Raw genomic sequence first — 57392 nt, forward strand, 5'->3', positions numbered from 1 at the left:
CTGGTACTCCGGTGCCGCTGTCTCTGTATGACACCGCAGATAGGGTGGTAAAGCCCGTTAACACAGCTGCCCATCACTCGGGGAAGGTGGGGATGTACGTCTGCGGCATCACCCCATACGACTCCACTCACCTTGGACACGCAGCTACGTACCTCTCCTTTGATCTCGTCTATCGTCAGCTCCTTGCTAACGGCCACGACGTTCATTACGTGCAGAACATCACCGATGTCGACGATCCATTGTTCGAGCGCGCGGAGCGAGACGGCGTCGATTGGCGCGAGCTGGGAACGGAACAGATCAACCTTTTCCGCAGCGACATGGAAGTGCTCTCCGTCATCCCGCCTCAGGACTATGTTGGCGCGATGGAGACTGTCGATGAGGTCATTGAGATGGTGCAGCGCTTGCTCGACGTCGGCGCAGCGTACCGCCTAGACCACGGTGATATTTACGCTGATATCACCGCAACCAAACAGTTTGGATACGAGTCAAACATGACGCGCGAGCAGATGGAGCATTTCTTTGCCGAGCGCGGGGGAGACCCTGACCGTGAGGGGAAACGAGACTCACTCGATGCGCTGGTGTGGCGTGGACACAGGGAAGGGGAGCCCGCGTGGGATTCTCCCTTCGGCCCCGGCCGCCCAGGTTGGCACGTCGAGTGCTCTGCCATCGCTGCGAACCGTCTCGGCGTACCGTTTGCAATCCAAGGCGGAGGCTCGGACCTAGCGTTTCCACATCACGAGTTTTCTGCCGCGCATGCTGAGGCTGCGACTGGAGAACAACGGATGGCACACCACTACGTGCACGCGGGAATGATCGCGCTTGAGGGAGTGAAGATGTCGAAATCTCTCGGCAATCTCGTCTTTGTGCACAAGCTAACAGAAGAGGGACACTCAGCGTCTGCGATTCGCCTTGCCGTCTTCTCCGGCCACTATCGCCAAGACCGTGATTTTTCCTACGAGGCACTCGATCAAGCAGAGCATCGACTCAAGTCGTGGCACACAATTCTTTCTCAGACAGATGAGCAGTCTCGCGTGGAGCAGACAATTCAAGATTTGCGCCAGGCCCTTGCTGACGACCTCGACACACCAACTGCGATTCAAATTATCGACGCCGCCAAAGGCGATTACAACGGGTTACTTCGACAAGCTATCGAGGGCTTACTCGGTGTAAAGGTAGGCAGCAACGATGAGTAGTCTCCGATCCACATTCCAATCCGATGTCGACGAGTTCATCGAGGATTTGAGGGTGTTTGCATCCGGTGAATATTTGCAAGAGCAGGACCTCGAACTCTGGGAAGCCCCATTTGACCCTGCCGTACTACCTGAGCTCCGTGAAATCCTCGAGATTTTCCTCGACACTGCGTCGCTCGTCGCACAGCCGGTTGACGACGCCACCATCAGAGACCTCTACACGGGCCTCATTGCCAATCTTGAAGAGTTCAACGCTAAGCATCAATATGCCGTGCTCGAGCCAGAGGAGATGTCGGACATCGAGGGAATTTTCGCGAAGGTTTCGGCACAGATTGGCGCGGATCCATCCGTTGTCCAGGAGCTGTTCAATCGTGAGTAGGGTTCGCGCTCCCCAAGCTGTGCTGTGGGATATGGATGGGACGCTCATCAATACCGAGCCACTTTGGGCGCAAGCAACCTTTGAGCTGTCTGAGCTTTTGGGCAAGAGGCTTTCTGCGGAGGAGCGTCGAAAAGCGGAGGGCGTCAGTTTCCCCACAGCGTTGAGCATCATCACTACTTGGACCGGGTATTCCTTGCAGCCCGGAGATACAGAGCGGCTGAAGCGGTGGATGCAAGAACGGATGCAGCAACTCCTAGGGCAAGGTATTGAGCTGAACCCGGGAATACGCCACGTCCTTGACATGTTGCGGGACCATGGAATTCCGATGGCCATTGCGACGAACACAGAACGCGCGCTCGCTCAAACCTGCATTGATTTCATCGGCAACGATTACTTTCAAGCAACCGTGACTGGAGATGAGGTATCCAACCCAAAACCAGCTCCGGATATGTATCTGAAAGCAGCGCAATTGGTTGGTGCTGAGCCGTCGCACTGTATCGCAGTTGAAGACTCTCAGGCGGGAATGCAAGCAGCGATTAGGGCAGGTGCACGGGTGCTCGGCTTGGCCGACTATGTCCCGAAGCCGGCCACAAGAATCACCTTCAGCGATTTACAGTCTGCGACACTTCATGATGTTGCAAGGTGGTATTCCGCGCCATAAACCGCGCTCAAAGCTCTTCTGTTTCCGCTAAGGTGTTGTGCGTGAAGGACTTCGATCAACTTTTTGCTCAGCTCACTGAAACTGCCGACTCCAAGCGCCCAGACTCAAGCACGGTGCAAGCGCTAGAGAAGGGCGCCCATTTCATCGGCAAGAAAATCATCGAAGAAGCTGGTGAAGTGTGGATCGCTGCCGAGTATCAGTCTGACGAGGAGCTGGCGGAAGAGATGAGCCAGCTGATGTACTGGACCCAGGTAATGATGCTGCAACGCGGTCTTACCCCTGATGACATCTATAAATACCTCTAAGGATTTCGCCTGATGATTAAGTTTGCGGTTCCAAATAAAGGCTCTTTGTCAGAGAAGGCTCTCCAGATCCTCAAAGAAGCCGGCTACAAGGGGAGGGGCACATCAAAGGCCCTGAATATCTGGGATGAAGAAAACGGCATTGAGTTCTTCTTCCTGCGTCCAAACGACATCGCTATCTACGTTGCTCAAGGCCACCTTGACCTGGGTATCACTGGGCGAGATTTGGCACTCAATTCCCATGCCGAAGTAGAAGAAGTACTTCCGTTGAGCTTTGGTGCATCGACATTCCGGTTTGCTGCCCCGCAGTCTGAAACATGGGCGGTGCCTGATTTGGAGGGTAAGCGGATAGCGACTTCATACCCGCACCTCGTGATTGACTATCTTGACGGGCTTGGCATCACTCCGAAGGAAGTCATTGAGCTTGACGGCGCTGTTGAGATTTCGATCAAGTTGGGCGTCGCGGACGTTATTGCTGACGTCGTATCCACTGGTACGACGCTAAGACAACATGGGCTGGCACCATTTGGGGAGCCCATTCTTGCCAGCGAAGCCGTCGTCATCAAGCGTAAGGGCGTAACGCTAGCAAACGAACATGAGGTAGTGCTTCAGCGTATCCGCGGCATCTTGAACGCGGAGAACTTCCTGATGCTCGATTACAACATTTGCAGAGATGACCTCGACAAAGCCAGCCAACTTACACCAGGCATGACGGGGCCGACTGTCTCGCCGCTGTCGCGCGACAACTGGGTCGCGGTGCGCGCTATGGTTCCGCGAACCCAAGCGAATGCGGTTATGGACGCTCTCTCTGAAATTGGCGCGGAAGCCATTTTGGCCACTCAGCTGCGTATTGCACGCCTATAGGATTTTCAATTAATAACCGATAAGTCACCCCTATCCCTAATATTGGGGTGACTAGGTGGTTCAAAAGTTGTATAGCGTCGAATTTGCGTACAATCAGTGGCATGAGTAATCGCATTGAAGAAGATCTGCTTGGCACACTCGAAGTGCCCTCCGACGTCTACTACGGCATCCACACCCTGCGTGCCGTTCACAACTTCCCGATCTCCGGCCAGACCATCAATGACCTGCCAGAGTTCATTCGTGGCATGGTGGAAGTAAAGAAAGCCACCGCACTGGCCAACAACCGCCTCCACGTTCTGCCAAAGAAGAAGGCGGACGCCATCGTCAAGGCCTGCGACGAGATCCTCGACAACGGTCGCTGCATGGACCAGTTCCCAATCGACCAGTTCCAAGGTGGCGCTGGCACGTCCCTGAACATGAACACCAACGAGGTTGTCGCAAACCTCGCTCTTGAGATCCTCGGTGAAGAAAAGGGTAGCTACGACATCATCAACCCGAATGATGACGTCAACATGTCCCAGTCCACCAACGACGCATACCCGACCGGCCTTCGCCTCGGTGTGTACTACGCCGTCCAGGGCCTGCTGACCGAGCTTGAGGAGCTCACCAAGGCGCTCAACGCTAAGGGTGAAGAGTTCGACGACATCATCAAGATGGGGCGCACCCAGCTCCAGGACGCAGTCCCGATGACGCTCGGCCAGGAATTCACTGGCTTCGGCGCACTGCTTGAGGAGGAACTGGACGTCATCAAGTCCGCAGCACAAGCACTGCTGACCGTCAACCTCGGTGCAACCGCAATTGGTACCGAGCTCAACACTCCAGACGGCTACCGTCAGAAGATCGTTGAGGCTCTCGCGGAAGTCACCAAGCTGGATATCAAGGGCGCACCGAACCTGATTGAGGCAACGTCCGATACCGGCGACTACGTATGGATGCACTCCGCACTGAAGCGCGCCGCGATGAAGATCTCTAAGGTATGTAACGACCTGCGCCTGCTGTCCTCCGGCCCACGTGCTGGCCTGAACGAGATCAACCTGCCGGAAATGCAGGCTGGCTCTTCGATCATGCCTGCGAAGGTGAACCCTGTCATCCCTGAGGTTGTAAACCAGGTGTGCTTCAAGGTCTTCGGCAACGACGTTGCCGTCCTGACCGCATCTGAGGCTGGCCAGCTCCAGCTCAATGTCATGGAGCCGGTAGTTGCCGAGGCCCTGTTCAATTCTATCCGTCTCCTCACCAACGCCGTCCGTACGCTACGTGAGAAGTGCATCGTTGGCATCACCGCTAACAAGGATGTGTGTGAGGCCTTTGTGAACAACTCCATCGGCATCATCACATACCTGAACCCAGTGATCGGCCACCACAATGGTGACGTCATCGGTAAGGAAGCTGCTGCTACGGGTAAGAGCGTTCGTGATCTTGTTCTCGAGCGTGGCCTGCTCACGGAGGAGGAGCTGAAGGTTGTGCTGGGCAAGGACAACTTGATGCACCCAGAGTACCGCGGCGAATTTTTCGACGAGGACTAATCAACCAAAAGTAGTAAATCTCACACTCCCCTGATTCGGTAGTTATCGCCTCTTAGTGCGATAATGGAAGCGAATACTAATTCGACCGAATCAGGGGAGTTCCTGTGTTACTTGTGGTACAACTCATCATCCTGTTCGGCGCCATTGTGCTCGGCGCCCGGATGGGTTCCATTGCTATCGGTTTTGCCGGTGGCCTTGGCGTTTTGCTTCTCGGACTCACTGGCATGTCCGTAACTGCCGATGACATCCCCTTTGATGTCATCGGCATCATCATGTGTGTGATCGCTGCTATTTCTGCAATGCAGCTGGCGGGGGGCATGGACTACCTCGTTTACCTCGCTGAGAAGTTCCTACGCCGCAATCCAAAGCGCGTCACAGTGTACGCGCCAATCGTTACTTGGTTGATGACCGTGCTGGCAGGCACTGGCCACACCGCTTTTTCCACTCTTCCAGTTATCGTTGAGGTTGCTAAGGAGGGCGAAGTTCGCCCGTCCCGCCCGCTTTCGGTCGCAGTCATCGCATCACAGATGGCAATTGTTGCCTCGCCGATTTCTGCTGCAGTCGTCTTTATGGCCTCCGTACTTGAGCCACTGGGCGTCGGATACCTGCAGTTGCTCGGCGTCATGATTCCTGCGACCTTCCTCGCGATCTTCCCAACCGCTTGGGTTTCAAACAAGCTTGGTAAAGACCTTGTTGACGACGAGGTGTACCAGCGTCGCCTCGCAGACGGATTGGTTGCAAAGTCCACGACTACTTCGAGCAGCTACCAGCCGAAGGACGGCGCGAAGGCATCCGTGTGGATCTTCCTTGTCGCAATTGTCATCGTTATGTTCTACGCGACGATCATCTCCGATCAGATCGGTCTCATCGAGAACCCAACCGTCCCTCGTAACGAGGCAATCATGGCGATCATGCTTTCGGCTGCCGCTGCGATCCTGCTGATTACGAAGTCCCGCGCAGCTGAGGTCTTGAACACCCAGGTGTTCCGCTCCGGTATGTCCGCGTCAGTTTGTGTGCTCGGTGTTGCTTGGCTGGGTACCACCTTCATCAACCATTACATTGAGGACATTCAGAACATCGCTGGCGACGTCTTGACGGCACAGCCGTGGCTGCTTGCTGTCGTCCTGTTCTTCGCAGCGTCGCTGCTGTACTCGCAGGCCGCAACCGCGAAGGCACTTATCCCAGCTGCTCTCGCTATTGGCGTCAGCCCGCTCACCGCTGTTGCAGCATTCCCAGCAGTGTCCGCACTGTTCGTGCTGCCGACGTACCCAACCCTGCTTGCAGCAGTGGAGATGGACGACACGGGCTCGACCCGAATCGGCAAATACGTCTTCGACCACCCATTCATTCTGCCGGGTATCGTCTGCATCGCAGTCTCGGTAATTCTCGGCTACCTCATTGGGGCGGTGCTGATTTAAAGCTAAACTAGGGGCATGTCTACACAACATCACGACAGCCCCAAGTCCGAAGTTCTAACTGATGTGGAGATCGCTCAAGCGAATACGCTTGAACCGATCTCCACTATTGCGTTCAAGGCCGGTATTTCCGAAGATGCGCTGATTCCATATGGCAAGTACATGGCCAAGGTCGACCCCTCGCTTGTCAAGGACGATAAGCAAGGCAAGATCATTCTTGTCACAGGTGTTTCCCCAACCCCAGCGGGGGAGGGGAAGTCGACCACCCTGATTGGCCTTACCGATGCGTTCACGAATCTTGGCAAAGACGCCATCGTTGCACTCCGTGAGCCGTCGCTCGGCCCTGTGATGGGTTTGAAGGGCGGCGCGGCAGGTGGTGGCTACTCGCAGGTGGTTCCGATGGAGAACATTAACCTCCACTTCACTGGGGACTTCCACGCGATTACCAGTGCGAACAATACGTTGGCTGCGATGATCGACAACCACATTCACCAGGGCAACGAGTTGAATATCGACCCGCGGCGTATTACGTGGCAGCGGTGCTTGGACGTCAACGATCGTTCCCTGCGAAACGTAGTAACTGGTCTGGGGGGACCAGCCCACGGAGTACCGACGGAGACTGGATTTACGATTACTGCGGCTTCGGAAATTATGGCAATCCTCGGTCTTGCGAACGACCTTGACGACCTCCACGAACGCCTGGCACAAATCACTGTCGGTTTTACCTACGATCGCAAGCCGGTGACTGCGGGTGAGCTTAATGCAGCCGGGGCTATGACAGCGCTGCTAAAAGACGCATTGAAGCCGAACCTTGTGCAGACCATGGGTGGCACTCCTGCATTTATCCATGGCGGTCCGTTTGCAAACATTGCCCATGGTTGCAACACCTTGATTGCCACGAAGACAGCACAGAAGTGTGCTGACTACGTCTTTACGGAAGCGGGATTCGGGGCTGATCTCGGCGCGGAAAAGTTCTTCGATATCAAGTCACATTACGGTGACCTCGACGTGGCTGGCGCGGTAGTGGTCGCCACTATCCGTTCTATCAAGTACAACGGTGGTGTTGACCGCTCCGATCTCAAGGCTGAAAATATTGATGCGCTGGCGAAGGGCATTGTGAACCTTGAGCGGCACGTCGAAAACCTTCGTAAATTTGGTGTCCGCCCTGTCGTGGCGCTCAACCTGTTCACTTCTGACACGGATCGTGAGCGCGCTTGGATGGCAAAGTGGGCAAAGGATTTCGGTGTTGCACTGGAAGAGGCCGAGGTATGGGCGCATGGCGGTAAAGGCGCCGAGAAGCTGGCAAAGACGGTCCTTGACAACCTGGTCGAAGGTGCTTCGTCGTCGCTGTACAACCCGGAGGAAGGTGTCGAGCAGTCAATCGAGACGATTGCCCGCGAGGTATACCGCGCGGCAGACGTTCAGTACTCGGATGCGGCGCGGAAAGACCTCGAGAACTTGCGTGCGAGTGGTGCAGATGCCCTACCGGTATGTATCTCAAAAACGCAGTACTCGTTTAGCGACGACCCCTCTCGCCTCGGAGCGCCTGAGGGGCACACACTGCATGTGCGTCAGCTCATTCCGCGTACGGGTGCCGGATTCGTACTAGCACTCACTGGTGCTGTGATGACAATGCCTGGCCTGCCGAAAAAACCAGCAGCCAACAACATTGATGTCGATTCGAGTGGCAACATCAAGGGGCTATTCTAGTTTTAGCCTGCAGTGGTCCGTCGCGGTGTTTACTCCACATCCGCCGCGGACCCCGGCCACCCAGGGTACTGCGGTGGCGTCCCGCCGAACTCCGGGCAGTACGCCTGAAACGCACACCAATCACAGAGCCTGGAACGTTTTGGTCGGAACTGTCCGGTTTCACCGTCACGGGTAATTTTGGCCCAAAGTTCACCGAGGTCGCGCTCGAAGTACTCGAGTTCTTCACTTGAAGGGGTAAGGAAGAGCGAGTCTGCCACCTTGAGATACATGAGCCGCAGTTGATCAGGTATTTCGTTGAAAAGCCGCCAGTACACCAGTGCGTAGAAGCGCATCTGGAACTTCGCGTCGTGTGAGAACCTTGGCTGTGGTTTCTTGCCGGTCTTGTAGTCAACGACCCTGATTTCACCAGTTGGCGCGACGTCAACGCGGTCGATGAAGCCTCGCACGGGCACACCGTTAGGCAGCACAGTATTGACGTACATTTCTTGCTTGTGTGAGTCAAAGCCAAGTGGGTTTTCCATCTGGAAATATCCGCGTAGGAGCGTGCGGGCGTCGATAAAAAGCAGTTGTTCGTCCTCGATGGGGTCTGCAACGCTGGGGTCCTGTTCGCACATCTTCTGCCATGCGGGAACGATGAGTTTGACCGCCGCAGGGTAGGTGCGTTGTTCGCGTTCCATCCCAAACAGTTCCTCGAGGACGGCATGCACGAGGGTGCCTTTGACCTGGGGCTCAGTTTTGGGTTCTTCGATTTTGTCGATCGCTCGCAGCCTGTAGAGCAGTGGGCACTGCTGGTAGTCGGACGCGCGCGAGGGGGACAGGGCTAACGGTTTCGCTTTCATATTCGTCCTATCCTAGTGGTTTCTCTCGAGCTAGACTCGCACGTATGACTACATCGATTGATTCGTTTCTTCGATTTCTTAGTGCGAGCCCGAGCGCGTTCCACGCAGCTAACCAAGTTCGCTCGTTGCTCGTAGGCAAAGGATTTCTTGACGACGCCAGCTCCACTGCATCTCCCACAACTCCGGGTGGCCATGTGGCCGTCGAAGGAGGGGCAGTCGTAGCGTGGTGGATACCCGAAGAGTTTGACTCCGAGACCAGCCGATTTCGGGTTGTTGGGTCACATACGGATTCCCCGGGGCTTATGGTGAAGCCGAGGCCTGACGTTGAGGGAGAGGGGGTACATCAGGTAGCGGTTGAGGTCTACGGCGGGCCGATTTTGCAGAGTTGGTTCGACCGTGACCTTGCCTTTGCGGGGCGTGTGGTTGACTCGAGTGGGAAGACCCATTTAGTAAATACTGGTCCGATTGCTCGGGTCCCGAACCTCGCAATTCACTTGTACCGAGCGGATACGCCTCCGGTTGAGCGCCAACAACACACGCAGCCGGTGCTCGGCGTGGATCGTCCGCTCTTGGAAGTCATCGGTGAGCAAATTGGGTTGGGTGGCGAGTCAATTGCTGCGCACGAGCTGATTACGGTAGATACGCAGCCTGGTGCAGTGATTGGTAACATGCTGATGGCTGGTCGGCTTGACAACCTTACCAGTGTGTGGGCGAGCCTAGAAGCGCTGATTGAAGCCCAACGTGAGGCAACACATTCCGATGTATTGGTTCTCGTCGCGTTCAACCACGAAGAGGTCGGTTCAAACTCACCGACGGGCGCAGCAGGCCCACTACTCGAGCGATTCCTACGACGAATCGCGTCCGGGCTGGGGGTCAATGACTTCCTGAGCCTCTGCGCTAGGTCTTCGATGATCTCAGCCGACGCTGCTCACGCGGTGCACCCGAACTATGCAACAAAGCACGATCCTTCGCATCGCCCTTTGCTGAACGCCGGGCCTGTCCTGAAGGTGAACGCAAATCAGCGCTACGCCTCCGACGCGGAAACTGAGGCAACGTGGCTTCGCGCTTGCGAGGCGGCGTGTGTGCCGAACCAGGTGTTCGTCGGAAACAACGACGTCCCTTGCGGTTCGACGATCGGACCAATCGCCGCGACGCGCCTTGGCATCCCTACCGTGGATGTTGGTGTTCCGTTGCTCTCGATGCACTCCGCCCGTGAAATGTGTGGGGTAGAGGATATGAAGTGGTTTGTACAGGCGCTCCACGCCTTTTACACGGATGCGCGAGTGTAAGGCATACTGAACAACATGTATTCAGGTCCATTTCGCGTTGGCGATAAAGTCCAACTCACGGACGCAAAGCGTCGCCACTTCACCATCCAACTCGTTGAAGGAGGGCAGTTTCACTCACATAAGGGGATTGTCAGCCACGACGACATCATCGGCGCGCACGAAGGCTCGGTGGTGAAGTCCACCTTGGGTGCGGACTATCTCTGTTTCAGGCACCTGCTTGTTGATCACGTGTTATCCATGCCACGTGGCGCCGCGGTCATTTATCCAAAGGATGCCGCTCAGATTCTTGTCGAGGGCGACATTTTTATGGGTGCGCGCGTGTTGGAGGCCGGCGCAGGTTCCGGTGCTCTCACGATGTCGCTCTTGCGTGCTGTCGGTCCCGATGGTCATGTGTTTTCCTACGAGATCCGCGATGATCATCTGAAGTTCGCGAAAGACAACGTAGAGGACTACTTCAACGGTCGCCCTGATTGGTGGACACCACGTCTGGGAGATTTCGGTGAGGTCACTCAAGAGGACCTTGGTGGACCAGTTGACCGCGTGATCTTGGACATGGTTGAGCCGTGGCACTTCATCGACACCGTCAAGAATGTGTTGATCCCCGGTGGCGTTTTCATGACCTACGTGGCGACCGTCCCGCAGCTGATGAACATTATGGAGGGCATCCGCGAGGCAAAGTGCTTTACGGAACCTCGCGCATGGGAAACCCTGCTGCGTGAATGGAAGGTCGAAGGTCTGGCAACTCGGCCAGAACACCGCATGAACGCGCACACTGCATTTCTCGTGTGGACGCGCCGACTCGCAGACGGAGTGACACCACCTCGTCCGCAACGGCGCGCGCGTCGCTAAGATTCCTTGTATGACTGAACGCTTGCCCGAAGTCCAGGTACTCACACGCGACAACCAGCAGCTCCGCGCGCGCAATGCACAGCTTGCGGACATGCTCAAAACCAGTCGGGACAAGCTACAAGAGCTCTACGAACAGGTCGAGTCCCTTGGCGACCCAGCTTCGACGTACGGTCTGTTCCTTGCGTCCACTGGCAATGGGACAGACGCTGAAGTCTTTACAAGCGGTCGGCATATGCGTGTCAAGGTCGCGCCAACGATCGCGATTGACCGTGTGAAGCCGGGGTCGCTGGTTAGGCTTGGCGATGGCAGCGTGGTACTCGAGGTCTGCCAATATCCTGCTGTGGGCCAGCTAGCTACGCTCGTTGAAAAGCTGGACGCCGGTCGCGCTATTGTGCAAGACATCCAGGGAACGGAGCACGTCGTACGGCTTACAGACGAGCTACAGCGTGAAAGCCGTGCCGGTGACACGTTGCTTACTGATGTGCGCGCACAGTTCGCGTTTGAGCGCATTGCAAAGACCGAGGTGAACCAGCTTTCACTCGAAGAAGTACCCGATGTGACGTATGAGGACATCGGCGGGCTCCAAGAACAGATTGAGCTCATCCACGATGCGGTTGAGCTGCCGTTCGCGCACCCTCACCTTTACCAGCAGTATGACTTGAAGCCCCCGAAGGGCCTGCTACTGTACGGCCCGCCCGGGTGCGGTAAGACGCTGATTGCGAAAGCGGTCGCGAATTCGCTGGCGCACCGGCTTGGTCATGGTGCGTCGGCGCACTTCATCAACGTGAAGGGCCCCGAGCTGCTGAATAAGTTCGTGGGAGAGACCGAGCGTAGAATCCGGCTGATTTTCGAGCGTGCAAGGGAGCTCGCCTCGGAAGGTCGCCCCGTGATCATTTTCTTCGATGAGATGGAGTCGATTTTCCGTACCCGCGGTTCGGGGGTGTCCTCCGATATGGAAACGACAGTTGTGCCGCAGCTGCTCACAGAGATTGACGGCGTAGAAGATATTTCGAACGTCATCGTCATCGGCGCGACGAATAGGGAAGAGCTCATTGACCCTGCGATTCTCCGACCTGGACGCCTCGATATCAAGGTGCGGATTTCACGCCCGACTAGAGCTGAGGCCCTCGATATCTTCGGCCGGTACTTACGCCCTGAAGTCCCTCACGCAGCTCCTATCGAGGAGCTTGCACAGATCGCCGTCGAGGAGTTGTTCGCGCCGCGGCCTTTCGTCCGTCTCCGGTTGATTGATGGCTCTGAGGAGACGTTGCACTACTCTGACTTTGTCTCTGGTGCGATGATCGCGAACATTGTCAGCCGCGCCAAAAAGCTTGCTATCAAGGACGCTATTTCCGGCGAGTCAGATACCGGCGTTACTGCGGAGCACCTGCGTGCGGCGGTTCGCGCGGAGCAGCAGGAAAATGAGGACCTGCCAAATACTGCCGACCCAGATACTTGGTCGCGCCTAGCCGGTCGACATGGCAAGCAGGTGGTCGCTGTGGAGGTCGTCGCTAGGTCAGCATCCTAGAAACTCAGCGAGGGAGCGCGTTGCGGCATCAAAGTCTTGGTCGCTCAGCGTTGAGAAACTGAGCAGTGCAAAACAGTCTTCGCCAGCGCCAGTTGAATCACCGGTCGCGCAAACGCAGCCGACGCGTTTCAGCTGCTCCCTGAAGCGCTGCAGATCGCGTTGATGAGAAAACTCAACGATAATGTCAGCGCTACTCGTGTTGCTCATGGTGGCGTTGCTCGCACCACTGGCTTCGGCAATACGCTCGAGGAGTGGGGTTACCTGTCGACGCCGCTTCGCAAGCCGAGTGTGAAACGCCTTGGTGCTTTTCCGGACGGTGCCATCAGTCAGTAGGTGCGCGATCGCGTGTTGGGTAACTGTCGATACCGGCATTCCTAGCACTTCCCGGGTCTCTTGCACCGAGGAAAACGTATCCGGTGTGGTGACGATGTAGCCGGCGGAAAGCTGCTTGTGCAGCAGCGTTGTGAAAGTACCGAGCGTGAGCACGCTGCCTGAGTTCGGTAGAGCGCTCAGTGTCGGTTGGGGAGCGGTTCGGTAGCGCAGTTCTGTGTTGAAGTCATCCTCGATGAGCAACGTACCCGTTGCCGATGCCCATTCGAGTAACTCAACGCGTCGGCGTACTGTCATGACACCGCCAAACGGCGGCACGTGGGCTGGCGTGATGAGCAGTGCGTCGATGTCGCACGGAAGCTGCGAGACTAAGACGCCTTCGTCGTCACATTGGCAGGGCACCGTCGCATGGCCTGCGAGAGCGATCACGGAACGAAGCCCGCTAGACTCCGAAGTTTCAACACCAACTCGGACGCTGTTGCCAATAGACATCAGCGTGAGCAGTAGTCCTTCGCGGGTCCCACCGGTGACGATGACCTCCTCCGGAGCAACGTGAAGCCCACGAGCTACTCGCAGGTGCTCGGCGATTGCAGTCCGTAGTTTCGGCTCGCCTTGTGGGTCGGCCTGTTTCGGCACGCAATATGAGGCTTCGCGCCATGCACGGTGCCAGGCTGCCGGACGGATCATGCCGTCGATACCTGATGTTGGGACCAGCGAAAGTACTGCAGGTGTTGACGCCTCGTTGGATGCTCTTTGCCTCTGTTGTATCGACTGCTTCGGTACTCGGAGCTCAGGATGAATCCTTGTTGGTGCTCCCTGCGTGGTATCCAGATAGCCTTCGCTGATGAGCTGATCGAACGCGCTGACCACGGTCCCACGCGATACGCCGAGTTGGGTAGCAAGCTCGCGGGTAGATGCGATGGTGTCTCCGGGGCGCAGTGTGCCTTCGGCAACCGCGGTTCGGATTTGCGCTGCGATTTGGGCAGGAAGTGAAAGTGATGCGTTACGCGAGACTGGAAAGAACATACTCACCAACTGGTACAAAATATTGCTGTAAAACTGGACCTCGTAATCGTCCAGATCGTACCGCATGATGGAACCCATGACTGATTTTTCGAAACATGCAGAGTTGACCAACAGCTTGCGCGGCGGCGTCATTATGGACGTCGTGACCGCAGAGCAGGCGAAGATTGCGGAGAATGCCGGCGCCGTTGCCGTCATGGCACTTGAGCGAGTCCCGGCAGACATCCGTGCCCAGGGAGGGGTGGCGCGTATGTCCGACCCCGACCTCATCGAAGAGATCCTCGACGCGGTGGAAATCCCAGTCATGGCAAAGGCCCGCATCGGACACACGGTCGAGGCCGCGATCTTGGAGCATCTCAAAATCGATTACATCGATGAGTCCGAGGTGCTCAGCCCAGCTGACTATGTCAACCACATCGATAAGAACGCGTTCAACACCCCCTTCGTGTGCGGTGCGACAAACTTGGGTGAAGCACTTCGCCGCATCAATGAAGGCGCGTCCATGATTCGTTCCAAAGGCGAGGCTGGTACTGGTGATGTCTCCGAGGCCACGAAACATATCCGCACTATCAAAGCCCAAATCGCACAGCTGCAGGCTACGGTAGCGTCTAACCCAGATGAGCTCTACGTCGCGGCGAAAGAGCTGCAAGCCCCATATGATCTGGTGAAGTACGTTGCTGAACACGGCGAGCTTCCCGTTGCCCTGTTCACCGCTGGTGGCGTTGCAACACCGGCTGACGCAGCTCTGATGATGCAGCTTGGCGCTGACGGCGTCTTCGTCGGCTCGGGCATCTTTAAGTCCGAGCATCCAGAGAAGCGCGCGGAAGCTGTCGTTCGTGCAACCCGCAACTGGCAAGACATCGCCGAAGTCACAGCAGCTTCACGCGGCCTTGGCGAGGCAATGGTTGGCATTAACGTAAGCGATCTGCCTGCGCCGCATCGCTTGGCTGAGCGCGGCTGGTAAATGCCAGCACGGGAGGTAGCGTCGCGGTACAGTCGTGAGCCATGGGACGTTTCATGGGAACAGAAACTGAGTATGGCATCACGACTCCGAGCGACCCGACGCTCAGCCCGCTCATAACCTCGACGCATGCCGTCGTGGCATACGCTGCGATGCATACGAGTGCTCGAAGCCGATGGGACTACGCGGAGGAACACCCGCTGAAGGATGCTCGCGGATACGACCTCCAACGCTATCGGACGGTTCCTGTTGTCGACCCAAACGCGATTGGCGTGGCGAATGTGGTGACTACTAACGGTGCTCGGTACTACGTCGACCACGGCCATCCTGAATACTCCTCCCCGGAAGTTGATAACGCCTGGGACGCCATGCTGTACGACGCCGCTGGTGATCTCTATTTGCGGCAGTCCATGGACGACATCCGTGGCCTCTGGGACGAAGGCATTTCGGTGCTTGACGGCACTGCACCATGCCCGCCCATTAAGTTCTACAAGAACAACGTCGATGGCAAGGGCCAGTCGTACGGCAGTCACGAAAACTACCAGTACTCACGCCACACTGACTTCGCAGCGGTGGTAGAGGGGCTCATTCCGTTCTTCGTCACTCGGCAGGTCATCATTGGCGCCGGTCGAGTCGGCATCGGGCGCGAAAGTGAACATGCCGGTTTCCAGATTTCACAGCGCGCAGACTACTTCGAGCAGGAAATCTCACTCGAAACGACACTGAACCGAGGCATCATCAACACGCGCGACGAACCACACGCTGACGCTACACAGTTTCGACGCCTCCACGTCATCATCGGTGACGCCAACATGAGCCAGTACTCCAACTTCTTGAAGATGGGCATGACCAAACTCGTGCTCGACGCAATCGAAGCTGGAGTGGACTTCTCGGACCTCACCATCCAGGACCCGGTTGCTGAGCTGCAACGCATCTCCCACGACCCAACGTGCACACACAAACTACTTCGTGCCAACGGTAGGCGCTGCACAGCAATCGAGGTGCTTCGGGAAATCCGAGACCGGGTGCAGGGGCTGCCAAACGAAGGGGACGTCGATAAGCGAGTGCTCGCCCTTTGGGCTGAAGTGCTCGATGATCTCGCAGTCGACCCACTACGCACCGCGGATCGCCTTGATTGGACGGCCAAGTGGGCGCTTGTGCGCTCGTTCATGGACCGAGGAGTAGCCGCGGACGACCCAAAGTTGAAAATGATCGACATCCAGTACGCTGACATAGATCCTGCGAAGTCGCTGTATCACGCACTCGTCCGAAAAGGATCGATACGGACACTGGCAAGCGATGAGGAGATTGCTCTCGCAGCAAAGAACCCGCCGATAAACTCCCGCGCGTACTTCCGTGGCAAGGTAACCGAAAAGTTTGGGGAAGAGATCGCGGCATCGAGTTGGCAGTCCATCGTTTTCAGGATTGAGGATCGAATGGTCCGCGTGCCGCTCGACGATGTCAATGGCTGGACGTATGAGCAAACTGCCCAAATCATCAACCGCGCTACAACGGCATCGGAGCTGCTAAACGCGCTAGGGTATAAGCATGTCTAAGCAGCAACAAATGTTCGGTGGAGGAGACACCCCGGAACCGCAGAATGAAGAAGGCAACAGCGCCCAAGCCCAGGTCGAGGTGACAGGCACTGACGATTTACTCGATGAGATTGATGCCTTGCTTGACACGAACGCTGAGGAGTTTGTGCGTTCATTCGTTCAAAAAGGTGGCCAATGAGTTCCGAACACCCTGCGTTGTATGCGCGCCGAATCATGGGGGTGGAGACGGAGTTTGGGCTCGCCGCCTACGCACATGGGCAATCCATCCTTGGTCCGGAAGAGCTTTCGCGCTACCTGTTCCGGCCGGTAGTTTCGCGCTATCGGTCGTCGAATATCTTCACCCAGAATGGCTCTCGGCTCTACCTCGACGTAGGTGCGCACCCTGAAATCGCGACGCCAGAATGCGACTCGCTGATGCAGCTCTTGCAGTACGACAAGGCTGGCGAGATGCTCTACCACCAGCTTGCGCTGCATGCAGAGGAAGCCCTTGCGCAGGAGGGGACTCCGGCCCAGGTGTACCTGTTTAAGAACAACGTCGACTCACAGGGCAACTCTTACGGTGCACACGAGAATTATCTGGTGAGTCGCGAAATCGTCCTGAAGTCATTTAGCAAGCAGCTCCTGCCTTTTTTGATTACGAGACAGCTAATATGTGGCGCAGGAATGATCAATAAGGGCAAGTTTGTGCTGTCCCAGCGCGCCGACCAGGTGTGGGAAGGGGTTTCATCTGCCACCACGCGCACGCGTCCCATTATTAACACTCGAGATGAGCCACACGGAGATTCTCATCGATTCCGCCGAATGCACGTCATCGTCGGTGACTCCAACATGTCGGAAACTACGTTCGCGCTCAAGGTAGGCGCGACGCAGCTGGTCATTGAGATGCTTGAGGCTGGCTTCCCGATGCCGAACGTGGAGCTCGAAGATCCGATCAAGCATATTCGAGCGATTGCGCTCGACCCGACTGGCCAAACGCTCCTTACTTGTAAAGACGGCTCAATTGTTACAGCACTCGCGGTGCAGCAACAGATTCTTGACGCCGCCACAAATTGGCTGACACAACGGCCAGACGAGGGAACCTCAAACGAGGAACTCAGTCGGGTAGTGGAGCTATGGCAAAGAGTGCTGACTGCAATCGAGACGCAGGATTTCTCTGCGGTTGACACAGAGATCGACTGGGTGATCAAACACAAGCTCTTAGAGCAAGTTCGTGAAAAACTAGACACGGACTGGTCACATCCGAAATTGGCACAGATTGATTTGACCTATCACGACATCAACCCGGAGCGTGGTCTGTTCTACCTGCTGCAACGCAAAGGCCTCGCGGCGCGTTGGACTACCGACGCGGACATTCGAATGGCTGCTGAGCAGCCTCCTGCCACGACTCGCGCCGCGCTGCGGGGCAGGTTCCTCTCAGCTGCTCGGGACTACAACGCGGAGCACAACGTCGACTGGGTGCACCTGAAAGTAAACCGTCCAGAGCCTCGAACGCTCAAGCTTCTCGATCCCTTCGAAACCGAGAACGCTGACGTCGACGCTTTGATCCAATACATCGTGGACAACCACCAACAGGAGCATCATGACGCGTAGTGATGTAATGACTTCCCGGCAGCTGAACTTGGCGTTCGCGTTACTGGGGTCACCGCGTCCGAGGACACAGCAGTGGATTGCCAAGCACGTCGACGGATACGCTGATCGAACTCCAGAAGCCCTGGAGAAACTGATTAAGCGCGACGTCGACGACCTTCGCCGTGTTGGCGTGCCCGCAGAAACTCGAGCAGGCGAGGCATGGATCGAACACGATAAGTACGAACTCGAGCCGCTCAACCTCACTGTTGAGGAGGCAACGGCGCTCGGCCTAGTAGTTGATCTCAGCCAGGCGGGACGCCTAGGCGCGTTTGCGCGATCCGGTTGGACAAAGATCGCGGCATCTGGTGTGACCAGGATGTTTGATAGCCCAACCATTGCGTTCGTCGACAACGACATCATCAACCTCGACCCGGATGTGCTCAAGGCGGCCTTGGCTTGCGCACGCACCAAGACCCGCATGACGTTCGATTTTCAGCCAGCTCCAGGTGCGTCGATCCAGCGCCGAACGTTCGACCCTTGGAGCGTCGTACCTCTCAATAACAAGACTTACCTTGTTGGTTGGGACTGCGATCGCGGCCAAGAGCGCGTCTTCAGACTGATGAAGGTGAGCAACATCAGGAAGTCGAAGAATCAGACATCGTTTCACGACGCCACCAAGGACCCGCGTGACGTACTTCAGAACGTACTGCGTGGCCCGCTCGTCGATGCCGTGGTGGAAATTTCAGCTGGTGTAGGCGAGGAGCTATCGCTGCAAGGGGAGCGCTCAGAGGGCGCTGCAGCGGGTCTGGACCGGATAGCTGTCAGTGGGGTCGAACGCGACTGGCTCGTGCGCACTCTCGCGAGCCTTGCTCCGCATGTGCACTCAATTACGCCGCCCGATATCCACGAAGAGGTATCTGCACTCTTGCGCAAACAGCTTCGAGGACAGGAACGAGTTGAAGCATGAAACAAGACACTGCTGTCGAACGCCAAGTGCGTCTGGCACGGCTTTTAAACCTGTTGTCATATCTGTCGCAGCACCCGGACCGTTCACCAATGGAAATAGCGCGGGACATCGGAACTGACGCGGAACAGGTGAAAAGCGACTTGGCGATGCTCCATTTGTCGGGAGTTGGCAATGGCCCCGGGGAGATGATTGATCTCGAACATTCGTGGACCGAGGTGACCGTCATTGACGACCAAGGTTTGAGTCGGCCCTTGCGTCTCACACCAACCGAGGCAAACACATTGTTACTGCTGCTCGACTCATTCGAGACCATGCCAGGCCTGCTCGACCAAGCGGCGCTGAGTTCTGCAGCAGAGAAGTTGCGAGCTGTAGTTGGCAGTACCTCCGTGCTTGACGCGGATGAGGAGCAAAGCGATCAAGAATCCATCCTGGGGATACTTCAAAGTGGTTTGCAGCAAGGCGTTCAAGTGCAGGTGACATACTTTTCGCCTTCCTCCGATACGCTTCGTGAGCGCCAGTTGACCGGTATTCGGTTCTTTCACCAAGGTGGTCACACCTATTTCACGGCGCTGGATAGAGGAGAGGAGAAGAGCTTCCGAACTGACCGAATTCGTGAAGCTCGGTTGACCGAAGTTCCAGCCGACCGTTCTGCGGTGGGCAAGACGTTTGACGGCTCCGACCCATTTGGCTTTGACTCCGAAAACATCGCTAACCTACTCGTATCTTCCGATGCGACATGGCTTGCGGACTACTGGGAAATCGAAATCGGTGATGCCTATGATGACGGACGGATTGAGGCAACCATGGTCTACGGGTCCGCGGACTGGCTTATCCGTTTCTGCCTTAGCCAAGGAGACCGCATCGAACTCGTCGGTCCGCCAGAGCTGGCTGCTGAGGCACGCCGTCGTGCGTTTTCCGGCTTAGAGGCATTAGAATAGCGGAGGACTCTACCCAAGCAGTGTGAAAGGAATCCAATGCCGAATTTAGGTTGGATGGAAATCCTGATTATTTTGGCCATCGTGCTGTTATTGTTCGGGGCAAACAAGCTTCCCGACTTGGCACGTTCGATGGGTCGCTCCGCCCGTATCTTCAAGTCTGAAGTCAAGGAGCTGCGCAACGACGACGAGGCGCAAGCTACTCCGCAGCAGCCTGCGCAGAGCCAGGAACCTAAAGAAATCGCTCCTCCATCGAATCCGCAGCAGCAAACAAGCACTAACGCTCAGCAAAGTTTTTGGGACGCGCCTGAGAACCAGCACCGCCAGTAGCGTTTGTTGTTAAGGAATTCTTGGAGGTCGTAGTTCAGTGGGGCAACAGCAAGTTCCGCCTGCACAAAAGGCAGGTCGTCGATTTCGTCGGAAGCCAAAGAATGCTACCGGCGAGATGACGCTCGTTGAACACCTGAAAGAGCTACGACGCCGCGTCATCGTCTCGCTCGTCGCAGTGTGCGTCGGCACCGTTGTGGGATTCATTTGGTATCAGTCTGCGCCTTTTCACTGGTACCCACTCGGCGAAATCATTCGAGGCCCGTACTGCAACCTCCCGACTGAGCTTCGAGCAGACTTCACAGGTGATGGCAATTGTCGTCTCTTAGCGACGGGCCCCTTCGAAATGTTCATGCTGCGGCTGAAGGTAGGCGCGCTCGCTGGGCTCGTCATGGCATCACCAGTGTGGCTGACCCAAATTTGGCGATTCATCACGCCGGGGCTCCACAAGAATGAAAAACAGTACACATTCACGTTTGTGACGCTTGCGGTACTGCTCTTCGTGGCCGGGGCGATGCTTGCGTACTTTGTTTTGGACAAAGGACTGTACTTCCTGATGACGATGGGCAGCGAGGTGCAGATTGGCGCACTGTCTGGTGGAAGCTACTATAACTTTTTGCTCGGGCTCATCGTCGTCTTTGGTGTGAGCTTCGAAGTCCCCCTCATCATCGTGATGCTCAACGTCGCGGGCATCATTCGTTATGAACAGGTAAAGGATAAGCGCCGGATCATCATCGTTGGGATCTTTATCTTTGCGGCGTTTATGACACCCGGCCAGGACCCGTTCTCGATGGTCGCGCTGGCGCTCTCCATCACACTCCTCGTCGAGTGCGCATTCCAGTTCTGCAGGATCAATGACAAGCGCCACGCCAGGAACAGACCGGACTGGCTCGACCTCGACGACGACGAGTCCTCAGGACCTATCGACGCAGCTTCGCCCATCGAAAAGGCAGCACCGATTGGTAACGTAGCGGCCGTAGAGAAGCCAAAGCCCGTGCACACGTTTACCGAGGATCCCTTCAACGACGTACTGTAGGGGCATGTCCGCTTCCTCTGACTCGTTTCTCGCACAGTTTCAAGCCTCGAAGGATTTTCCGCTCGACCCATTCCAAATTGAAGCTTGCCAGGCACTCGAAGACGATCGGGGCGTGCTCGTCTGCGCCCCAACGGGATCCGGGAAAACCGTAGTCGGTGAGTTCGCCGTTGCGCTGGCGCTCTCGCGAGGCACAAAGTGCTTTTACACCACACCAATTAAGGCGCTGAGCAATCAGAAGTACCACGACTTCGTCGCGGCATACGGCGAAGAATCCGTTGGACTGCTGACAGGCGACGTGAGCATCAACGGTTCGGCGGACATCGTCGTGATGACGACAGAGGTGCTCCGAAACATGGTGTACGCGGAAGCACCTCGCCTGGACCGACTAACCCACGTGGTAATGGATGAAATCCACTTCCTCGCAGATCCGGAACGTGGACCTGTTTGGGAGGAGATCATTCTCAACTTGGACGACTCCGTCCAGATCGTTGGGCTTTCGGCGACTGTGTCGAACTCGGAAGAGTTCGGTGAATGGCTCAACACTGTTCGTGGCGATACGACCGTGATTGTTTCCGAAGACCGTCCGGTTCCGTTGAGTCAGTACATGATGGTTGGCAAGAAGGTCCTTCCATTGTTCGAACCTGCCAACCCATCCTCCGAGCCCGAACTTAACAGGGCTTTGGCGCATCAGATCGCCCGTATCGAGTCTCGAACGACGGAAGAAGGCGCGGACGACTTTCATGAAGGTCGCGGGTTCCGTGCCCGCTCGAGTGGACGTCGCCATGGGAGGACGCGCCAACAAGACCGCTACCGTCCGGTTGGGCGGCCGGAAGTTGTCGAGGTGCTCGATGGGCTAGAGATGCTTCCGGCAATTGTGTTCATCTTCTCTCGAGCGGGATGCGATGGCGCTCTCTACCAATGCCTCCGTTCGCGGAAGGAACTCACGACAGAAGAGGAACGTGCACGTGCCGCCGAGATCATCAACGCGGGTGTTGAAGGCATCCCGGAAGAGGATCTCAAAGTACTGAACTACCGACAGCTTCGCAGCGCGTGGCTGAGGGGGTTCGCATCGCACCACGCAGGGCTATTACCCGCGTTCAAGCACATCGTCGAGCAGTTATTTGTGGAAGGGCTCGTCCGGGTGGTCTTTGCGACCGAAACGCTGGCCCTGGGCATCAACATGCCGGCCCGAACCGTCGTGCTGGAGAAGTTAGTCAAGTTCAACGGCGAGGGCCACGTAGACCTCACGCCAGGGCAGTACACCCAGCTCACGGGGCGCGCCGGTCGGCGAGGGATCGATGTGCTCGGCAACGCTGTTGTGCAGTGGGCGCCAGCGATGGACCCGCAGTATGTAGCTGGATTGGCGTCGACAAGAACGTATCCACTCATTTCACCATTTGCTCCCGGCTACAACATGGCTATCAACATGCTTGCCATGAATGGTTTCGACGACTCCATTCGACTTATCGAGCAGTCATTTGCTCAGTTCCAAACCGACCGATCCGTGGTTGGCGAGGTGAGGGACCTAGAGCGGCTGGAAGGCAAAGTTGCTCGACTTCGCGCCCAATTATCCCGCGATATCTCTTCGTACGCGCCACCATCAGACCACGCGATTGAGGACCTGTTGGAGTACTTGGACATCCGACATGCTCTCAGCGTGGAGGAGAAGAAAGCACGGAGAGACGCGCTCGACAACCGGCACACCGAGGTCGCCCGCGTGCTGGCCCGACTGGAAGTCGGCGAGATCATCGCGCTTCCTGGTAAACGTCAACCGGAGCTCGCGGTCGTGGTTCAGCCCGCCGGCAGACACGACGATCCGCGCCCCTGGGTCACCACCGAGCGCGGCTGGTCGAGCCGCATCAACGCTGATTTTTTCAAGAACACTCCGCTCGTCGTAGGACGAATGAAAGTTCCGCGGCATACGCGGGACCAACCACGCAAATTTGCGAAAAAGATCGCAAGCCAGCTTCGCCACGCCCCGGTGCATGCACCAAAGCGACTGCGTGAGAAAGCCCGGTATCGCGCTCCAAAATCCGTCACCAAACTTCGCGAGCAACTTCATGCGCACCCCGTCCACTCATGGCCGGCCACGGACCGCGAAATGCTGGCCCGAGTAGGCGAGAAGCTTGCCCGGGAGCAGCGCGCACTTGACCGGATGAGCAGACAAGTAGACAACGCCACCGACACACTTGGCAGAACATTCGAGCGCTTGATCGGGCTCCTGCAAGAACTCGACTACGTGGAGCTCGTGGAAGGCGAATTCCAAGTCACTGATGAGGGCGAGCGTTTAGCAAAGCTGCACAATGTTTCGGACCTCCTCGTTGCGCAGTGCCTAAAACGCGGGATCTGGGACGAGTTGGACCCCGCCGAGCTCGCCGGTGTCGCCTCGATGGTCGTGTTTGAGAACCGCCGTACCACGGGAGGCTCCCCGGAGGCCGCTACAGAGCCAATGGCCCACGCAATGAATGAAACGATGCGTGTGTACGGCGAACTCGTTTCCGATGAACAGCGCCACAATCTTCCACTCACCAGAATGCCAGACCCACATTTCTCACTCGCGTTGCACCAATGGACCGCCGGCGCACCGCTTGGGTACGCGCTTGCAGCCGCGGCAGAATCTGGCGCGGAACTGACCGCGGGCGACTTTGTCCGATGGTGCCGGCAGGTGATCGACCTGCTAGAACAGGTGAAGAAGGTCGGCTACAGCGATGAGATTCGCAACAATGCGAACCGCGCGATAGAAGCTATTCGACGCGGTGTAGTAGCAATCGGGAACTAGTGCGAGTACTAGTGCGCCTACGATGGGCGTATGACTTTCTTCGGAAGCGATACATTTGAACGTCGACGCGCAGCAGCCTGCAAATTTCTTGCGGCAAATCACCTGCGCGCCGTGATCATCGGCCCTGGCCCGGAATTTGAATACCTGACCGGTACACAAATCGATACGCACGAGAGGCTCTCCGCTATCGTGCTCACCGATGAAGGAAACGCTACCGTTGTCCTCCCCAGCACCGACGCTGGCTCCTTCCCCTCAGACGACCCGGCGCTCATCCCCATTGGGTGGCGCGATGGCGAAGACCCCTATGAAATTGTTTATAAACTCATCGCATCGCCTGCCGACAGCGCAACGCCTCCGATCATTGGCCTGGGCAGCACGCTCACCGCGGATCACGTGCTGGCTTTGCAGCGATACCCATTCAAGACCTGTCTTGCGCAGGACGCATTGTCTAGTCTGTTTATGGTCAAGGATGATGACGAGATTGCGCAATTGGCTCAGGCCGCCGAAGCAATCGACCGCGTTCATGCCCTCGTTCCCTCGCTACTTACCCCAGGTATTACCGAGCGCGCTGTGGCCGACGCACTGCACACGGCGATCCTGGAGGAGCACACCGCAGTAGACTTCATCATCGTCGGTTCTGGCCCCAACGGCGCAAACCCTCATCACGACTTCTCCGATCGAATCATTGAAGCAGGGGACATCGTCGTCGTCGATATCGGAGGGACGATCGCGAGCGGCTACCACTCCGACTGCACGCGAACGTATCTTGTCGAAGGAGCACCGGGTAGCCAAGAGCAGCTCGATGCCTACAAAGTGCTTTTGCAAGCGCAACAGGCAGCTTGCGACGCCGCTCGGCCTGGAATGCGAGCAGAAGAGCTCGACGCGGTTGCGAGGAACATTATCTCCGAGCACGGGTACGGCGAGTGGTTTACGCACCGAATCGGGCACGGCATTGGGTTGGCTGGCCACGAACCGCCGTTCCTGGTCACCGGCAATGATCTCGTCCTAGATGAAGGAATGGTCTTTTCCATCGAACCAGGAATTTACAAACCAGGCAGCTGGGGAATGCGTATCGAGGACATAGTGCATCTTCAGGCAGACGGTGCACACGCGCTGAACACCAGGCCAAAGACTTTGCAGCCCCACCCGCGAGACACTCCGAAGATCTAGGAAAGCACATACATGGAGTTCGGCTTAACTCTTCGCACACTGCTGCCGCTTAGCGTTGACCTCACGCATTCACATCCGATCACGGATGCGGAGTATGGCAAAGCAACCTGGGCAGTCGGCGCTCCTCCTGGCACATTGTTGCAAGCAACGCCGATTCGTCCTATAGGGCTGCAGTACAGGCTCAATCGTGCCAACGCATTCAGAATTGAATACACCACGACCGACGAGCGGGAACGCGTGATGTCTGCTACCGGCGCGGTGTTCCTCAGCAAGCGTCCCTGGCATGGCAATGGACAGCGTCCAACCGTCGCGTTCGCCCCCTCCACCCAAGGCGTTGCCCCGGCATGTGACCCTTCTTACTCCTGCACAGTGGGACTTCGACTTCGACGCAAACCACTGGACCTTATCGCTGCCTACGAGCAGCCTGCGATCAACATGTTGCTCGCCGCGGGAGCGAATGTCGTGTTGACGGACTATCCACGAGATCCCGAAGACAATGTGCAGCTCTATTGCTTCCACCGCGCAGCAGCCCACGCACTCGCCGATGCAGTTCGCGCCAGCGTAGGCCTAGGCTGCAGCGTCGAAAAGCTTGGTCTCTGGGGTTTTTCTCAGGGCGGGGGCGCCGCAGCTTCATGGTTAGAGCAACCCGAGTACGCGCCGGAACTACATCTGCGTGCCGCAGTCGTCGGAGCACCACCTGCAGATCTGCTTGCGATGCTCGACCGCATCGATGGGACGCTTCCGTCCATCATGATTCTTTACGCAGTCGCCGCCCTTCTAGCATCCGACCCAGAGATCACGGAAGAGCTGATGCCCCACCTCAGCCCCGTTGGTATGTCCGCTGTCATCCTTGATGCGAACATCTGTGCAGTGGGCGCGGTCCTCCGACATGCTTGGGCAAGCACCGTACACTGGACGGCAGCAGGTATCCCAATGTCTACGCTCCTCGAGGATCTTCCGAAAACAGCCGCAGCGCTCGACGATCAAGCATTAGGTACTCGTACACCACTCGATATCCCACTCAGACTGTGGGGCAGTAAGCACGACGACATCGTCCCGTGGCAAGTGGTCGCCGAACTAGGGGAGAGGTGGGATAGACCCGTTCAAATGCGAAAACTTCCCAAGCTTCCGGGAAGAACTGGCATCAACCACTTCGCCCCATACTTCCAGCACCTCCGAAAGGACGTCCTGTGGCTATTAAGCCAGCTAGAATCCTCAGGCAAGTAACCGTGTAGTCCGGCTAAGATGGTCGGCATGCCAATCTACATTTTGACGTATTTCCTCGTAGAAGCGCTGGCGTTTTTCCTTGTCGCGAAGTCAATCGGCGTTGGCTGGGCTTTGCTGGCAATCTTCGCGCTGATGGTGCTAGGCGGTGCACTGGCGACGCTCACGCTCCGCGGCGAACTCGCAAAGGCGGCACGTGGCAAAACATCTGTAGGGAAGCTAGCAGGCGACTCTGCGCTTCTCATGGTTGGCTGGGCTTTTTGCATTATCCCGGGCTTCGTTTCTTCAATCCTGGGGTTCTTCTTGGTCTTCAGCCCTACTCGCTCGATACTCCGAAACCACCTTTCACGCTCTCTGCGGCAACGCGTGGAAAATGTTGGAATCAGGATGTACGAATCGACGCCGATGTCCCGAAACTCTGCTTCCTACGGCTCGTTCACGCAGCCAACTCCTGAGCGTGGGGCCAGCGACGATGAGCACCCCGTCATTGACACGGATGAAATCGAAGACTGGCTCTATGAAGAGCACAAACGCCGATCAGAAGGTGGGGAAGAGGGACCGCAGTCGTGAATGCGTCACTCCGACTTGTCCTCGCGGTACTTTCCGGCATTGCGGTTGCGTACTCCTATGAGCCGTTCGGGTACTGGTTCCTCGCAGTACTCGGCGTTGGTGCGTTCTACCTCGCTCTGATGCCGTGGCAACGTTTTGCTTCAGCAGCGAAACCATCGCCAAGTGCAGCATTTGGCTGCTTGCTCGGGTTTGCCCATGCCGCCACGTGCTACTTGATCCTCCTGCCCTGGATCGGAGCATTCGTCGGCGCGATGCCCTACGTGGCGCTCGCTATCACGCTGGCGCTCTCAGCGCTTATCACTGGCGCGGTTGGCGTCCGCATTGCCCGTTGTCAGTATGGGTTCCTTGCTTTTCCATTTGTGTATATCGCGGTGGAGTTCCTCCGCTCGTCGCTTCCATTCGGCGGATTTTCCTGGGTCCGGCTGGCATGGGGGCAGGTCAATGGGCCTCTGGTGTGGCTATCTTCAATTGGTGGTCCAGCGCTAGTTTCTCTCGCCGCCTGTCTCGCTGGTGTAAGCCTCGTGACGTTTCTCATCACGCGTGGGAGAACCCGCAGGGTAGCTGCGTTAGGTTTCGCGCTCCCGATCGGGCTCGGAGGACTTATCAGCCCGAGTTTCGATGGCGAGGGGACAGAGGCTCAGACGGCACAGGGCAACTCCGTACTGGTCGCAGCGATTCAAGGCAATGTGCCGCGCCTCGGGCTTGACTTCAACGCTCAGCGCAGAGCCGTGTTACAAAATCACGTCGATGAAACTGTTCGCGCAGCGAATGATGCCCAAAAACAAGGTGAAAAGCTTGACCTCGTTATTTGGCCGGAGAACTCGTCGGACGTGAACCCGTTTCAAGATCCTTTGGCGGCGTCGTCAATCGAACGCGCTGTGAGCGCAGTAGGGGCACCGGTGCTGGTGGGGACGCTGACGCGCGACGAGGTCGGTGCGCGCAACACGATGGTCGTGTTTGACCCGGAAACAGGGCCAGGCGAGACGCATCATAAACGCTTTTTGCAGCCGTTTGGCGAGTACATGCCAATGCGCGACTTCTTCCGGAAAATCACGGACCTCGTGGACCTCGCCAGCGATTTCAAGCCCGGCAATGGCCCAGGTGTCGTCCACATGGGAGGCATCCCTGTTGGGGTTGCCACATGCTATGAAGTGGCAGAAGACCCGGCGTACCGGATGGCAATTAATAATGGTGCGCAAATTCTCGCTACACCGACGAACAACGCGACTTTCGGGTTTAGCGATATGACCTATCAGCAGCTGGCGATGAGCAGGCTGCGTGCCATTGAAACGGATAGGGCAGTGGTTGTTGCAGCTACTTCAGGTGTGTCAGCAATCGTGCACCCTGATGGAACGGTGAGCCAAGAAACTTCTATATTTGAAGCTAACCACCTGATTGAACGCCTGCCACTACATACAACGCGGACATTTGCTGTGCGTTTTGGGGACTACCTCGAGGCTGCGTTCGTTTGGCTTGGGTTCATGCTCATACTCGGTGCAGCAGTCCGCCGACCCAGGGAGTATGCTAGACAACATTTGAACAACGGCGAGAAACGTTGCTGGAAAAGGAGCAGCCACCGTGGCGAATTCGACATTAGTGATCATCCCGACGTACAACGAGATTGAGAATCTTCCCCTCATTGTTGGCCGGGTTTTCGATGCAAACGATGATGTAGACATCCTTATTGTCGACGACAATTCTCCTGACGGAACGGGGCAGAAGGCCGACGAACTGGCAGAAGCGAATGATCGCCTGCACGTCTTGCACCGTGCTGGCAAGGAAGGGCTACTCGCCGCGTACCGCGACGGTTTCAACTGGGGACTCGAGCGTGACTATGAGGTTATCTGCCAGATGGACGCCGATGGCTCGCATGCACCTGAGGAGCTTCACCGCTTGTTGGAGGAGATCGAAAGCGGCGCAGACGTCGTAATCGGTTCGCGGTATGTGGACGGCGGGGAAGTTAAAAATTGGCCGAAGCAGCGCTACTTGCTTTCCAAGCTGGGAAACGCCTATGTTTCCCTTGCGCTGGGTGGCGATGTTCGCGACATGACCGCAGGTTACCGCGCTTTTCGACGCGAAGTCCTCGAGACCATCGATCTCCAGGAGTTGTCCAACAAGGGCTATATTTTCCAGGTCGATATGGCGCACAAGGCCGAGCTTGCCGGTTTCGACGTTCGCGAAGTACCGATTACATTCGAGGACCGCACGTTGGGCGAATCTAAGCTAGACGCAAGCTTCGCGACAACTTCTCTCTGGGAAGTCACCAAGTGGGGTGCCACCGAAAAGTTTGGCACCGCACGGGAGATGGCGAAAGAGGGATTCCGAATGCTCAGCTACGAGGCCAAGCGCTCTAAAGCAAACGAGCTGCTGAGCAAGGCGAACGACCTGCCTCAGCTCGCGGGCAACGTCGTAGAGGTTGCCAAGGAATTCATCGCTTCGAAGCGTAAGTAACTTCGCGTTGACAGTTAGACGAAAAGCGAGAAGCTACAGAATATGTGGCCTCTCGCCTTCGGGCTATAACTAGCTCTTACTTCTTGTTTTCTGCTGCTTGTTCTTTCGCCAAGCGCGCAGCAGCGCGACGACGTTTCCGCAGCTGTTCAAGGCGCTCTTCAAGCAGCACGTCGAGCTCTTCGATAGTACGGCGTTCGCGAAGCATATCCCAGTGAGTACGGGGTGGCTTCGTCGGCTTCGACTCGACGCCTTCGCCTTCCATAAGGGTGCCGAGCTGGCCGTTCTTGCACATCCATTCCTCTGGAATCTCTGCATCATCTGCGAACGGCACTTCGAAAATCTCGCCGTTCGGAGTGCGGTATCGCGCTTGCTGCCGAGGCGCGAGATCATGGTCTCGGTCCGTCTCGTAGCTCACAGCGCCCATTCGACTTCCGCGAAGAACACGATCAGCCATACTCAATTGTCCCTTCTAAACACATTTAAATGCAGTCGCCCTATTATAACGTTCACCTTTTAGATTTTGTTCCCGCAGTATTGAACCGGACATGCATTCCGTTCAAGGTGTGTATTAGGCTGACCCGTATGCCAGAAAGTGATGTGTACGCGAAGAGCGAATCGCCTACGTGTCAGTGGTGTGGCAAAGAAATGGCGCGGCAGCAGGGAAGAGGACGCCGCCGAAAATATTGCAGCCAGTCATGCAAGCAGCGTGCGTATGAACAGCGTAACTTTGTAGCCGGCACTGCGATTGATGAAGGGGCAGCCATCCTTAAACCGGAAACTGTGTCTATGCTCCGCGACAACCTTTTCGTTTTGCGTTGTACAGCGGAAGATATCCGGACAGCTGTGGATGAAGGTGCAAACCCGGATGAATTACGTAACATGTGTGACGAATTAATTGAATTAGCGCGAACAGTTGAGAAGTTGAGGTAAGTACCCATGAAGGAAGTGCAAGCTCCCAGCGACCGCAAGAAGAAGCTCTTGATGGTCATTGTTGCGGGAATTGCGGTGCTCGCGGTCCTGATCGCGATAATCCCATTGCTGCTCAACATGTTTGGTGGCGGTGGAGTCAAGACAGAAGGAATTGATACAGACCGACTTAAACCGGCGGACACTGACATCAACGGCGTTTGGAAGATCCAAAAGCGTCCTGGCGTCAACTCGACGTCCGTTGGGTTCACGTTCGATGAAGTTCTTCCTGGTGAAGCAAAGACGACCTCAGGATCGACGACAGGCGTTGAAGGCGAAGTACATATTGAGTCGGGTGTACTGCAATCTGGCGAAATCGTAGTCGACATGACGAATTTGACTACAGACAGCGATGTTCGAGACAACAACGTACGCCGGAAGATTCTTCACACGGATCAATACCCGACGTCAAGCTTCACGATCACCGAGCCGATTGATCTATCCAAGGTTCCATCAGACGGTTCCGCTGGAACCGTGAACGTGGTCGGAGACTTGACCATCCATGGCGAGACGAATCGCGTCACAGCACCTTTTGACGTAGCCCTGTCTGGCAGCCATCTCATCGTCGCGGGCGATGTACCGTTTGATAGAGCTGACTACGGCGTTGAGACGCCTGAATTTGTCGCAGCGAAGATTGCCGAGAGCGGGCTACTCAATATTCGCCTCAATATGACCAAGTAGACTGTCCAGAATTACCCGCCCAATTACGTCACGTTACGTTATTGGGCGGGCTTCCGCTATCTATATGCAAAGTTGTGGAAATGTCCGATAATGTACATTATGTCAACTAAGACACTTGACCCTTGCTTCTTATCGGCGCCCACCCCGGTGCTTCCGTACCAATACCGCCTGCGCCAGATCCAAGCCCCCTACGGATGCAACTGCTTCGCGAACCGCAAACTGCCAGAGCCATAGTCGGCGAAATACTTCGTCATAGCCATCGGCCGCGGCTTCACGGAGCCGCCCTTCAAACATTTGACGCTGCAAACGAATCGACAACCGAAGATGTTCCGGCGCACGGCTAATACTGATCGCTTGGAGATGCGTTTGCTGTTCAACTAGCTTCAGAAAATCGACTTCATATTGATACTCCATACCTGGCCATACATACGCACCAAGCACCTGAAGCGCACTCCGACACGCTCGGTTCACGGATTTTGATTGCACGCGACGTGCCATCACCGATTGCACACCGATACGCCCGCCTGGAAGTAGCATGCGGTCCATCGCGCGAAGGTACTGCACTTTATCGCGTTTCGGGCATGATTCAAGCTGACTAAATGAAACGATTGCATCATACGGCCCATGCTGCTGGGCCCATTGAGCGTCACCAAGTTTGCCCACGGCAACGCGCACATCGTTCGCAGCGCCATTAAGAATGAGGTATTCCCGAAGATGAGCGGCACTGTCATGGCTAATTGCGAGAGTATCAACCACCACTCCGCGCCCTATCGCGGCCAGAGCCACAGCACCTCCCGAGTTCGGATACTCGAGCAATCTCGTACCGCGCCCTGCACCGACTAGGTCCAGCAACTGCTGAGCGCTCCGCGCCTGTATATCGCCCAAGTCGGCTCGATCCGCATCGAGCGGTGCTTCGTAGGTGGTCACATCGATATAGCGGCGCTTTGCGCCACGCTGTTTGGCACGCTGCTCCGGGTAGGACTTGGTCAGTTTGCGCTCGGTAGTTGCGACACCTGTAGCGAAATGACCCTGGAAAGCACTCACACGATCGCCCGAAAAGTGCTGTACGAGAGAACTCGGCAGCATCGCTCCAACAGTTTCCGGCCGTGGCTTCCACGATGTACGACGGGGTACGTAACCCTGCCCCAGCAGCTTCGCAATGACTTCAACAAGTACATCCGATGAGGTCACTGACCACTCGCCTGCCATGTACCCCTCTGCCAGGCCTGTCCAGCCAGCAGCCGCGATTCGTTCAAAAAGCCGCTCATGGTTCACGAGAATGTCGGCGTCGTCACCAGAAAGCGTCACACCCGCGGCGTCACAGGCTCGAGCAAACTCGGCCTCTGCAAGCCTGGCGCGAGTTTTCAGAGCAAACCCATCCAACGGCTGCACTAGCCGTGGCCACTTTGTGGCGTCAACAGTGTGTAAATGCGTTGGTACTGGTTCAGGAATCGGCACGCTTCCCCACCTTACTTGGTCAAACTTTCAGCGGAGTTTTCGACGCTTCATCTCCAAAACCATACCGTTCTAACATTATGGGCGTACTATAAAGGGAAGAAAATTCAAACAGCTTTCCCAAGGAGCGACACTTTTATGACTCAGACACCATACCGCCCCGCTGGAAACCGCCATCACGTCGTGATCGTAGGTGCGGGGTTTGGTGGCATTAACGCTGCTCATGCACTCGCGGATGCAGACGTAGACATTACGATTATTAACCGCACAAACCACTTCATCTTCGCCCCTCTGCTCTATCAGGTAGCGACCGGTCTTCTGTCTGTCGGCGAAATTGCCTCTTCGGTTCGCCAGATTTTGGCAAGCCAGGACAACGTTCGCGTTGTGCGCGGCAATGTTGACGAGATCGATACCGCGAATCAGATCGTCACTGCTTCCGATGATGGTGCGTCGTCACAGTATGCCTACGACTCATTGATCCTCGCAGCGGGTGCAGGCCAGTCCTACTTCGGCAACGACCACTTTGCGGAGTTCGCACCTGGTTTGAAAACAGCCGATGACGCGCTCGAGGTGCGCGCGCGCATTCTTGATGCCTTCGAGAAAGCTGAGCTAGCTACTTCCGCTGAAGAACGCGAACGGCTGCTCACTTTTGTGCTCGTCGGCGCCGGTCCAACTGGTGTTGAGCTCGCTGGACAGATCGCCGAGTTGGCGCACCGCGCATTTGCTGGAGGCCAGTACTCGTTCTCACCAGATCAGACCAAGATCCTTCTTATCGACGGCATGCCACAGGTTCTGCCACCATTTGGAAAGCGTCTTGGCCGGAAGGCGCAGCGCGAGTTGGAGAAGGCAGGCGTTACTGTCATCTTAAATGCCATTGTGACTAACGTCGACGCTGAGAGCGTCACGTACAAGAACACCAAGACCGACGAAGAGACCACTGTCTACACTCCAACGAAGATTTGGTCTGCTGGTGTCCAGGCTTCCCCGCTGGGCAAGCAGGTCGCCGAGCAAGCTGGTGTAGAGGCTGAACGTAACGGCAAGGTGCCGGTGAACGCCGACCTGTCCGTTGGCGAACTGTCGAATGTATTCATCGTGGGCGACATGATGAGCCGCGACCGCTTGCCAGGCGTCGCCCAGGTTGCAATCCAGTCCGGTGAATATGTCGGAAAGATCTTGAAGGCACAGGTTGAAGACGAGATTACGCCGGAACAGCGCGAGCCATTCTCCTACTTTGACAAGGGATCGATGGCTATCGTCACTCGCTTTAACGCTGTCGTGAAGATGGGCAAGGTCGAAATCGCTGGATTCTTGGGTTGGTTGATGTGGCTCTACGTCCACGTCTCATTCCTCACTGGACTGCGCAACCGCACTGTCACAGCGTTGACGTGGGTTTACAACGCTTTAAGCTCGAAGCGATACAACCTTCCGACGACACCCGGCCAACGCCACGCGAAATCCGAAAACTCAGAGAACTAAATGACTCTGCTGACGCGCCTCTCCCCTTTGTATACGGTTGGAGAGGCGCGTTCGTGTTCCGTTCTCGAAGGGCGTAGTATCTCGAGCGTTGTTATATCCCTCGCCCTTGATTGGCGTGACGCAGGTAGTAAAGGGGGCCACTATGCCACCAAGGATCCCGTTGTCGAGGAAGTCGTCGAAAAGCACGCTTCAACCATCGCGCATACCGGTGAAGGTCCCTCTGGAACGCTCGATCGACTTTTGCAAAGTATTTGTCGACGGCAAGCGCGTCCCTGGCAACTATCGGATTCCACAGGCACTGCAGGTCGCACGGGAGCACGATAACGCGTTTGTGTGGGTCTCGTTGAAAGGTCCGACAGATGAGCAGATGACGAAGATCTCGTCGTTTTTCGACATTGACGATCTGATCGTTGACGACGTAGTCGATGCCCACCAGAGGCCAAAGGTTGAGCGCTACGATGAGCAGCTGTTCATGGTCGTGCGCTCGGTGTATTACCGCGACGATGAGGAAGTTGCGGATGCCCGTGAAATCATTTCCACTGGTGAAGTCCAAATTGTGACCGGTCCGAACTTTGCGATCACAATCCGGCACGGCGCACCACTGCCTGATTTGACTGGCAAACTAGAGAGCGAGGAGGAGCTTGCGGTGCTTGGCCCAAGTGCCGTCGCATGGGTGGTGTCCGACTACATCGTCGATAACTATTTGAAGGTCGCAGACAACCTGAGCCGCGACGTCGATGAGCTGGAAAACGAAGTGTTTACGCCTCGGCGAGACATTAACATTGACAAGATTTACAACTACAAACGTGAGATCTTGGAGATGCGCCACGCGATCGATCCACTTGCACCGGCGTTAAAGAATGGGTTGACCAACAACCGTGATCTGATGCGGAAAGCGCTCAGATCTTACTTCCGTGACGTGCAGGACAACGCGACGATCGTGAGTGACCACCTCTCAGGCTTCGATGAACGCCTTTCCTCCCTGCTTGACGCCTCGGTTGCGAAGGTTTCGATGCAACAGAACTCCGATATGCGTACGATATCTGCAGTAGTTGGTATGGCTGCGGCCCCGACCATGATTGCCGGTGTTTATGGCATGAATTTCGAGAATATGCCGGAATTGGCTTGGAAGTACTCCTACCCGGTGGTGCTCGGCGTAATGATCCTGACCATGGCACTGATGTATTGGTGGTTCAGGAAGAACCGCTGGCTTTAGGGTACGAGGAGCTTCAGATTCGTCAGGGCCACTAACTTGCCTTCGTGATGCATTTCGATGCGCCAGAGGTGGGTTCGCCGCCCGACATGAACTGGGCGCGCGGATGCTTCGATTCGCCCGTCACGGACGCTTCGTAGGAGGTCGGTGTTGTTGTTCATGCCGACAGCAGGTCTGCCAGCTGTCGCCATCGCTGCAACGGAACCTACCGTCTCTGCGAGACCGGCATAGACTCCCCCGTTGACGATCCCGGCAGGCTGAAGATGCTGGGGTCCGACGTCTATATGTGCAGTTACGCACTCTGGGCTACACGCCGTGATCACCATTCCGATCGTGTTGGCGTAACCGTTGTTGTATTCGTTGAGGGTCCGCAATTCTTCCTCGTTGAGCTCGCGATCAACTTTTTCGAATAGAAAACTCATTCCGTTCTTTCCTCTCAGCAGCGTAGTATTGTCTGCATGACTACCACCGAGCATGATACGAATCAGTCCCAGACTCATCTCGCCCAGATCGGCGTTGTCGGTATGGCGGTGATGGGTTCGAACCTAGCACGTAATTTCGCCCGCAACGGACATACGGTTGCTATCTACAACCGGTCCCCTGAGAAGACTCGCGCCGTAATGGCCGAGCACGGGGATGAGGACTCGTTTATCCCATCTGAAACGATTGAGGACTTTGTTGCCTCGCTGGAGCGTCCACGCCGTGCTGTCATCATGGTCCAGGCTGGCAAGGCTACGGATGCAGTGATCAATCAGCTCGTCGAAGCGATGGATGAGGGCGATATCATCATCGATGGCGGTAACTCGTTGTTCACCGATACGATCCGCCGTGAGAAAGAAGTCGCTGAAAAGGGGCGCCACTTCGTCGGCGCAGGTATCTCTGGCGGCGAGGAAGGTGCACTGCTTGGTCCTTCGATCATGCCTGGTGGTCCTGTCGAGTCATGGGAGGCGCTTGGCCCACTCCTTGAGGATATTGCCGCGAAAGTCGATGGCGTTCCGTGCGTGACCCACATTGGCCCAAATGGTGCCGGACACTTCGTCAAGATGGTGCATAACGGCATCGAGTACGCCGATATGCAGGTCATCGGCGAGGCATACCATTTGCTTCGCTACGCAGCTGGGTTGGAGCCGGCGGAGATCGCTGAAATCTTCTCCGAGTGGAATGAGGGTGACCTGGATTCCTACCTGATCGAGATCACCGCTGAGGTACTGAAGCAAGTCGATGAGCAAACAGGCAAACCGTTTGTCGACGTCGTTGTGGACGCGGCTGGCCAGAAGGGCACGGGTCGCTGGACTGTGAAGGAGGCCCTAGACTTGGGCGTCCCAGTCACTGGCATCGGCGAAGCAGTGTTTGCTCGTGCGCTTTCTTCTTCTACTGCGCAACGCACCGCGGCCTTGGAGGCCAACCTCCCTAGTGGCGTAGAAGCTTCGTTCGCTGACCTTGGTCTGGACAAGGCGCAGTTCGTCGAGGATGTCCGGCGTGCTCTGTACGCCTCAAAGCTCGTTGCGTACGCGCAAGGCTTTGATGAAATTGCTGCGGGTTCCGAGGAGTACGACTGGGGTCTGAAGCCTGGTGAGCTGGCGAAGATTTGGCGTGGTGGCTGCATTATCCGCGCGAAGTTCCTCGACCGCATCACCGAGGCGTATGAGAAAAACCCTGAGCTGCCATCACTGTTGCTCGACCCTTACTTCCGCAATGAGCTGGAGGGCGGCGTCATTGATGCGTGGCGTCGCGTCGTCATAACGGCTACGCAGCTCGGGCTTCCGGTTCCGGTATTCGCGTCCTCGCTCTCCTACTACGATTCCTTGCGTGCAGACCGCTTGCCTGCGGCGCTGATTCAGGGACAACGTGATTTCTTCGGTGCGCACACCTACAAGCGCGTCGATATGGACGGCACGTTCCATATCGCGTGGTCTGGCGACCGCAAGGAGCTTCGTTACTAAGCGTGGCGATAGCACCTGACCGCAAAAAGGCACTAGGGTGTTTGCAATGAAAAGTTTTGCCGATCTCGGCCTTCCCCACCCCCTGGTGCGCGCGCTCAACGCAGAAGGAATTACTCGGCCGTTTCCAATTCAGGAAGCGGCTATTCCTGATGCCCTAGCAGGCAGAGACGTGCTTGGGCGTGGTCCGACCGGCTCCGGCAAGACTTTTACGTTTGGTTTGCCGATGTTGGCGCGTCTGAGTGGTGCGCCAAGTCAGCCTGGACGGCCCCGTGGACTTGTGCTCGCACCGACGCGTGAATTGGCAAGCCAGATTCAACAGCGATTGAACAGCCCCGCGAGCGCACAAGGCCTTCGCGTGCTGGATGTAGTTGGTGGCGTCAATATCAATACGCAGATCCGCGCTTTGGCGGCACCAGTCGACCTCTTGGTGGCGACACCGGGCCGTGCAGAGGATCTATTGCAGCGTGGCGTCCTCGATTTTCGGGCTCTGGAGATCGTCACGCTTGATGAAGCCGACCAGATGGCCGACATGGGCTTCATGCCTCAGGTCATCAAGCTTGTCGACCGAGCGCCAAAGGATTCCCAGAAGTTACTGTTTTCTGCAACGCTCGATGGCGATGTACAGAGAATCGTTGACAGGTACATGCATAATCCGGTTACGCACTCCACAGCTCCAGCGAAGTCAGCTGTAAAGACCATGAAACACTTCGTCCTGTTGTGTGGCAGCCGCGAGTCGCGCAATGCTCGAGTGCTGGAAATCGCCGCACGCGAAGGCAAGACGATCATGTTTATGCGCACGAAGCATGGTGTGGACAGGCAGGTGAAGAAGCTTCGTCGCGCCGGAGTTCACGCGCAGGGAATTCACGGTGACAAAGGTCAAGGTGCTCGAACTCGCGCACTAGAGGGGTTCGCTGATGGTTCAACTCCAGTCTTAGTTGCGACGGACATCGCAGCACGCGGAATCGACGTTTCGGGAGTCTCACTCGTTGTCCACATCGACCCGCCTGCAGAACACAAGGCATACTTGCACCGCGCGGGGCGTACAGCGCGTGCGGGCACTGAGGGCAACGTTGTTACGTTGGTCATGGATGAACAGCGTAAGGAGGTTCGCTCGCTTCTAAACAAAGCTGGAGTGCGAGCGACCGAAGTCCGGGCGCAGGAGCTCACACCTGAGGTCGTTGAGATCACCGGAGCTCGGCAGCCGTCTGGGAAGCCCCTGCCACCGCCTGGTGGCCAGCCACCACATCAGCGAAAGAACCACAACGCAACCAGGCGTTCGAAACGCCCCAGTGCGAATGCTCAACGACGACGGTCGACGGGAAGGAGCGGTAGGCGTCGGACGCCTCGGTCATAGTCGATGGATATAGTCATTTCAATCTTTGCTCTTTTGGGCTTCATCTTGTTGACGGCCTCAACGGGCCTGTTCGTTGCAATCGAGTTTGCAATGACAGGACTCGAGCGCTCAACTATCGATGAGCACGTCCGGGAGGTCGGCGACCGCACGGCGAAAGCCGTCGCTCGAGACCACGCGAACCTTTCGTTCGTGTTGTCAGGCGCGCAACTCGGTATTACCGTGACGACGCTCGCAGCTGGCTTCCTCGCCGAGCCGGTGTTGGGCAAGTTCTTCACTCCCCTGCTTGAGCTCGTTGGTCTGAGTGAAGCGGCCTCAACGACAGTAGCGCTGATCCTTGCATTGGCGATTGCGACATTGCTCTCGATGGTTTTTGGCGAACTTGTTCCAAAGAACATGGCGATTACGGATCCGCTGAAGACTGCGCGGGTCGTGGTACCTCCTGTGAATGCGTTTAATACCGCAGCTGGTTGGTTTATTAAGTGGCTCAATTCTTCGGCGAACTGGGTTGTGCGAAAACTCGGGATTGAGCCAGCAGATGAGCTAGCCTCCGCTCGTTCTGGCCAAGAGCTGGGTGCGGTGGTCCGAAACTCGATGGAGTCTGGAGACCTTGACGCAGATACCGCAGCGGTGATCGACAGATCGCTGCAGTTCGGAGAGACCACCGCCGAAGCCGTGATGACGCCACGTTCAACCATTAATGCGCTTGACGCCGAGGACACCGTAGCGGATTTGATAGCGTTTGCCCGTGAGACAGGCCATTCGCGCTTCCCCGTCCGTCGCGGTGACTTGGACGACACAATAGGCGTGGTCCACATCAAAGACGCCTTTTCTGTAGATAAGAAGCAGCGTGCAACCACCAAGCTGTCAACGCTGGCCAAGCCAGTTCCGTTTATCCCCGGGACGCTTGACGGCGATGCGGTGCTCAACCGGGTTCGCTCCGCGGGCTCACAGGTAGTGCTGGTTGCGGATGAGTTCGGCGGAACGCAAGGTCTGGTCACGATTGAGGACGTGGTCGAGGAGATCCTCGGTGAGGTGTACGACGAGTACGACGACCGCGAATCCGAGCGGGACTTTTTGCACGTCGGAACGTCGTGGGAGATTTCTGGTTTGGTGCGGCTCGATGAACTGCAGGAGGAGCTCGGTTATGTTGCACCCGAGGGGCCTTACGAAACTCTTGGAGGACTGATTATGTCAGCACTTGGACATATCCCAACAGTTGGCGACAAAGTAGTGCTCCCCTCCGGTACAGCTGATTTCCAGGAACAGTTTGAAACAGGCAGCGCTGGCCACTGGCTCGCAAGGGTTTCCACAATGGATGATCGCAGGATCGACAGGGCAATTTTGAATCCGATTTCTCCAGAGGAAGCAATCGAGTTTCAGAGGAGGTCAGCACAGTGAATATTTGGGTAGCATTCCTTCTCATTTTGGTCCTGCTGACGCTCAACGCGTTCTTCGTTGCGTCCGAGTTCGCACTCGTGTCCTCCAGGCGCGATCGATTGGAGTCAATGCAGGCACAAGGCAAGACAAATGTTACTGGCGTGCTGTACGCGACGGAACACCTCTCGATTTACCTCGCAGGTGCCCAACTGGGCATCACCATCGCGTCGCTCGTGCTCGGTAAGGTCGCTGAGCCTGCGGTTGCACACTATGTTGAAGTTCCGTTTCTCGCGATGGGGTTGCCGGGTGAGTGGCTGCATCCTGTTTCCTTCGTGATTGCGCTGGCGTTCATCTCCTTCTTGCATATTTTGTTCGGCGAGATGGTGCCGAAGAACATTGCGATTGCCGGACCAGAGTCAACTGCTGTTTGGCTTACCCCCGCTATGACGCTTTGGATGAAGGCCACGGGGCCGTTTATTCGCTTCTTGAACTGGGTAGCGCGTAAGACGCTGGCTCTGTTTGGTATTGAACAGCGCGATGAGCTTTCATCCACTGTGGACCAGAAACAGCTGGCGAACATGATTCGTGAATCACGCGAAGAGGGTCTTCTTGACGCTGAGGAAACAGCTCGCCTTTCAAAGGCGCTGCGCTCTGAGTCGAGGAACCTCAAAGAGGTAATGATCCCGCTCGATCGTCTGACAACCATCCCCTTTTACCCTGAGGGCGTCGCGCTTTCGATAATCGAGCAAGCTGTACGTGAAACCGGATATTCGCGCTTCCCCGTTGCTAGGCCTTCCGGCATTCTCGTTGGATATATTCACGTGAAGGACATTTTGGACCTGATGGAGTCCGATGAGGATGATCCACTGGTACCGGTGAGCCGCATCCGCCCATTGATGGTGATTGATGGCTCTGAGTCGCTGGATAGTGCGCTGACGTCGCTGCACCGTCGCTCTGCACACATGGCTCAGGTCCGCGATCAAGGTCGCCTCGTTGGCGTACTTGCTCTTGAGGACGTCATTGAGGAGTACGTGGGCACGGTCGCAGACTGGACCCACGAGAATTCATGATTCGCACGTTCCTGGAGTCAGCCGAATACGAGGCTCGAATCGCGTCGCATGAGGAACGTGCGGCCGGATTCGTCGAGCCACACCTAGCTCGCCGTCGTCGCGCACAGAAGCACCCGGTGTGGGACTTCCTGTTCGACTACTACAGTTTCCGCCCCACACACCTTAAGAAGTGGCATCCTGGCGCAAATACAGTGCTTCTCGACGCCTCTACGCTTCCTCAAGCCTCATGGCGCAACTACCAAGTTGTAGACAGCAGACACGTGTGTGCAGACATCGCGTCGTTTCTTGCGCACCGTGAACAAGACGTTCGGGAAATTGACGAACTACTTCGCGCGACAGCCTCTCGTTCGGCGCACTTTGACTGCTTCGGTTTGCATGAATGGGCAATGTTGTATCGCGAGGAACACCCTCGCCATGATCTTCCGCTTCGTCTCGGAGCAGACGGCACGAACTCAGTGGTTGAATCTCATCAGCTTCGATGCAGCCACTTCGACGCGTTTCGTTTCTTTACTCCCCCAGCTCGCCCCCTCAACGTTGTGGCGTTGCGGAGGGAAGACCAGGTATCGAGGGAACAACCAGGCTGTGTGCACGCCACCATGGATCTGTTTAAGTGGGCTTTGAAACTTGGCCCATTGGTCCCTGGCGAGCTTCTCCTTGACTGTTTCGAATTGGCCAAGGACGCGCGTCGCCTCGATATGGAGGCATCCCCGTACGACTGCCGGGAACTCGGCTTCGACATCGTTCCTGTGGAGACTAACGAGGGAAAAGCCATGTATGTGCAGCGCCAACGAGCGCTCAGCGCACGTGGAGAAGAATTACGCTCCCGGCTCGTCGCTCTCCTCGACGTAGTTCTAGGGCGATAGACTGTGTGACAACGCTAGACGGGTTGTACACGAAGTAAGGACGGTATTGGCATGGGCCGACATTCTGATGGCAAGAGTAACTATCGCTTGTCCGGTGGAGCGATCCTGGTCATTCTGGTCGCGTTCGCTGTGATCTTGAGTGCCATTTTGATGATGAAGCTGAAGCCAGAACAGTCCGATGATGCTTCTGAAGCACAGTGCGTGTCTGGAGAACTCTCACTGCCAGTAGCGTCTACGGAACGATCGGTCGGTGAAGCGATCGTAGCTGCGTACAACGAGTCGCACCGTGTTGTGCGGGACTACTGTGTGCAGGCAGAGCTCGTCGATAAGGTCGAGGACGCAGCTATCCTTCTCGCTCCGGAAACCGCGAACCCAGACGCCGTACTTAGGAACGCAAAACGCTCGGCGGCGGTACCTGACCCACAGATTGTTTACGCAGCACCTCTCGGCGTGGAGGGGCAAACTTCTACTGATCCAGCGGCACTTAAGCTGGAGTCAGTGCGATTTGTGTTGCCTGAACGCTCGGATGCCTCTGTTGCTGTTGCGTCATTGCTTGCCAAAGGTGAGGCAGGCGCCGTAGATGTCCTACAACAGCAGGCAGTGGAAGATATAGAGCCAATACAAGATGAACAGAGTCTATACGCAGCAGCTATTGAGCAAGCATCCGGTAACCGGGTTTTCACATCACTAGATGCAGTTTTGAACTACGTCGGTATCCCGCTGAACAGTACTGATAACGTCGATGAGAATAAGTCTCGCGCCGGGCAGGACCTCATGAAGTACGCGGCGTCAACGTTGAAAACTGATAGCAAATCACAGGTGGTTGATGTCCCTGATCAGGTTTGGTCCCAGGTGGCAGAAATTCCGGTCGATGAAACAGAAAAGGAACAGAAAGAAGTTGGTTCCGAGAACCAACAGCAAGCTCTGGACACGTTATTCCTGTACGATACGTCAGATGCGATGCAGCCTTTCAAGCCAGCAGTCGACACCGCGATACGCGATGCTGCATACCGTGTCACCGAATCTGGCCATCAAGTAGCGCTTTGGAACTACTCTTCCCCACTGAACCCTGGTGTAACGAAGGGTTGGCGCAGCAACATTGCTATGACCAGTGATGCCGAGGACGTCGCATACACCGCCAGCTTGCTTGGCACCGGCGGTGCTCCGCAGACTCGGGAAGCGCTCTTCGCTGCCGCCGATGCCATGCGTGAGCTCGATCGCGATATTCGCATCGTGTTGATTACCACCGGCACCGCCGATGATGATGGTTCACCACAGGCGGCAGCAGCACTGCAGGACCGGCTCGGTGAGCGAATCAAGCTTGACGTCGTTCGTGTAGGCGATAGCCCTGCAGATACGGCTGTGACAGATGTCGCATCCGTGGTGAAAGAGGCTCCATCCGCTGAGCAGGTCAGTGCCGCTCTGACCGCCGTTGTGGACTAACCACTTGCGCTAGACCCACAGCAGTACGAAAGGCTGCAGCCCCGCCGGGGAGTAAACGGCGGGGCTGCAGCCTTTCAGAACTCTCTAGGAAGACTTACGACGGCGACGATCTGCGAGTTCATCGAACCCGGCAGGCTGAGGGTCATTGAGTTCGGGATTGATGGTTTCTGCTGGGAAGTCAGCAATTGTGCCAGTCAGATCCTTCATAATCTGCGGGACCGCGATACCAAAGACACCCTGGCCGCCGCCGAGAAGGTCAATGACCTCCTCGTTGCTGCGGCACTCGTACACCGTTGCGCCATCAGAGACCAACGTGATCTCGGCGATGTCATTCACACCCCGGTTACGGAGCTTATCCACGGCTAGGCGAATGTTTTGCAGTGAGATCCCGGTATCCAAGAGACCTTTCACGATTTTCAGAACCAGAATGTCCTTGAAGGAGTAGAGGCGCTGGGAGCCGGAGCCCTTTGCGCCACGGATTGAAGGCTTCACCAAGTCAGTGCGCGCCCAGTAATCGAGCTGGCGGTACGTGATGCCTGCTACCTGGCATGCAATCGGAACTCGGTACCCCACTTCGTCAGAAGGCCCGATATCAAACAGCGTTTCCTGAACAGGCCCTTCCACTGCGGAAAGTTCAAGCTCTTGTTGCAGATCGCTCATTTTCCATACTCCCGTTTTCTATTGTCTCGGCTAACAGTATTTGTACTGATAGCTTAGGCATTTGACTCTATCAGCTCGGGCCGACACGCCGAAGTCTCAACCTTTACTTTACATTGAGGGAGGTTTAGTTGGCAGCCCCGTCTCCATCTTCATCATCGGAAGTAAAAAGATCATCCGCGCCAAGGCTCTTCATCAGCTGCTCAAAATCGCGGTCTGCTTCTGGGTCACCGCTTGCGGAAACACTTCCGTCTTCAGCGTCCCCTTCGACAACGGGAAGATCAAGGTCAAAGATACCTTTCGCATCTGCCGCGGAAATCCGTATGCCGGCTTGCCGCAAAACCTGAGGGTCAACCTCGAGAGCAATATCCCCTGTCCAAGCCAAAAGCAGCGCGTCGGAGATGCTCGTGTCTACTTTGCTGCCAGTACTCAGCAACACCTCGGCATGAAACACGCCTTCGTAATAGCTCGCAATGCGCACGGCCTGCACTTGAGCGCCGAGATCCTTTAACGTTTCCAAATACGTTTCGTAAATACTCGGGTTCAGGGGGCCTACATCATCAATGAGCGCGGCCAGTTTGCCTCCAGAAAATGGCGAAAGCCAAATTGGCAGGAATAGATTCTGCTCTGGTGTGTGCAGCAACGCGCACAGAAAGTGTTCCGGGCCGACCGGGTAGACCCCGAGCAAATTCAGCGACCGCATCTCAGCGCCCGGAATTTCGCAGCTCATTCTTGAGCAGCGAAGCATGCAGTGATACGACCAGGGCAGAAAGCTGCTGTCCAAGTTCTTCCGCCTGCTGTGCTGAATTTTCCTTACCGGACTTCGCAACGGGTTCCGTTACTTGAGAGATGAGATCAGCCTGGCGACGAGCCATAGTCCGCAGCGTCTTGAGGTGGCGAGAATCCAAACCGAATTCCGCTAGAGCCATGGCTGCAGTAACCACGCGAACGTCGTCGGCGGTGAAATGACCAGCCACATCAGGACCGATCAATCCATCACGCACAAACTCGTCGACAAGTTCTTGGTCTGCTTGAGCCTGCTCGGCAACGTCAAGGTCGCTCAAGTGCGTCGAAGTTGGTGCGCGGAAGCTATCTGGAGAAACTAGTGGATCAGCTTCGCTCGCGCTCATGATCGCGGTAACCTGACCGGAATCCATGGCCTCGAGCTGCTCGCGGATCACCTTTAATGGAAGGTAATTGTCTCGCTGGGTAACCAAGATGTAGCGAAGTCGCTCGACATCATCACTTGTAAAGCGCCGGTATCCGGACGCAGTGCGTTGTGGAGTGATCAGGCCTTCGGACTCAAGAAAGCGAATCTTCGACACAGTCACATCGGGGAACTCTTCCCGCAACTGTTTCAGGACAACACCAATGGACATGGTCTTTGTCCCTGACGGGGCGACGGTGGCTCCCATTTGCTCTGTAGCAGCTCGACGTATTGCACTCACGGTGATGATTAATCTCTTCTAATGGGCAGGGGCAGACAAACGGACAATACTATTTTTCGTCGGCGATAAAGACCAGGCGGAATTTACCAATCTGAATCTCATCCCCGGAGGAGAGAACCTGCGAGTCCTTTGGCTCTCGGTTCACATAAGTGCCGTTCAGTGATCCCACGTCAACGACTTCGAAAGAGTCACCGTCGCGGCGGAACTCAGCGTGACGGCGGGACACCGTGACGTCATCAAGGAAAATGTCGGCCTCAGGATGGCGACCTGCGGTGGTTGCGTCCTGGTCTAGTAGGAACCTTGCACCAGCGTTCGGTCCGCGCTTCACCACGAGCAACGCAACACCATCCGGCAAATTCTCCGTGCTGGTGACGTTATCGTTGGCTGCAGCAGCGCCGTTCTCCATCTCCTTCAAAAGGTCAGCGCGAAAGACGGAGGTCGTTTCGACCTGGACGATGTCTGCATCTTTGTTTTCGGCCATTCCAAACTCCTGACGGTGTTTTTGAAAGTCAATAAATTCTAAATCGCAATATTACCCAATTGTGGGTCAACGTGCTGTTGCGGTTCTAGTGTAACGCTCTGAACCTCAACATGAGGATTAACGGAAAATACTTCCAATCCCGGAGATCACCGAGTTCCCCGAACCCGCCAACGGATTATCCGACACCATGTAGGTCCACGTCGCACTCGGACGCTTCCAACCAGCATCTTCGAGGTGTGCTCCATCGTTATCAATCATAACTTTCCTGAAAGTATCGACGGCCTGATCTACGGCACGATTCGCTAGTTCTTTAAATTCACGAATGGCGATTCGATGGTATTCGTCGATTGGCGTTTCACGGGCGATGGCGCGCAGGTGGATAGATTCGCGAACATCGTCCATGAGCGCGAGATACTCAGACCACTCATGGTCCAGGTGGTAGAGCATTATCTCCCGAGCTGCCTGCCGTAGTTTGTCAGCATCGATGGCATCCAGCTCGGTGGCGCGCTCCGGTGCTCGTTCGCTAAGCTCACGCCACGCCGCGTCGGTATCGAGCAATGACGCTCGCCGCTCATCAAGGATTGTACGGTGATCCGAGATGAGCTTGTTGTATTTCCACGTTTGTGAGTGAATTTCTAGCAGCTGGCCCTCTGTAACGCGCTGGCAGTGGTCAACAAACTGCTGTGCACGCGAGGATTCGATCCGTCCCGACGCGTCGGGATGTACGGTGATGCGCTCATCCTCTCCCCCGGTAACAACAATGTCATCTTCCAGGGAAACAAAGAACAGGCTCAGGCCAGGGTCGCCCTGACGCCCTGCACGTCCGCGCAATTGATTGTCGAGCCGCGCTGTGCGATGGCGTGCTGTACCGATAACGGCGAGACCACCCAGCTTCGCAACCTTGTCGTGATCTCCTTCGTCAGCGCCACCTAGGCGAATATCGGTACCGCGGCCTGCCATTTGTGTAGACACGGTCACCCGCCCTAAATCTCCAGCCTCAGCCACAATGCGTGCTTCCTCAGCGTCATTCTTCGCATTGAGCACGTTCACGCTGATCCCACGCTCGTTCAATGCCTCTGCGAGAGCCTCAGACTCTGCAACGTCATGAGTCCCTACAAGAACAGGTTGACCATTCGTGTGAAGCAGCGCGATCTCTTCGACGATCGCTTGGTTCTTCTCCTCCATCGTTGCGTAGATCCGGTCGGCTTCATCAAATCGCTGCAACGGATTTGCGCGGTCAATAACAGATACGTGCAGGTCGTAAAATGAACGCAGTTGATCGGTGGCTTCTACGGCGGTTCCAGTCATGCCACAGACCGTCGGATAGCGACGCATAAGTGCTTGCAGCGTGATCGAGTCGAGAATTCGGCCCCCCTCGGAGACCTTCAGCCCCTCTTTTGCCTCGACTGCTGCCTGCAATCCGTCAGGCCAACGCTGCAGTTCAGCGACGCGGCCGCGGGAGGCGTCGACAAGTGCCACCTTGCCGTCCTCAACGATGTAGTGCACGTCGCGGATCAGCAGTGCTCGAGCGTGTAATGCAAGGTTGACCCGGACAAGCGTAGTGCCAATGTGTTCATCGGAATAGAGCGAGTCGATGCCGAGCAAATGTTCAACTTTCTTCGCCCCCTCCTCGGTAAGGAAGACATTGCGACCATCGGCATCAGTTTCGTAGTCCTTCTCCTCGTCAAGGTGCGAGACCGCTTCGGTGATCTTGCCTGTGGGCTGCTGCGTACCTTCAGAACCAGCCAGGACGAGCGGGACGAGGGCTTCGTCGACAAGGACGCTATCGGCCTCATCGACAAGAGCGACCTCGGCTGGTAGCTGAACGGTTTGAGAACGGTGCGTGATCTGATTGTCACGAAGGTGATCAAAGCCGATCTCGGTCACCGGGGCATAGACGACGTCGCATCGGTATGCCTCTACGCGCTGTTCACGTGGCGTCGATTCCGTTACAGCGGCAACGCTGAGCCCAAAGAACTCGACAAGCGGCCGCATCCACGTGGCATCGCGCTCAGCGAGATAGTTATTCACGGTGATGAGGTGCACCCGCTTACCAGTGAGCGCAAAACCGGTCGCAGCGATAGCTCCAACGAGCGTTTTGCCCTCGCCGGTGGCCATCTGAATTACATCGCCTTCGAGTAGGCGCAAAACCGCCTGGTTTTGAACGTCGAACGGGGTCATCCCAAGGGTTCGAGTGGCGGCAACCGACAGAATTGCGAGGAAGCGAGGTTTGTCGACGACCTCTCCGTCACGCACGGTGTCACGCACAGCGGCGCTCAGCGCGGCGTCGTCAAGAGCTTCGAACTCGGCGATGAGCTCGTGAGCTTTCGCCACGATCCCCTTCGACTTCTTGTTGTTGCGTTCGGACGTTGCACCCATTGCTTTCCAAAACCAGCCAAATGCAGCCATTCCTCATACGACCTTTCGTCACGGCAAAAGTGGCCTTTTGCCTCTCGCACTACCTGGTCTACATGGTAAGTGCTTCTCACTCGTTCACGTCAATGTACTCTATCCTTGTTCAAGCAAAGACCACCGAATGCGTCCCCGTTCTCAGGAGGAAAGCCCACATGTTATCGCTGAACGTGAAGGTGCCGTCGTCGACGGGCAAGATGATGGCCGGAACGATTGACCGGCCTGACGGGCCGGCGAAAGCCTACGCGATTTTCGCACACTGTTTTGCGGGGTCCAGACATACTCCTGGTGCTTCGCGAATCTCCAAGCGGTTAACAGAGTTCGGCATTGCAACGCTCAGATTTGATTTTCCTGGTCTCGGACAATCCGAGGGTGAATTCGCCGATACTTCGTTCTCACAAAACGTTGACGATATCGTGGCTGCAGCAAAGTGGTTAGCCAAAGAGTTCAAAGCGCCACAGCTCATCATGGGCCACTCGCTCGGGGGCGCTGCAGCACTGAAAGCGGCGACCCATCCCGATCTCAAAAAGACGCTCAAAGCCGTAGCGACAGTCGGTGCGCCGTTCGACCCTGCTCACTCGGTGTTGCACTATGCGGATAAGATTGGTGACGCGGACCGCGACGGCTATGTCCCCGTCATCCTCGGCGGCAGGGAGCTCATCATTTCACGCGACTTCCTTGAGGATCTCGCCGACACGAACCCCGAAGAATACCTGCCGAAACTGCGCAAGCCACTATTGCTGGTCCACTCGCCTATCGATGTGACGGTAGGCATTGATAACGCCCAGTCAATTTTTAGCCTCACCCGCTACCCGAAGTCACTCATGGCGCTGGACAAGGCCGATCATTTATTGACGCGCCAAGGCACCGCACAGCGTGCGGCCGACATTATCGGCTCGTGGGTCATGCAATACATCACCCCCGAATTTGTCCCGGATGCCACCGGCGACTCCAACGCAGTCTCCTACTCCGCCCGCGGGACGAAGTATGGCGACGTAGTTCGCACCTCCAATCGTGCGATCGCAACTGACCGGGCTAAGAATGCTGGCGGCAAGGGCCAGGGCGTGACGTCGACAGGCTTGTACATGTCCGCGTTGGCAGTATCTTGTTCCCAGGCAATTCGTTCCGCCGCGAAAGGACTTGCGCTCAACGACGTGCGCGTGGAGGTCACACATCTCGGCGAGGGGCACTTCACACGTGACATCACGTTATTCGGCGACCTCAGCGACGCCGAGGCCCAGACGCTCATGGAGGCCGGCAAACGCTCAACCGTCGACGGCTACGTTCACAGCGCCTCGGTGCAGACAACCATCGACGTGGTGCGCTGACGTGAAACGCTGCCCATGTGGCCTCGATCGCCCATACCCCCTGTGCTGCGGCGCCCTGCACGCAGGCAAACCTGCTCCCACAGCAGAATCGCTCATGCGGGCACGCTACAGTGCGTTCGTCGTCGGCGATGCGGATTACTTGCTGCGCACCTGGGCTTCGAGCACACGACCGGCATCGTTGGAGCTTCCACCAGGTGGCGAACCATATATTGCGCTGCGAGTTCTCCACTCCGAACAAGGTGGCCCAACGGATACCTACGGAGAGGTCCGCTTCGAGGCCCTTCACCCGAGTGGCACCCAGCGAGAACATTCCCGTTTCATTCGCGAGGGCGGCGCATGGGTGTACCTCAACGGCACTGCCTTCTAACAGCTGGTTTCATAGTTGAAGTAACTGTGCGCTAAACTATCGGAGCTGTTCCGGTATTCGCCGGATGAAGGCAACGGGCTGTGGCGCAGTTTGGTAGCGCACCACACTGGGGGTGTGGGGGTCGCAGGTTCAAATCCTGTCAGTCCGACAACTATCAACAAAAACCCCGCTTGACCAGGCGAAACTCCTGGTTGAGCGGGGTTTTAGTTTTCGTAAGCTACTCAGTTGCGGCGCGTTCTACCGGTACCAACCCACTCGCCGCGCGCTTCCCCAACTCAACATAAAGGGCTGCGTGGCGTTCACGCGCAGCGTAAGTTGACTCCTCAAGCTCACGCTTGACCTGCGCCGGTACGCCTGCAGCGAGTGAGAATTCAGGTATCAGTTGGCCTTCGAGCACCACTGCGCCACCGGCGATGATGCTCCCCTTGCCAATGCGAGCCCCGGACAGCACGGTCGCGTTCATGCCGATTAGGCACCCAGGTTCAATATGGCACCCGTGCACCATAGCAAGGTGGCCAATGGTCACGTCGGCTTCGAGAATGGTCTTCCCGTTCTCATCAACGTGCAGCACTGATCCATCTTGCACGTTGACCCTTTCACCGATTCGAATCGCGCCAACATCACCACGAATCACCACTCCGGGCCAAATATTGGCATCCTCGGCAATTTCGACATCACCGATAATCGTGGCTTCATCGGACACGAATGCAGACGGATGAATCTTCGGGGTTTTACCTTCAAATGAGTAGATCATGTCGCCATTATGCCGAAACCCTATTGGCCCTGCAGCGGAATCTATCGCATCAGCACCAACGCTTGTGGGATCACCCGGATAGTGGCTGCTTCGATCGACCCGATAGTGTCGCCATCAACTTCGAATACTTCGGGGGCAGCGAAAGAAACGCTTATCGTGTGTCCTTTGAAATAGTCCATCTGCGGAGCTGGGATACCCTGCCACCCGCCACCGAGGAGTGCACGCAGAGTGTTAAACACGATGCGTAGGCCAATCAGCAACCATCCGATAAGTCCACGCGGAGACATCGCCACGACATCAATTTCGCCATCGTCGGGGAGCGCATCGGGGAACAGCGGGATTTTATTCACCAAGTCACCGCAGTTGCCGAAAATCATGGTGTGCAAGCGACGCCTGTTCGAGGGATGGTCGTCGACGGTTACGGTAGCCTCCACACTGTTACCACCGCCCAGCGATCGTGCGATCCCGCCGATGTATGCCAGCGGACCTATGCGTCGCTTTAATTCCTCCCTGGTACGTTCAACCATCTGCGCATCAAGGCCCACTCCAGCCATGACTGTGAACCCATAAGTCTCCTGCGAGCCGTCGCGCCGAGTAACTGTGGCTTCGCAAAGGTCCACAGCGTGCTCTTCTCCAGTAAACGCACGGCGTATCGCGCTCTCAGGATCCAATGGCAAGCCAAGGTTTCGCGCAAGTAGATTACCGGTACCAACTGGGATAATCCCCATCTTGATGCCGGTGTCTGCTAGGACGTGAGCGATGCGGCGGACAGTACCGTCACCTCCCGCGACGAGTACCACGTCCACGTCCTCGGTGAGTGCAGTCGCGAAGCCAGCAAGTGCCGTGTCCTCTTTTGTCGTGGGTACCCAGCAAATTTCGCGGCGAGGGTCAGCGTAGAGTTCGACAAAGCGCTCCAAAACCGCAGCGCGAATCTTCGTCGGGTTATACACCACCACAGCGGTGCGATGAAACAACTTTTCCGAAGTCACTTTTGCATCCCTATTCCGAAGAATTCCAGTACTGCTTCACTGGCAAAACCGATCGGCAAATTCGATGCCGGCGAAGTACCAGGCCCAAGCCATTCGTGCTTGCCGCCATCCACTTTGTAATGCACAAGCCCCGCATCGCAGCCGACCCATTCAGCTTTTGCTACACCGGGCAATGCTTCTGACCACTCTGGTTTCGGCGCCTCCTCGCCAGTGGCTTTGCAGTGGTTGCGTCGGGCTTCTCGCTCAACGTCTTGATACGCACCAGCGTAGTGCGTCTTGTGCCGGGTTCCTCCGCTGTAGTCAATGACGCTGTCAGCGGTCCCGTGAATGTCGATGCGTTTGACGGGGATCGCCGAGCACCCCTCAAGCACCGCGTCATAGACGGCGGCTGACACAGTCGCCACTGCGGTGTAATCCTGTGGTCGCTGGCAGCTCAGGAACTCCGCGAACCCTCCTCCATTTGAAAAGCCTGCGGCGAATGTACGAGCAGGTTGGGTGTGAAACTCTTGTTGTAGCTGCGCCCGCACGGCGTCAGCGAATGCCAGGTCCTGACGTGCATTCGTATTTGCATACGGTGCCGGCGCCCACGCCTTGTTCACACCTTGCAAGTACGCCACAACCGCGTCCGCGTTGTTAAAGCCCGTCGTGCGCTGCATCGACGCAGCTGTGCTCGTGTAACCGTGGAATACGAGTATGAGTGGCAAACCTTCTCGCTGCTGTGCACCCTTTGGTAGCGAGAGTATGTACTCGCGCTGCAGTCCCCCAGCCGGGATCGTCCGTGACTCGACTGATGCAGAGCTCCACGGTTCGACTTCCGCAACCGTGTCAGGCCGACTACCGTTTTCCACTGTACGCAGGGGATTCGGCAGCGCATCGGCTGCCTCCGGCTCCTCGTTGTCTCCACTACAGCCAGCCATGACTGCGCAGCCAAGCAGCACAGCGAGCAGCACCGTACGCAACGACCAGCGCCGGTTCATCGTGTTGGAAATGTTCACTCGCGGATTCTCCTGACAGTCACAGGTTGTTAGGTTAGTTGATTATGAAGCCAAGCGGAAAGCACCAACCACTGTTTCACAGCAGTGAGCACCGGCTGAATTCGTCACGCGCGTTCACAGTCGGCGCAGACACTTATGATGCGGTCAGACCGTCATATCCGGACTCAGTAGTTGAGCTACTTGCCGGTCGCGGAGTCGTCCGCACTGTCTTAGATGTTGGTTCCGGTACCGGAATTTTTGCTGCACAACTGCACGCCGCCGGGCACCGAGTTGCTTGCTGTGAACCTTCACCAGACATGGCGAATACACTGCGCGCCCGACACCCAGAGCTTCCAGTATGGCGCGCAACCGCCGAGTGCACCGCATCAGCACCCAAGCTTTTCGACGCCATCACCTTCGCCCAAGCGTGGCACTGGGTCGACCCACACCTCGCTAGCGCAGAAGCTGCCCGAATCAGCAAAGATGACGGCGAACTTCTCTTATGCTGGAACACCCTCGAGGTGGAGCATCCGTGGGTACTACGTCTGGCAAAGATTATGCACTCTGGCGATGTGCTTACCAAAGGCTTCTACCCCACTGTCTTCGAGCCTTGGCACCTCAAGCGGGAACTACGAACAACGTGGATTCAACCGATCCGGACGGATCAGCTATTCACGCTCATGGCGACCCGTTCCTATTGGCTTCGCGCAAACCAGCGCACTCGGGACAAAATGACGAACAACCTCACCTGGTACCTGCATGAGCGCCTCGGATTCGATCCTGGCCAACTTATACCACTGCCGTACAGGACCGACGCGTTCCTGTACGGCCGTAGATAATGCTACTTACGACGCCGCGGGTTACGTTCACGCACACGAACTGCGATCCGAATCGGCGTGCCGTGGTAGCCGAACTGCTCACGGAACTTTCGCTCCAAGTAGCGGCGGTAGCTGCCGTCTAGGAACCCCGTGGTAAACAGGACGATTGTCGGTGGGCGCGTGCCAACCATGGTGGCAAACAAGACCTTCGGCAACCGGTTGTTCTTCATCGGCGGTGGGTTTGCGGCAATCGCATCGCGCAGCCAGTTGTTCAGCTGTCCCGTGGTGATTCGACGATCCCAGTTCTCAAGTGCTTCCTCCATCGCCGGCTCAAGGCGGTGCAGCCCGCGCCCAGTGTCTGCCGAGATATTGAGTTTCGTCACCCACGGGAGGTGCCCGACCATCTCATCAAACTCGCGGTCGAAGTAGTAACGACGGTCCTCATCCATCAAGTCCCACTTGTTGAAGCAAATGACCATCGCCTTGCCTGCTTCAAGCACCATGGAGATCACTCGCTGGTCCTGCTCAGAAATCTCCTGGGAGGCGTCGATAAGCACGACGCACACCTCCGCTGCCTCGATGGTGCCTCGGGTACGAAGGCTGGCGTAGTACTCGTGCCCCTGCGCATTCTTGACTTTCTTCCGCAGCCCGGCAGTATCGATGAACTTCCACAGTTTGCCGTCGAGCTGGATCAGTTCATCAACAGGGTCAACAGTGGTACCTGCAACGTTGTCGACTACGGCGCGCTTCGATTTGGAAAGCTTGTTCAGCAAACTCGACTTGCCCACATTTGGGCGTCCAACCAGCGCAACTGCGCGTGGGCCATCTGTGATGGAGTCCTTCGCGCGCGGCTCATCCGGAAACAGTCGCAGAATCTCGTCGAGTACATCCGCGCCGCCGCGACCGTGCAATGCTGAGACTGGCCACGGGTCCCCGAGGCCGAGCGCGTACAGCTCAGCAACGTCGCCCCATTGCGACTCGGACTCAAACTTGTTCGCGACCAAAATGACTGGAACTTCGGAACGCTGCAGATTGCGAGCCATCGCCTCATCTGGCATCGTGATGCCGGTGTGGGAATCGACCACAAAAACGATGACGTCTGCAGTTTCCATAGCAGCTTCCGACTGGTGCGCGATAGCCGCGTTGATGCCTTTCGCGTCTGGGTCCCAGCCACCAGTGTCTTGCACCCAGAAACGTCGCCCTCCCCAGTCAGTAATGTAACTGATCCGGTCGCGAGTCACACCAGGGTGGTCTTCGACCACGGCTTCACGACGCCCAATAAATCGATTTACCAGTGTGGACTTGCCCACGTTTGGGCGTCCAACGATGGCCACCGTCGGTAGGGCCTCTTCGATGTAGTCAGGATTGAAGATGCCGAACGCTTCCTCAACGGCTGCCCACTCTTCCTCGGTGTACTCCTCAGCGGAGTTGAGATCTCCGAAGTCCGCCTCACCGAAATCCGCATCGTTGAAGTCAGCTTCATTGAAATCCTGTGGAAAGGAATCTCCTGTGGTCATTTGCTGCTCCTTTCAATCACGTCGACGAGGGCCGCCAGCACCTGTTCAGGAGCCATCTCAGAGGTGTCTACGATCAATGCGTCATCAGCTGGCTTCAGTGGGCTGGTCTCACGGGAGGAGTCAAGGGCATCACGACGTTCCACGTCTGCTAGCACCTTTTCAAACTCTACTTTGCGGCCTGCTGCTGTGTCCTGGTCGAACCGGCGCTGTGCACGCACCTGGGCTGACGCCGTCATGTACACCTTGGCCGGTGCATCTGGCAAAACTACGGTGCCAATGTCCCTGCCCTCAACGATGGCGCGATGCGCCTCAGAGGCGAGGCGACGCTGCAGGGCCACCAAATTTTCACGGACCTCTGGGATCGCGGCAACAGCAGAAACTGCACTGGTAACTTCCGCCCCTCGGATCACGTTGGAGACGTCCCGGCCGCCCAAAATAACAGCCTTGTCATCGGGGTCGTCGGAAACCTCCATCGGCAGATCAGCAGTAGCAGCGATGACTGCACTAGTGTCTTCCGGATCCACGCCGGCGTCCAACACCGCCAACGTCGCAACTCGATACATCGCGCCCGTGTCGATGTACTTTGCGTCAAGCTTCTTGGCTAACGCTCGGCAGATTGTCGACTTGCCAGTACCCGACGGCCCATCCACTGCGAGCAGCAGACCATTATCTGGCTGGTTACTCAACATCGTTTCCTCCATTTACATCCCCACCGCCTTGAACAGTGATGCCAACTCAGATGAGTTAAGTGCGCGCATCGATCCTGGCTTCATATCGCCGAGCTGCACCGTGTGCACTTTCGTTCGCACCAGACGCTGTACCGGGTAACCAGCTGCTTTCAGCATCCGACGGACAATGTGCTTGCGGCCTTCGTGTAGTTCGACGCGAACAATCGACTGACCATTGTGCACATCGACGATCTGCACGTAGTCTGCCTTCGCCACACCATCATCGAGCTCAATACCGTCGCGCAACTGCTTAGCATCAGCGGATTTAAACTCGCCGAGTACCGTGGCCAAGTACGTTTTTCGAACTTCGTAGCGCGGGTGCATGAGGCGGTTTGCAAGCTCGCCGTCGTTGGTAAGCAGCAAGAGCCCTTCAGTGTCGGCGTCGAGACGCCCGACATGGAACAGACGCTGACCTGCAGCGACTCTCTCAGCAACAAAGTCACCAACAGAGGCGCGATCATGCTCATCTTGCATGGTTGTGTGTACTCCGCGCGGCTTATTAAACGCGAAATACTCCAAGTCCTCATTTACATTGATGCGTGCACCGTCAACTCGAATCACGTCGACGTTCGGATTCACACGGGTGCCCTGGACGGTAACGATCTTCCCGTTGACCTCAACGCGCCCCTGATCAATCATAATCTCAGAGTGCCGTCGCGACGCGACGCCTGCTTGTGCGAGCACTTTTTGCAGACGGATCCCGTCGGTGTTCTTCTTGCGCTGCTTTGTTTCTTCGTCGTCCCACCAGTTGTCATCGAGTGGGTTCGGAGCCTCATTGGCAGCCTTGGCGCGCTTGTCACGCTTGACATGTTGTTTACGTGCCGGTTTCGCATACGAAGGATAGAACGGCTCGTTCTTTCCTTGTTCCGGTATGCCATCTCGGCGAGCGGGAGGATTCATCTTGAGTCCTTTTCTCTTTGCGAGTTATACAGTTCTTCGAACGACCGCAAGTGTAGCAGCCTTTACCATGCTTCCTCGATATCGTCGATCTCAGGCAACAATGGCGCCAGGTTCGGCAGTCGCTCAAGTGAATCTATGCCCAGCAACTCAAGAAAGAGCTCGGTAGTGACGTAGCGGTGCGCGCCGGTCGACTCGTCTGGATCAACCTCGGCAATGAGCCCTCGCAGCGTCAGCGTTTTCATCACACCATCAACGTTGACGCCGCGTACTCCGGAAACCTGCGTGCGTGTCACCGGCTGGCGATATGCAACCACCGCAAGTGTCTCCATTGCCGCGCGGCTCAGCTTCGTCTGTGCACCATCAAGCAGAAATGCCTCCACGGCGTCTGCGTATTCTGGTCGCGTGTACAGTCGCCACCCCTCAGCTGTCCGCCGAACGTCGATCCCGCTGCCGCGCAGTTCGCATTCCTCGGACCAGTCCTCGAGCTGCTTCTCGACGTCTCCCAGCTCCGCCCCCAGTGCCGACGCTAATGCATCTACCGTGACTGGATTGTCCGCGACCAGCAAAATCGATTCGATACGTGCGCGAAGCTGCGAAACCATTTGGGGAGCATTCATGGTCTGGCATTCTATCGCTATTCCCAGTTGCTTGACGCAACCACAGCAGGATCAACGTTGATTCCTGTCCAGGAAACCTCCAGGCTACCGAGGGCTTCTGGCTGCTCGGTCTCC

The 57392-nt window shown here is 56.5% G+C and carries 56 protein-coding genes and 1 tRNA gene (2 of these 57 only partly in view); 39 read left to right on the forward strand and 18 right to left on the reverse strand.

Going from position 1 to position 57392, the window contains the following annotated elements; all coding sequences use genetic code 11:
- From mshC to BJP06_RS02015, 8 genes are all read left to right on the forward strand, one after another.
- Nucleotides 1-1193, forward strand: the 3' portion of a protein-coding gene (gene mshC, locus BJP06_RS01980) for a cysteine--1-D-myo-inosityl 2-amino-2-deoxy-alpha-D-glucopyranoside ligase (RefSeq protein WP_071572677.1). Its footprint begins 37 nt before the window's first position; the window shows 1193 of its 1230 coding nt (coding positions 38-1230); its start codon lies beyond the left edge, outside the window; it ends in the stop codon at nt 1191-1193.
- A complete protein-coding gene (locus BJP06_RS01985; protein ID WP_071572618.1) occupies nt 1186-1569 on the forward strand; it encodes a hypothetical protein in 384 nt (127 codons plus the stop codon). The genes mshC and BJP06_RS01985 overlap by 8 nt, the downstream gene beginning before the upstream one ends.
- A complete protein-coding gene (locus BJP06_RS01990; protein WP_255365766.1) occupies nt 1562-2230 on the forward strand; it encodes an HAD family phosphatase in 669 nt (222 codons plus the stop codon). Before BJP06_RS01985 ends, BJP06_RS01990 begins: the two co-directional genes overlap by 8 nt.
- 41 nt (nt 2231-2271) lie before the next feature.
- Nucleotides 2272-2535 (forward strand): phosphoribosyl-ATP diphosphatase, encoded by a 264-nt coding sequence (locus tag BJP06_RS01995; protein ID WP_070362457.1) that lies wholly within the window; start codon nt 2272-2274, stop codon nt 2533-2535.
- A 12-nt stretch (nt 2536-2547) separates the two neighbouring features.
- Nucleotides 2548-3396, forward strand: a complete 849-nt coding sequence (hisG, locus tag BJP06_RS02000; RefSeq protein WP_071572619.1) for an ATP phosphoribosyltransferase — start codon at nt 2548-2550, stop codon at nt 3394-3396.
- Nucleotides 3397-3497: 101 nt separating this feature from the next.
- Complete coding sequence (gene aspA / locus BJP06_RS02005; RefSeq protein WP_070362459.1) at nt 3498-4919, forward strand: aspartate ammonia-lyase; 1422 nt, start codon at nt 3498-3500, stop codon at nt 4917-4919.
- Nucleotides 4920-5023: 104 nt separating this feature from the next.
- Entirely contained in the window at nt 5024-6337 is a 1314-nt protein-coding gene (locus tag BJP06_RS02010; RefSeq protein ID WP_071572620.1) for an anaerobic C4-dicarboxylate transporter, read from the forward strand.
- A gap of 15 nt (nt 6338-6352) precedes the next feature.
- Nucleotides 6353-8044, forward strand: a complete 1692-nt coding sequence (locus BJP06_RS02015; RefSeq protein WP_071572621.1) for a formate--tetrahydrofolate ligase — start codon at nt 6353-6355, stop codon at nt 8042-8044.
- A 29-nt stretch (nt 8045-8073) separates the two neighbouring features.
- Here the strand turns inward: BJP06_RS02015 and BJP06_RS02020 are convergent, their stop codons facing one another.
- Nucleotides 8074-8883, reverse strand: coding sequence for a RecB family exonuclease (locus BJP06_RS02020; RefSeq protein WP_070362462.1), 810 nt, complete (start codon nt 8881-8883; stop codon nt 8074-8076).
- Nucleotides 8884-8927: 44 nt separating this feature from the next.
- On the opposite strand from BJP06_RS02020, the gene BJP06_RS02025 reads away from it, so the two are divergent.
- The 3 genes from BJP06_RS02025 to arc are packed head-to-tail and all read left to right on the forward strand — an operon-like array spanning nt 8928 to nt 12549.
- Complete coding sequence (locus BJP06_RS02025) at nt 8928-10172, forward strand: M18 family aminopeptidase (protein ID WP_071572622.1); 1245 nt, start codon at nt 8928-8930, stop codon at nt 10170-10172.
- A gap of 15 nt (nt 10173-10187) precedes the next feature.
- Nucleotides 10188-11021, forward strand: coding sequence for a tRNA (adenine-N1)-methyltransferase (locus tag BJP06_RS02030; RefSeq protein ID WP_070477125.1), 834 nt, complete (start codon nt 10188-10190; stop codon nt 11019-11021).
- Nucleotides 11022-11031: 10 nt separating this feature from the next.
- A complete protein-coding gene (gene arc / locus BJP06_RS02035; RefSeq protein ID WP_071572623.1) occupies nt 11032-12549 on the forward strand; it encodes a proteasome ATPase in 1518 nt (505 codons plus the stop codon).
- Here arc and BJP06_RS02040 read toward each other — a convergent pair.
- The gene (locus BJP06_RS02040) at nt 12538-13971 is read right to left on the reverse strand and encodes a PLP-dependent aminotransferase family protein (protein WP_255365767.1); all 1434 of its coding nucleotides are present in this window, start codon (nt 13969-13971) and stop codon (nt 12538-12540) included. The genes arc and BJP06_RS02040 overlap by 12 nt on opposite strands.
- 10 nt (nt 13972-13981) lie before the next feature.
- On the opposite strand from BJP06_RS02040, the gene pdxS reads away from it, so the two are divergent.
- The 14 genes from pdxS (at nt 13982) to BJP06_RS02110 (ending at nt 29447) form a co-directional block, all read left to right on the forward strand.
- Complete coding sequence (pdxS, locus tag BJP06_RS02045; protein WP_369822168.1) at nt 13982-14866, forward strand: pyridoxal 5'-phosphate synthase lyase subunit PdxS; 885 nt, start codon at nt 13982-13984, stop codon at nt 14864-14866.
- A gap of 41 nt (nt 14867-14907) precedes the next feature.
- A complete protein-coding gene (gene dop / locus BJP06_RS02050; protein ID WP_071572625.1) occupies nt 14908-16419 on the forward strand; it encodes a depupylase/deamidase Dop in 1512 nt (503 codons plus the stop codon).
- Nucleotides 16412-16597 (forward strand): ubiquitin-like protein Pup, encoded by a 186-nt coding sequence (locus BJP06_RS02055; RefSeq protein WP_070362468.1) that lies wholly within the window; start codon nt 16412-16414, stop codon nt 16595-16597. Before dop ends, BJP06_RS02055 begins: the two co-directional genes overlap by 8 nt.
- Entirely contained in the window at nt 16594-18009 is a 1416-nt protein-coding gene (gene pafA / locus BJP06_RS02060; RefSeq protein ID WP_071572626.1) for a Pup--protein ligase, read from the forward strand. The genes BJP06_RS02055 and pafA overlap by 4 nt, the downstream gene beginning before the upstream one ends.
- Entirely contained in the window at nt 17999-18955 is a 957-nt protein-coding gene (locus BJP06_RS02065) for a YafY family protein (RefSeq protein ID WP_070976941.1), read from the forward strand. The genes pafA and BJP06_RS02065 overlap by 11 nt, the downstream gene beginning before the upstream one ends.
- Nucleotides 18952-19893, forward strand: coding sequence for a YafY family protein (locus tag BJP06_RS02070; protein ID WP_071572627.1), 942 nt, complete (start codon nt 18952-18954; stop codon nt 19891-19893). The genes BJP06_RS02065 and BJP06_RS02070 overlap by 4 nt, the downstream gene beginning before the upstream one ends.
- A 36-nt stretch (nt 19894-19929) precedes the next feature.
- The gene (tatA, locus tag BJP06_RS02075) at nt 19930-20220 is read left to right on the forward strand and encodes a Sec-independent protein translocase subunit TatA (RefSeq protein WP_071572628.1); all 291 of its coding nucleotides are present in this window, start codon (nt 19930-19932) and stop codon (nt 20218-20220) included.
- A gap of 115 nt (nt 20221-20335) precedes the next feature.
- Nucleotides 20336-21253, forward strand: a complete 918-nt coding sequence (tatC, locus tag BJP06_RS02080) for a twin-arginine translocase subunit TatC (protein WP_070362473.1) — start codon at nt 20336-20338, stop codon at nt 21251-21253.
- A 4-nt stretch (nt 21254-21257) separates the two neighbouring features.
- Nucleotides 21258-24032 carry an RNA helicase gene (locus BJP06_RS02085; protein WP_071572629.1) on the forward strand — a complete coding sequence of 925 codons (2775 nt, stop codon included), beginning with the start codon at nt 21258-21260 and terminating at the stop codon, nt 24030-24032.
- A gap of 30 nt (nt 24033-24062) precedes the next feature.
- Nucleotides 24063-25202, forward strand: a complete 1140-nt coding sequence (locus BJP06_RS02090; protein WP_071572630.1) for a Xaa-Pro peptidase family protein — start codon at nt 24063-24065, stop codon at nt 25200-25202.
- Between the two features lie 12 nt (nt 25203-25214).
- Nucleotides 25215-26429 (forward strand): lipase family protein, encoded by a 1215-nt coding sequence (locus tag BJP06_RS02095; RefSeq protein ID WP_071572631.1) that lies wholly within the window; start codon nt 25215-25217, stop codon nt 26427-26429.
- A gap of 27 nt (nt 26430-26456) precedes the next feature.
- A complete protein-coding gene (locus BJP06_RS02100) occupies nt 26457-26996 on the forward strand; it encodes an FxsA family protein (protein ID WP_071572680.1) in 540 nt (179 codons plus the stop codon).
- Entirely contained in the window at nt 26993-28621 is a 1629-nt protein-coding gene (lnt, locus tag BJP06_RS02105; protein WP_071572632.1) for an apolipoprotein N-acyltransferase, read from the forward strand. Before BJP06_RS02100 ends, lnt begins: the two co-directional genes overlap by 4 nt.
- Nucleotides 28575-29447 carry a polyprenol monophosphomannose synthase gene (locus tag BJP06_RS02110; RefSeq protein ID WP_083290780.1) on the forward strand — a complete coding sequence of 291 codons (873 nt, stop codon included), beginning with the start codon at nt 28575-28577 and terminating at the stop codon, nt 29445-29447. Before lnt ends, BJP06_RS02110 begins: the two co-directional genes overlap by 47 nt.
- A gap of 76 nt (nt 29448-29523) precedes the next feature.
- On the opposite strand, the gene BJP06_RS02115 is transcribed toward BJP06_RS02110, so the two are convergent.
- Nucleotides 29524-29901, reverse strand: a complete 378-nt coding sequence (locus BJP06_RS02115) for an RNA polymerase-binding protein RbpA (RefSeq protein WP_070477143.1) — start codon at nt 29899-29901, stop codon at nt 29524-29526.
- A gap of 128 nt (nt 29902-30029) precedes the next feature.
- On the opposite strand from BJP06_RS02115, the gene BJP06_RS02120 reads away from it, so the two are divergent.
- Both BJP06_RS02120 and BJP06_RS02125 read left to right on the forward strand, forming a co-directional pair.
- Nucleotides 30030-30377 (forward strand): hypothetical protein, encoded by a 348-nt coding sequence (locus BJP06_RS02120; RefSeq protein WP_071572633.1) that lies wholly within the window; start codon nt 30030-30032, stop codon nt 30375-30377.
- Between the two features lie 6 nt (nt 30378-30383).
- Complete coding sequence (locus BJP06_RS02125; RefSeq protein ID WP_070362479.1) at nt 30384-31094, forward strand: YceI family protein; 711 nt, start codon at nt 30384-30386, stop codon at nt 31092-31094.
- Between the two features lie 129 nt (nt 31095-31223).
- Here the strand turns inward: BJP06_RS02125 and BJP06_RS02130 are convergent, their stop codons facing one another.
- A complete protein-coding gene (locus BJP06_RS02130) occupies nt 31224-32552 on the reverse strand; it encodes a cyclopropane-fatty-acyl-phospholipid synthase family protein (RefSeq protein ID WP_145945246.1) in 1329 nt (442 codons plus the stop codon).
- 135 nt (nt 32553-32687) lie between these two features.
- On the opposite strand from BJP06_RS02130, the gene BJP06_RS02135 reads away from it, so the two are divergent.
- Together BJP06_RS02135 and BJP06_RS02140 are read left to right on the forward strand one after the other, a co-directional pair.
- A complete protein-coding gene (locus BJP06_RS02135) occupies nt 32688-34025 on the forward strand; it encodes an NAD(P)/FAD-dependent oxidoreductase (protein ID WP_070362480.1) in 1338 nt (445 codons plus the stop codon).
- A gap of 142 nt (nt 34026-34167) precedes the next feature.
- Nucleotides 34168-35241, forward strand: coding sequence for a magnesium and cobalt transport protein CorA (locus BJP06_RS02140; protein WP_070362481.1), 1074 nt, complete (start codon nt 34168-34170; stop codon nt 35239-35241).
- On the opposite strand, the gene BJP06_RS02145 is transcribed toward BJP06_RS02140, so the two are convergent.
- Nucleotides 35238-35660 (reverse strand): PaaI family thioesterase, encoded by a 423-nt coding sequence (locus BJP06_RS02145; RefSeq protein WP_070362482.1) that lies wholly within the window; start codon nt 35658-35660, stop codon nt 35238-35240. The genes BJP06_RS02140 and BJP06_RS02145 overlap by 4 nt on opposite strands.
- A gap of 36 nt (nt 35661-35696) precedes the next feature.
- Here BJP06_RS02145 and gndA point away from each other — a divergent pair, with 36 nt between their 5' ends.
- Genes gndA through BJP06_RS02175 form a run of 6 tightly spaced genes read left to right on the forward strand, consistent with a single transcriptional unit; the run spans nt 35697 to nt 43288 of the window.
- Complete coding sequence (gndA, locus tag BJP06_RS02150; RefSeq protein ID WP_071572634.1) at nt 35697-37181, forward strand: NADP-dependent phosphogluconate dehydrogenase; 1485 nt, start codon at nt 35697-35699, stop codon at nt 37179-37181.
- A gap of 46 nt (nt 37182-37227) precedes the next feature.
- Nucleotides 37228-38535 carry a DEAD/DEAH box helicase gene (locus tag BJP06_RS02155; protein WP_070477214.1) on the forward strand — a complete coding sequence of 436 codons (1308 nt, stop codon included), beginning with the start codon at nt 37228-37230 and terminating at the stop codon, nt 38533-38535.
- A 3-nt stretch (nt 38536-38538) separates the two neighbouring features.
- Entirely contained in the window at nt 38539-39933 is a 1395-nt protein-coding gene (locus BJP06_RS02160) for a hemolysin family protein (protein ID WP_071572635.1), read from the forward strand.
- Complete coding sequence (locus BJP06_RS02165) at nt 39930-40982, forward strand: hemolysin family protein (RefSeq protein WP_071572636.1); 1053 nt, start codon at nt 39930-39932, stop codon at nt 40980-40982. The genes BJP06_RS02160 and BJP06_RS02165 overlap by 4 nt, the downstream gene beginning before the upstream one ends.
- The gene (locus BJP06_RS02170) at nt 40979-41845 is read left to right on the forward strand and encodes a 3-methyladenine DNA glycosylase (RefSeq protein ID WP_071572637.1); all 867 of its coding nucleotides are present in this window, start codon (nt 40979-40981) and stop codon (nt 41843-41845) included. Before BJP06_RS02165 ends, BJP06_RS02170 begins: the two co-directional genes overlap by 4 nt.
- A gap of 51 nt (nt 41846-41896) precedes the next feature.
- Nucleotides 41897-43288, forward strand: a complete 1392-nt coding sequence (locus BJP06_RS02175) for a hypothetical protein (protein WP_071572638.1) — start codon at nt 41897-41899, stop codon at nt 43286-43288.
- A gap of 84 nt (nt 43289-43372) precedes the next feature.
- Here BJP06_RS02175 and BJP06_RS02180 read toward each other — a convergent pair whose 3' ends face one another.
- The 5 genes from BJP06_RS02180 to secA2 all read right to left on the reverse strand — a co-directional run bounded on the left by BJP06_RS02180 (nt 43373) and on the right by secA2 (nt 48283).
- A complete protein-coding gene (locus tag BJP06_RS02180) occupies nt 43373-43948 on the reverse strand; it encodes a MerR family transcriptional regulator (protein WP_070362489.1) in 576 nt (191 codons plus the stop codon).
- 124 nt (nt 43949-44072) lie between these two features.
- Nucleotides 44073-44675: a bifunctional nuclease domain-containing protein gene (locus BJP06_RS02185; RefSeq protein ID WP_177224249.1), complete on the reverse strand. Its 603-nt coding sequence runs from the start codon at nt 44673-44675 to the stop codon at nt 44073-44075.
- Nucleotides 44650-45393 (reverse strand): MerR family transcriptional regulator, encoded by a 744-nt coding sequence (locus tag BJP06_RS02190; RefSeq protein ID WP_369822173.1) that lies wholly within the window; start codon nt 45391-45393, stop codon nt 44650-44652. Before BJP06_RS02190 ends, BJP06_RS02185 begins: the two co-directional genes overlap by 26 nt.
- A 49-nt stretch (nt 45394-45442) precedes the next feature.
- Nucleotides 45443-45874, reverse strand: coding sequence for an oxoglutarate dehydrogenase inhibitor Odhl (gene odhI, locus BJP06_RS02195; RefSeq protein WP_070362492.1), 432 nt, complete (start codon nt 45872-45874; stop codon nt 45443-45445).
- Between the two features lie 117 nt (nt 45875-45991).
- The gene (gene secA2, locus BJP06_RS02200) at nt 45992-48283 is read right to left on the reverse strand and encodes an accessory Sec system translocase SecA2 (protein WP_071572641.1); all 2292 of its coding nucleotides are present in this window, start codon (nt 48281-48283) and stop codon (nt 45992-45994) included.
- 158 nt (nt 48284-48441) lie between these two features.
- On the opposite strand from secA2, the gene BJP06_RS02205 reads away from it, so the two are divergent.
- From BJP06_RS02205 to BJP06_RS02215, 3 genes are all read left to right on the forward strand, one after another.
- Nucleotides 48442-49614, forward strand: a complete 1173-nt coding sequence (locus tag BJP06_RS02205) for an alpha/beta fold hydrolase (protein ID WP_070362494.1) — start codon at nt 48442-48444, stop codon at nt 49612-49614.
- Nucleotide 49615: 1 nt separating this feature from the next.
- Nucleotides 49616-49981 carry a YchJ family protein gene (locus tag BJP06_RS02210; protein ID WP_070477164.1) on the forward strand — a complete coding sequence of 122 codons (366 nt, stop codon included), beginning with the start codon at nt 49616-49618 and terminating at the stop codon, nt 49979-49981.
- 74 nt (nt 49982-50055) lie between these two features.
- Nucleotides 50056-50129, forward strand: a tRNA-Pro gene (locus BJP06_RS02215).
- A gap of 69 nt (nt 50130-50198) precedes the next feature.
- Here the strand turns inward: BJP06_RS02215 and BJP06_RS02220 are convergent.
- Genes BJP06_RS02220 through BJP06_RS02230 form a run of 3 tightly spaced genes read right to left on the reverse strand, consistent with a single transcriptional unit; the run spans nt 50199 to nt 52719 of the window.
- A complete protein-coding gene (locus BJP06_RS02220; protein WP_070977082.1) occupies nt 50199-50735 on the reverse strand; it encodes a gamma carbonic anhydrase family protein in 537 nt (178 codons plus the stop codon).
- A gap of 41 nt (nt 50736-50776) precedes the next feature.
- Nucleotides 50777-51724 carry a diacylglycerol kinase family protein gene (locus BJP06_RS02225; protein ID WP_176754856.1) on the reverse strand — a complete coding sequence of 316 codons (948 nt, stop codon included), beginning with the start codon at nt 51722-51724 and terminating at the stop codon, nt 50777-50779.
- Nucleotides 51721-52719, reverse strand: coding sequence for a PHB depolymerase family esterase (locus tag BJP06_RS02230; RefSeq protein WP_083433157.1), 999 nt, complete (start codon nt 52717-52719; stop codon nt 51721-51723). The genes BJP06_RS02225 and BJP06_RS02230 overlap by 4 nt, the downstream gene beginning before the upstream one ends.
- A 44-nt stretch (nt 52720-52763) precedes the next feature.
- Here BJP06_RS02230 and BJP06_RS02235 point away from each other — a divergent pair, with 44 nt between their 5' ends.
- Nucleotides 52764-53537 carry a class I SAM-dependent methyltransferase gene (locus tag BJP06_RS02235; RefSeq protein WP_070362497.1) on the forward strand — a complete coding sequence of 258 codons (774 nt, stop codon included), beginning with the start codon at nt 52764-52766 and terminating at the stop codon, nt 53535-53537.
- Nucleotides 53538-53539: 2 nt separating this feature from the next.
- Here the strand turns inward: BJP06_RS02235 and der are convergent, their stop codons facing one another.
- The 5 genes from der to BJP06_RS02260 form a co-directional block, all read right to left on the reverse strand.
- Nucleotides 53540-55033, reverse strand: coding sequence for a ribosome biogenesis GTPase Der (gene der / locus BJP06_RS02240; protein WP_071572642.1), 1494 nt, complete (start codon nt 55031-55033; stop codon nt 53540-53542).
- Nucleotides 55030-55722: a (d)CMP kinase gene (cmk, locus tag BJP06_RS02245; protein ID WP_071572682.1), complete on the reverse strand. Its 693-nt coding sequence runs from the start codon at nt 55720-55722 to the stop codon at nt 55030-55032. The genes der and cmk overlap by 4 nt, the downstream gene beginning before the upstream one ends.
- Nucleotides 55723-55734: 12 nt before the next feature.
- Nucleotides 55735-56661 carry a pseudouridine synthase gene (locus BJP06_RS02250; RefSeq protein WP_070362499.1) on the reverse strand — a complete coding sequence of 309 codons (927 nt, stop codon included), beginning with the start codon at nt 56659-56661 and terminating at the stop codon, nt 55735-55737.
- Between the two features lie 62 nt (nt 56662-56723).
- Nucleotides 56724-57278 (reverse strand): SMC-Scp complex subunit ScpB, encoded by a 555-nt coding sequence (gene scpB, locus BJP06_RS02255; protein WP_070362500.1) that lies wholly within the window; start codon nt 57276-57278, stop codon nt 56724-56726.
- A gap of 17 nt (nt 57279-57295) precedes the next feature.
- On the reverse strand, nt 57296-57392 hold the 3' portion of the coding sequence (locus BJP06_RS02260; RefSeq protein ID WP_071572643.1) for a ScpA family protein. Its footprint extends 722 nt past the window's final position; only the last 97 of its 819 coding nucleotides appear in the window; its start codon lies beyond the right edge, outside the window; the stop codon is at nt 57296-57298.

This window comes from Corynebacterium sp. NML120713 (assembly GCF_001875735.1).
In the GTDB taxonomy this organism is placed as follows: Bacteria; Actinomycetota; Actinomycetes; order Mycobacteriales; family Mycobacteriaceae; genus Corynebacterium; species Corynebacterium pseudogenitalium.

What these genes read in the sequence shown, in the direction of transcription:
- cmk (WP_071572682.1), bottom strand. Translation starts at nt 55,722, where the DNA reads ATGTTGAGTAACCAGCCAGATAATGGTCTGCTGCTCGCAGTGGATGGG.
- dop (WP_071572625.1), top strand. Translation starts at nt 14,908, where the DNA reads ATGGGACGTTTCATGGGAACAGAAACTGAGTATGGCATCACGACTCCG.
- BJP06_RS02220 (WP_070977082.1), bottom strand. Translation starts at nt 50,735, where the DNA reads ATGATCTACTCATTTGAAGGTAAAACCCCGAAGATTCATCCGTCTGCA.
- BJP06_RS02025 (WP_071572622.1), top strand. Translation starts at nt 8,928, where the DNA reads ATGACTACATCGATTGATTCGTTTCTTCGATTTCTTAGTGCGAGCCCG.
- BJP06_RS02040 (WP_255365767.1), bottom strand. Translation starts at nt 13,971, where the DNA reads ATGCGGTACGATCTGGACGATTACGAGGTCCAGTTTTACAGCAATATT.
- der (WP_071572642.1), bottom strand. Translation starts at nt 55,033, where the DNA reads ATGACCACAGGAGATTCCTTTCCACAGGATTTCAATGAAGCTGACTTC.
- BJP06_RS02115 (WP_070477143.1), bottom strand. Translation starts at nt 29,901, where the DNA reads ATGGCTGATCGTGTTCTTCGCGGAAGTCGAATGGGCGCTGTGAGCTAC.
- BJP06_RS02085 (WP_071572629.1), top strand. Translation starts at nt 21,258, where the DNA reads ATGTCCGCTTCCTCTGACTCGTTTCTCGCACAGTTTCAAGCCTCGAAG.
- hisG (WP_071572619.1), top strand. Translation starts at nt 2,548, where the DNA reads ATGATTAAGTTTGCGGTTCCAAATAAAGGCTCTTTGTCAGAGAAGGCT.
- gndA (WP_071572634.1), top strand. Translation starts at nt 35,697, where the DNA reads ATGACTACCACCGAGCATGATACGAATCAGTCCCAGACTCATCTCGCC.
- BJP06_RS02145 (WP_070362482.1), bottom strand. Translation starts at nt 35,660, where the DNA reads ATGAGTTTTCTATTCGAAAAAGTTGATCGCGAGCTCAACGAGGAAGAA.
- BJP06_RS02175 (WP_071572638.1), top strand. Translation starts at nt 41,897, where the DNA reads ATGGGCCGACATTCTGATGGCAAGAGTAACTATCGCTTGTCCGGTGGA.
- BJP06_RS02235 (WP_070362497.1), top strand. Translation starts at nt 52,764, where the DNA reads ATGAAGCCAAGCGGAAAGCACCAACCACTGTTTCACAGCAGTGAGCAC.
- BJP06_RS02055 (WP_070362468.1), top strand. Translation starts at nt 16,412, where the DNA reads ATGTCTAAGCAGCAACAAATGTTCGGTGGAGGAGACACCCCGGAACCG.
- BJP06_RS02095 (WP_071572631.1), top strand. Translation starts at nt 25,215, where the DNA reads ATGGAGTTCGGCTTAACTCTTCGCACACTGCTGCCGCTTAGCGTTGAC.
- BJP06_RS02170 (WP_071572637.1), top strand. Translation starts at nt 40,979, where the DNA reads ATGATTCGCACGTTCCTGGAGTCAGCCGAATACGAGGCTCGAATCGCG.
- BJP06_RS02090 (WP_071572630.1), top strand. Translation starts at nt 24,063, where the DNA reads ATGACTTTCTTCGGAAGCGATACATTTGAACGTCGACGCGCAGCAGCC.
- BJP06_RS02020 (WP_070362462.1), bottom strand. Translation starts at nt 8,883, where the DNA reads ATGAAAGCGAAACCGTTAGCCCTGTCCCCCTCGCGCGCGTCCGACTAC.
- BJP06_RS02180 (WP_070362489.1), bottom strand. Translation starts at nt 43,948, where the DNA reads ATGAGCGATCTGCAACAAGAGCTTGAACTTTCCGCAGTGGAAGGGCCT.
- scpB (WP_070362500.1), bottom strand. Translation starts at nt 57,278, where the DNA reads ATGAATGCTCCCCAAATGGTTTCGCAGCTTCGCGCACGTATCGAATCG.
- pdxS (WP_369822168.1), top strand. Translation starts at nt 13,982, where the DNA reads ATGACTGATTTTTCGAAACATGCAGAGTTGACCAACAGCTTGCGCGGC.
- BJP06_RS02140 (WP_070362481.1), top strand. Translation starts at nt 34,168, where the DNA reads ATGCCACCAAGGATCCCGTTGTCGAGGAAGTCGTCGAAAAGCACGCTT.
- BJP06_RS02065 (WP_070976941.1), top strand. Translation starts at nt 17,999, where the DNA reads ATGACGCGTAGTGATGTAATGACTTCCCGGCAGCTGAACTTGGCGTTC.
- BJP06_RS02070 (WP_071572627.1), top strand. Translation starts at nt 18,952, where the DNA reads ATGAAACAAGACACTGCTGTCGAACGCCAAGTGCGTCTGGCACGGCTT.
- BJP06_RS02135 (WP_070362480.1), top strand. Translation starts at nt 32,688, where the DNA reads ATGACTCAGACACCATACCGCCCCGCTGGAAACCGCCATCACGTCGTG.
- BJP06_RS02185 (WP_177224249.1), bottom strand. Translation starts at nt 44,675, where the DNA reads ATGAGCTGCGAAATTCCGGGCGCTGAGATGCGGTCGCTGAATTTGCTC.
- BJP06_RS02250 (WP_070362499.1), bottom strand. Translation starts at nt 56,661, where the DNA reads ATGAATCCTCCCGCTCGCCGAGATGGCATACCGGAACAAGGAAAGAAC.
- BJP06_RS02120 (WP_071572633.1), top strand. Translation starts at nt 30,030, where the DNA reads ATGCCAGAAAGTGATGTGTACGCGAAGAGCGAATCGCCTACGTGTCAG.
- aspA (WP_070362459.1), top strand. Translation starts at nt 3,498, where the DNA reads ATGAGTAATCGCATTGAAGAAGATCTGCTTGGCACACTCGAAGTGCCC.
- tatC (WP_070362473.1), top strand. Translation starts at nt 20,336, where the DNA reads ATGACGCTCGTTGAACACCTGAAAGAGCTACGACGCCGCGTCATCGTC.
- tatA (WP_071572628.1), top strand. Translation starts at nt 19,930, where the DNA reads ATGCCGAATTTAGGTTGGATGGAAATCCTGATTATTTTGGCCATCGTG.
- BJP06_RS02125 (WP_070362479.1), top strand. Translation starts at nt 30,384, where the DNA reads ATGAAGGAAGTGCAAGCTCCCAGCGACCGCAAGAAGAAGCTCTTGATG.
- BJP06_RS02030 (WP_070477125.1), top strand. Translation starts at nt 10,188, where the DNA reads ATGTATTCAGGTCCATTTCGCGTTGGCGATAAAGTCCAACTCACGGAC.
- pafA (WP_071572626.1), top strand. Translation starts at nt 16,594, where the DNA reads ATGAGTTCCGAACACCCTGCGTTGTATGCGCGCCGAATCATGGGGGTG.
- BJP06_RS02205 (WP_070362494.1), top strand. Translation starts at nt 48,442, where the DNA reads ATGTTATCGCTGAACGTGAAGGTGCCGTCGTCGACGGGCAAGATGATG.
- BJP06_RS01985 (WP_071572618.1), top strand. Translation starts at nt 1,186, where the DNA reads ATGAGTAGTCTCCGATCCACATTCCAATCCGATGTCGACGAGTTCATC.
- arc (WP_071572623.1), top strand. Translation starts at nt 11,032, where the DNA reads ATGACTGAACGCTTGCCCGAAGTCCAGGTACTCACACGCGACAACCAG.
- odhI (WP_070362492.1), bottom strand. Translation starts at nt 45,874, where the DNA reads ATGGCCGAAAACAAAGATGCAGACATCGTCCAGGTCGAAACGACCTCC.
- BJP06_RS02155 (WP_070477214.1), top strand. Translation starts at nt 37,228, where the DNA reads ATGAAAAGTTTTGCCGATCTCGGCCTTCCCCACCCCCTGGTGCGCGCG.
- BJP06_RS02015 (WP_071572621.1), top strand. Translation starts at nt 6,353, where the DNA reads ATGTCTACACAACATCACGACAGCCCCAAGTCCGAAGTTCTAACTGAT.
- BJP06_RS02100 (WP_071572680.1), top strand. Translation starts at nt 26,457, where the DNA reads ATGCCAATCTACATTTTGACGTATTTCCTCGTAGAAGCGCTGGCGTTT.
- BJP06_RS02160 (WP_071572635.1), top strand. Translation starts at nt 38,539, where the DNA reads ATGGATATAGTCATTTCAATCTTTGCTCTTTTGGGCTTCATCTTGTTG.
- secA2 (WP_071572641.1), bottom strand. Translation starts at nt 48,283, where the DNA reads ATGGCTGCATTTGGCTGGTTTTGGAAAGCAATGGGTGCAACGTCCGAA.